This window comes from Prevotella rectalis (assembly GCF_900607215.1).
Lineage (GTDB): Bacteria > Bacteroidota > Bacteroidia > Bacteroidales > Bacteroidaceae > Prevotella > Prevotella brunnea.
Window position 1 is genome coordinate 498660 of sequence record NZ_LR027820.1, and the last position, 57671, is coordinate 556330.

Consider the following 57671-nt stretch of genomic DNA (forward strand, 5'->3'; position numbering starts at 1 on the left):
CTACGGCAAAGCCACCGTTCGACGTCCTCACGGCAGCTACCGGCAAGATGCGATACCTGCTGCTTGCTGTAGGAACGACCATAGACGCAATTGGAAATCTCGCCTATCTGCTCCGTGGTAAGACCTTTGGTGTAGAGGAGGTTGAACAATTTGGCACGTTCCTCGCTTTCGCTGCGTATCAACCCTAAGAGAATGGGATAGAAGCTCCCGCTACGACTGCGCGGAATACGGAGCGAGAACTCAAAGCCGTGACTGTACCAACGGCGGGAACGGAAGCCATTGCATTGCTCATGGGCATTTTCGCTGACGAACAACTCTCGTTCATGATACATCAGGGAGTTCATGATTAATGACTGAAGGGTAACAAAACCCTCGCTGCTGCTTGTGTAATTCGAAATAATTTCCGAAATTTGCGAATGTGTAAGTTTCATTTTTTTCTTTTTTATGGTTTACAAATACAAAGATAAGAAAAAAGGAGCTTACACACTTTTATAGGACAGTACCAGAAAGTTGATGTCTTAAAGTTTCACCTTGTGTGTTGTTATTATCTAAATTAAACAACATTGAAGTTGGCATTCCTTTTTGATTGCAAAATACTACCGACACGTTATTTTCTGTCAATGCATTTAGAAGTGGTACACTTATTGAGACCATAGGATTGTCAACCATTAAGAAGCCTATATCTTCTACAGGAATGGTTCGTCGCTCATCAGGTAAGTCTTTCATGGTAATCACCAGTTGATTATACCTCAATGAAAGACTTGCTGGATGAGAAAAGACAACGCTTCGTTTCAACATATTGACTTACTCTTTAAGCGTTACTTTACCAAGAATGTCGATAGTAAAATCTATACCATCTACTAATATGTTGATATTTTTTATTCTCTGTCTGAAAATAGGCGCATAATCATCGTTATTTTTATAAGGAGTGCTATAAATAGGTAACCCTTCTTTACGAGCTTCTTGATGATATTTAAATTTTATACGTCCATCTTTTTCAATACCAACAACCTTGTAGAGCCTTTTAACTAAATCTTTGGTGTTATCCATTTGTATTTCGTCAGGATTTTCTTCAAACATTAACACCATCTGCCCCATTAAAAGTTTTGTTTTAAGCGGTAATCCATATTTGGCGCTGTGAGTAGGCACTATAGACGAGAATATATTTCGGTCTTGACTTCGTTTATAATATTTGGCTGCCTCGATATAGCTCACTATTTCAAATTCTCTAACCACTTTGTTCTTTACCAGTCCTTCATAAATAGCCAACAAGTAATTATTTTCATTCATTACATGATACTGCTGTTTATATTCTTTCTTGGACAAATCCCGATGTTGCCTAATGTTGATGGGTTGCTTCACAGAATTAGCAAAACATCTTACCTTTTTTATAAGTATGCCTTTATCCTTATTCATATAGATTGGTTCTGCTATAGCTTGCTTGAAATTTTTGTCCGCTATTGTTTCTTTAATGGTTCGTTTCACGGTTTCATCGACAATATTTTCAAGCTCTTCTGGGTTTGTAAACGAACTGAGTGGTCGCCGAACAACATATCTTATTTCTCCATCTCGCTCTATTGCGCCGTAATATGTATCAAAGTGTAAGCTACCTCTTGCCGTGTCCCCTTGAGCCAACACCTTTCCTTTAGATGTCTGCACATACTTTTTTGTATGCTTTGGCATGTTGTTCGGAGTATCGTGTACTACCAATAAGTTTTTATATATGCTGAGAACATCCTCTGTAAATGTAGCCCATGGTTTTGAGAATTTAGGTTTGGAACTTCTGCCCTGCTTAAATGTTTCTTCCATGCGGTAATATTCAGCCATGAGATCGTACTCTCTCTTTCCGATGCATGCAATGGTAATAGCATCCATACAATGATGCGAATGATTATCTCTACATTTCTTTTCATATTCACTTTGCAGCCCCCACATTTTACGAAACTCTGCTGTTGCCACGCCTTTTACCACATAAACATTCGACTTACTGCGACTGTCTGCTTGATGGAATAATGACTTTAGATACAACCCCGCATAACGAGAAATAAGTCCGATGCCAGTTCCCTGTCTCCTACTGAATCCTTCGGGCACTTCGGTCATGGTAAATCGTTCATACTTTCCTCGCCAATAGTCTATCTCCATTTGTAGCTTATGGCGTTTTTGTATCCTTAAATCTTTCACCGCTTTATCCATTCCGGCAAATGTGCGTTGCTTGTCACGTTCTTTTATCTTCTGTTCATATTTGTTTTTCCACGGTTCAATTCTTGCCAATATCTCCTCGTGATTCGACAATTCTGTAGGTAGTTTGGCTTTTTTTATCTCTCTGTTAAACCGATTGTCACACAATGTAAGGTTCATCTGTGTGCTGTCTCCACCAACACTCTGTGGAATAGTATGCTCTATATCAAATTTCGGATTACTCCCTATAAAGTCGGTGATGCCTATTTGTTCACCTGTATATAAGCAATGGTGGTTTTGTTCCTCCCAAAGCTGAAACTTTAACACATCTGTTTGAGTTGGTTCAATGTCTTTTCCTGTTTCTTCTTTGTATAACTTCCTTATTTCATCGCCATATTTTTTGTGTTGTTTGTCTTGCTCTTTTTGCCAATCTGCAATTGCTCTTCGCTTATTGGCATCATTCAATTCTCGGGCGTACTCAACATGTACTTCCGTATTTTCGTCAATGACACTTTCTCTCAACAACTGATTTACCACCCGTCTTAAGATATGTAGAGAGCGCATAGCCATAGGATTTCGGATGGCATTGGTTCGTGGCGAGCCCAACTGCAATATGCCAAATTTGTTGCGTAGCGCATTAGGATAGGTTTCTATCATAGAAGGATGGTATAGTTTATCAGTTGCTCCTGCTGGTAACTCAAAATTATTTTCAAGAAAATCTTTAATCAATATTTCAATAGTTCCTTGTACATCGCGATGTTTAGGTTGATAATTGAAAACCAGTTCACCAACATTCTCCATGATGTACTTTCTGTTCTGCTCATTGTTCCATATTTCTTTACCTACTATGGCAGGAATGTTCGCAAAGAATGAAGCATGAGTATAATACATTCCCTTGCGCAAGAACGGTAAGAATTTGCGTATAGCTTTTAGGCTTAGCGCTGCAAAACTGTGACTTAACTTTATCTTTGCAAACTTCTCTGCACTCTCTTCATCCAACTGCAACTTGTGATGAGCAAACTCTTTTAGCTTTTCAATCGATGAAAAAGAATACAACACATTCCAAACATCGTCCACCATTTCTTGCAAACTCTTACTCCCATTCTTCTTTTGAATAAGTGTATATGTCTCGGCTATACCCGTTTTCCAATCATCGCCAAATATGCTTTTCAACTGTGCTGTAGTAGGACATCCTGGCACGCCCTGTGTCATTCTATAATTAAACTTGTAAGCTCGTTCTTCTTTGTCGTGTATCCAGGAATAGTTTTTCTTGCCTGCCAATTCCTTGGCTATGTCTTCAAAGTCGAAATTAGGTTTTGATTTACGGAAAAACAAAGGTTCAATTTTCTCTCGCTCCTCGTAAGTTAATGGACGTAGTTCTAAATCGTGAGGTCCTTTTACCTGAATGTTGTTGATAAAACAAAGCATTCTAAATTCTTCATAATCAGGATGCGAATCGGCACAACGCGGTTTACCTCTTTCAAAGGTACACCTACCTACACCGTGCCTTTGCGATTTAAGCGGAAGTTGAAAGAAGATGGCTCGTTGCAAATCTTCTATTAACTCGCTGCTTAGTTCTTGCTTTTCACAAATAGCATCAAACTCATGTTGGTAATGTTTTTTACGGTCTGTGTACCTTTGTCTGATGCGTACCTTGTTACCTTGTTCATCATAGAGTTTATAAAAATAATCTCCAAGATATTCGCATCCCGCTTCTTCCATTTCTGTCGATAACTGCGAAATTCCCGATTTCACCACTCCGTCTTCTTTATTATCTGCACTGGTGTCCAGTCGATTACTCAAAAAACCACGGCGTTGCGTTAAATGATATAAAGCACGACCTAAGGTATATCTATCAGCCTCAATCGTTAAATCTAATTTTTCGTGCAGACATCTATGTCTATCATAATAAGGATTTTTCCCCTCTTCATCGCTTGTGCGCTGCCACAACATCAACTCATCGCTTTTAGGATATTGCTTCTGTAAATGCCACTGCCGTAAATCATCATCACTCAAATAAGGACAGAGATGATATTTAACCAGCACCTTCAACACTTGTATTTTGCGTAAACGACGTCGAAAATATTGTTTCCGTATAGCCTTATGCCCCGAACGCTCGGCAGCTCTGGAGGATTCTTTCCAATTATCTATTTTTACACCTTCTCGAAAGATAACATCACCATATTTTACAAGCTCGTAACTCTGGGCATGCTCATCCCAATCAACTACTGCCCACCCCAAACTGTTGGTGCCAGTATCCAATCCTAATATACGTTTGTTCATGATAAATAAATTTATTTCTGTAAAATTAGAAAAAATATTTGTCAGTAACAAATATTTTGTTTACATTTGCCACATAAGATATTCTACATCTTATCACAATAAGGCTATATGCCGAAGGATACAAATCCTGCAGCCCCTCTTCGGAGGGGCTTATTTTATTGAGCGTGTATGATAACGGGTCAGTCGTAAAACTGGGTTTTACGACTGACCCGTTATCAATGGAATAGTTTAACTTCTATTTCCAGTTTATGGCAGTTATCTTTCCATTTTTTATGGTAGCAGAAATTAAATAACTCTTGGTGGAAGTTCCTCCTTCTCGTTTGATTACTAATTTTGCAGGAATCTCTATTCTTTGTATTATTGTTTCATCCTCATTATTTGTTTCTGTACTGATGTCGCTTGGTTGATCCAAATGCCAATTAAGAGTTTTTACATCAGCCTGATATAATTTATTTCTCATAAATTCAGTAACATCTGTAATTGTAGCACCGCTTGTTCCCAAAAAGTTAAATGGAGAAGCAATGGCATTCGATATCTTTGTTGTGCTTTTGGCATTAATTCCTCTCAAAAATTCTCTTATGCAGCTGACAGCCTTACTTTTTTCTTCAGGAGTTGCTGTGTTTTTCATGAACGCTTTTATTCTCTCATCCGCTTCATGGTTATGTTTTCCATTTGGCATCCTTTCTTTGTACTCCGAATACGAGTCTGCTGTATTAATTCTCAATGCGTCTGACCATGCGAAGTCATCCATTTTTCTTTCTATCTCGGTCTTATAGGGAGAGCTTTGGTTTTGTTGTAAATACTCGTAACATTCACTCCAAGATTTTAAACTTCTGACACCCATATGTTCATGTACGGTCTTTTGCATATTATCCAATCGTGTTTGAATACTTTTTCTATGATCTCCGGGAGCCTCCGGAAATTCATCCAAATATTGCTGCAATACCGCTTCGTTATTGCTTTTTATCGCTATTTCATACTCTTTCTTTTCATTATTATTTAACCCATGATTGTATAGTTGCAACAAAATTACACTTATAGCTATTGCGATAAGGATAGAAACCAAAAGTGCGATATGATAATTCTTTTTTTTGTGTTTGGAAGCTGAATGCTCGTTTGTGGCATTTGAAGTTTCATGCTCCACGTTGTCTTCATCAGGTATGATCTGTGCGATGACAACCTCATTGTTTTCAACCGTTGGTTCGGAAAAGTCTGGTGTCTGCTCTTGAGTTTTTTGCGAAATAGGACTGACGAGTGGTATATCATCTTTGCGATTTCCATCGGTAGGAATAACAGTCGGAGTTTCATTGCCTTCTTGATTTTCAATCTTGTTTAAAGTGGATGCATTCGCATGGTGGCAGTTCGGGCATGTTTTCTCATCACTTAAATATATTTCTCTACAATTAGGACAGGTGATGATGTGTCCTGCTATTTCAATTCCACAGCTTGGGCAAAGAGGAGCTTTGTCGCTCACTTGATGACCGCATTCCGGACATTTTATAATCATTCTCTTACTATGATTTATTTATTATTGGTGTCTTATTTAATTTCGAGATCGTCGATGGAAACGTATTTCTCGCATACTATGTCTTCCCATCAATCGACTTTTATCAACATATCCATTGACTCCGTTTATACTGCCTTTGCCGGTATATTGCCAAGCAAAGATGTCTCGTCCATCTTGCAGTTCAGGTTCTCTCTGTGTATATTGGGCGATGAAGAGTTTGTAATCATCGATAGCACCTATCAAGTGTTGATTATAGAAATTTGTGTAAGTATAGACAAGTGGTCGCACACCATACTCTTCAGTCATTAAGATGAGGAATTTTTGCAGGCTGTCTCTTAATGCTTTAGAACTTAATCCACTTGTGGTCTCAACATCGACCATGGGGATAAGATCTTGATCTTGTGGTCGGCACTGAGCTCTAAAATTCCTTAGCTGTTCTACCTGTGGAACTTTGGGGCGATAAAAATGATAGGAGCCTACATTCATTCCATATCTTTGAGCTGCAACGATGTTTTCAAGATATCTTTTATCTATTTTTGCTCCTCCCTCCGTAGCTTTTAAGTAAACATAGTTAAGTTTATGATTGCTATTTTCCGATACCCTTTCCCACCAAACTTCACCTTGATAGTGGCTCATATCCAATCCGTGAATATGATTACAGGTATCTTCACATTGGACATAGTATTGAGCGAAGATGCTCGTAAAAGAAAATATACTAAACAGAAATAGAAAAAAACGCTTACTAATCATAAATGCAAAGATACGATTTATAATTGATATAATAAAAGTCGTATGGGGATTATTAAAAGTTTGGTCATGATTTTAGAATTATTTTACTAAAAATACATTCGTGTTGAAAAGGAATCTGGGTGCACTATTCTTCTATCTCAGACAAACTTTTAATGAAGTTGTGGAGAAAATTACTGGTTGTCTCCAACGGAGCATATTGCAGATAGCGAAAACTTCTTCTGAGATTTTTTCTAAGCATAGCCCCATTATTTCTTACAAAACCTACTGAATCTTGTTTAAAGTGCCATTCTTCTGTGGTGTCTTTTGCTAAATTCGATACAGCTTTGATGGTTAAAGTGTTAGCTTTGGGTTCTTCTTTCTTCACAAAGGGTAATTCGTTTTTTTCAAATCCGAAAAAGGTTATCAAGATGCTACCTTGAAGTTGAGCCATTCGGACTAAATTTAGATAGATTAGCCAATTTTCAAGTTTGATAAAATCGACTTTATCGCCCTTTGTCCGCAAATATTGACCGAGTTTTATGATACCACTCAGGCTGATACCGTTGTTGAGCATTGAGTTGGTGTTATAGATAATGATTTTAAGAATGTCAAGTGCTTCTATGGAAGTATCGATACTATGTATTTCTTTTTCTATGACCTTCTTTAGCCTTCGATTGTATAATCTATTACTTAAATAAATTTTATGGCTGTCTTGTTTGGTACCTTTCTCTTGAGAAGTCTTGAGTTTCTGTTGTATTTTCTGAATTAAATCTTGAGGAAGATTCAACTTTTCGTTATCAGAATTGGCATTAACGCCTCTCACAAAGATACTTACAACGTTTTGTGCTTCAACCATTAAAAATAGTCGACGCCATTTAAATGGAGACATTACCTCTATCCCCGTTTTATCGTTAAAGGCACCTGAACGAATAATGCTGAAGAAATTCCGTAGAATGATATCCATTTACTTTGTCATTATAATCAATGAGCACATTTTCTATATGCGCATGCGATGGTAAAAATCGATATTTTCTTTAGAGAGGAGTTCTATTGGCATATAATTGACAAGTGGAACCTCCTTTTTAAGCACGATCGCTCTGAATAAAGTATCAACACTTGAAAATCCTTGTTGGAAAGCATGCTGTGCGATAAGAAACGAAATACTGCCTTGTCGCAGGCATTCTGCATTTTTATGAACCACATCATATCCTAGAATTTGGATATTTCGTCTGTTGGTATTCAATAGAAACTCTCCCACAATATGAGCTTTTGAATTGACTGCAATGCAATGATGAACTTCCGGGTGTGTAGTAAAAAACTCTTCCAATACGTCCTCATACACTTTCCGCTTCTCCTCAAGTGGTAAATTTACTTCTAAAATCTTTACCAGTGGATAATGCTCCTTCATGTAGTGTCTAAAACCAACTTCTCGATTTTCCTGCTGTTTACTTGCCATCAGCCCATCTTTGGTTTGTTTCATGATCATGATGGCTTTTTCATCTCTGGCAATTAGCATCAGCATTTTTGCAGCAAAACAGCCACTTTGAAAAGAATCTTGTCCAAAGAACGATAATGGTTTCAACTCGGGTAGATAAGAATCCAAGAGTACGAATGGGATATTTCTTTCATGGAGTGTATCGGTAAATTTCCGAGTGTCATCCGGTAAAGAGGGAACCAAAATTACACCGGAAGGTTTTTTTTTCAAACATTCTTGGTAAGCATTGGCAAACGATTGAGAGTTTAGCCTGTCAAAATAAATAAATTCCATGTCTAATTGGAAATCTCTTCGATACTCAATGGCCTTGATAGCTCCCAGTTCTATTTCTTCCCAATAGGCTTCACTGGTATGTTTAGGAAGAAGACAAAAGAATTTGTGTTTTTTATTATAGGCTAAGGCACTGGCATAAACATTCGGTTGATAATTCATCTCCTTAAGAACAGCCTCAACCCTTTCTCTCGCTTCCTTTGAAACATTGGGACGTTTATGCAACACTCTATCAACAGTGCCTACGCTAACACCTGCTTTTATTGCTATATCCTTAATTCTGATTTTTGATGTCATACAAAACCTATTGATTTATTTGCAAAAATAGCAATAATAATTCAATTTCGGAAAGCGTTTACCAAGCTTTTATCCCAAATACTTTTAAAATATAATTCTTTTTGAGTAGTTTTGAGAAAACTTTTGTATTTTTGTGAGAAATATCAAAGTGAATAAATATCATATATTCAATCGCTTGAACTTGCTATCTGTCGTTTTGTTTTCGGCAATGGTTGGTTTTTGTTTTTCAGCATGCTCACGTGTTGAAAGGGGAAAAGTAGATTGTTTAAATGAACGTTCTTATTATTTTCACTATAAAAATTTAGACTCTACCCTATATTATGCCGAAAAGGCATATCATCTATCGGAACATTACTCGGCAGGTAGAGCGGAGGCTTTAAACAATATTGCCTTTGTAAATATTGTAAAAATGGAGTATGAAAAAGCTTCAGAAATTTTAAGAACTCTGACAAGCTTGACCGATAATCAAGTAGAATTGTTAATTGCTGACATTCAGATGATGCGCCTATGTCAAAGGCAATCCAGAAATAAGGAATTTTACGATTATCACGAAAGTGCGCAGAGACGAGGGCGACGAATAAAAGAAGAGAAAAATTATCTTTCCAAACATCAAAAAGCCCGTTTAGTTTATGCTCATTCAGAGTTTCATATCGTTACATCCATTTATTATTATTATGTGGGATTGGAAATACCATCGGTCAAGGCTTTGAAAGCTGTTAATCCTGATGGAGAAATCATGACAGATACTGCGCAATATCTAAATCTACTTTATAATTTGGGAGCTGGCGGAATTATAAAAGGTAAGAGCCAAGAGGATATCAACCAACAGGAGTTTGATATCTTGATGCGGTGTTATTCAATGGCACACAAATTTGGGTATATACCTTGGGAAGCCAATTCTTTGCAAGCGTTAAGTGAAAAATTCTTGATAGAGCATGATAGGAATAAGCTATTGGCAGACAATCAAACAGCGGTGAAACTTCTCAATGAAGATAATATGCCGGACACCTTGTTGGCAGGCAACATGGCTCAACGAGCATTGCGACTCTTTGAAGAATATGGTGATGTTTACCAAACGGCAGGTAACTATCGCACACTTGCTTCCTGTTATTGGCAAATCAATGATTATCGTTCTGCTATTATTTGTTTGGAGAAAGCACTTCTTCACAATAAGTCAATAGAAAAAACTCCGGATTTAATAGCGTCAATCCGCGAACAATTGAGTGTTGTCTATGCCGCTATAAATGATAAACAGGGAAGCGATTTCAACAGAAATATCTATCTTGACTTACAAGAAAAAACCCGCCAAGACCGATATTATGAGTCGCGAGCAGAACAATTGGAAAAAACCTCACGACAGCTAAATATGATGATAGGGGCTGTTACTTTAGTGATAGTTTTTATCATCCTTTTACTTTGGCGTTTTCATTATTTGAGACGAAAAGGAAGAAATGCCAATTCACTGACAGATTTACTCCAGCCTCTCAAACAATGGCAAATTGCAAATGAGCAAGAATTGTCAAAGATGGAGGAAGAATACGAGGAAACGCAAGTCGCTTTTGCTGTTGCACAAGCACATTTGATAGCGAACAAAAAGAAAAATTTGGAAATACGTGCAAAAGTTACACTCGTAAATATCATCACTCCATTTATCGATCGAATATTATGGGAGGTTCGACTATTACAGAAAAGGAAGGAAACAAACGAATTGAGAAACGAGAGATACACTTATATTTCGGAACTTACAGATAAAATCAACGAATATAATGACGTATTAACAGAATGGATACAATTGCGCAAGGGAGAATTATCGCTGCATATAGAAAGTTTTCGATTACAGGAGATATTTGAGATAATTGCGAAAAGCAGAACGAGCTTTGCATTAAAAGATATTGAATTTGAAGTTCAATCAACAAAGAATATTGTAAAAGCCGATAGAATACTTACACTCTTCATGCTAAATACATTAGCCGATAACGCTCGCAAATTCACTGACAAGGGGGGCAGGGTAACCGTCTCTTCTCGGGAATATCAGAATTATGTGGAAGTTTCTGTAGCAGATACCGGAAAGGGGGTTGCGGCTGACGAGTTGGCTCATATTTTCGATAATAAGGTCATAGCAGACAATCAAGAATCTAAGTCGCACGGATTTGGTTTAATGAATTGTCAAGGAATAATTAATAAGTATCGTAAAAGCAGTAAGATTTTTTCAGTATGTGAAATCTATGCGAAAAGTAAAGTGGGAGAGGGTAGCACTTTTTCTTTTCGTCTGCCTAAGGGCATTCTTCGCACTTTTGTCTTCTTTCTCACAGGAATGTTACCCACTATCATCATGGGCTCCACTCATTCTACTTTAACTTCCTTAAATGAAAATATAAACAATTCTCTAAGAAATCTTGAGATGGCAAATACTTATGCCGACTCGGCATATTATAGCAATATTAAAGGTAATTATCACAAGACTTTAGCATTTGCTGATACTTGTAGATATTATTTAAACAAATATTATCTACAATTCCATCCCACAGGCAAAATGCTGATGAAACGCATGGGCAACGATGCAGAAACACCTGCGGAAATTAAATGGTTTCATGACAATCTACCAACTAATTTTAGTATAATATTGGATATCCGCAACGAGAGTGCAGTTGCGGCATTGGCACTACACAAGTGGGCGTTATATCGATACAATAATAAAGTTTATACCCATCTATTTAAAGAAACTTCATCTGATAAAAAATTAGGTAAATATTGTCGTATGATGCAACGTTCCGAAAGTAATAAGAATGTTGCTGTTATTTTGTTGATAGTGCTTTTGATTTCTATCTTCCCACTATATTATTTTATGTACTATCGCCATCAACTTTTTTATCTTTTTTGTGAAGATAAACTCAAGGAAATAAACAAAATTTTGGTCAGTAATATTTCTATAACCGATAAACTGACAACTATAGATAGAAATATTAATGAAAAGTTTCCAAAAGAATTAATGTCGATTATCAATAAGATAAGAGAGGCACTCCTAACTTCTGCAACGCAAACAGATAAAAACAAACACAATATAGAAATGGCAGAGGACGAGCTGCGAAGGCTTGAATACGAAGATGAACAACTGCATATCAGTAATAACATCTTAGATAATTGTCTGTCCACACTCAAGCACGAGACAATGTATTATCCCTCTCGCATTCGACAACTTGTAGATGATAAAGACACCCAATTGCAGACCATTGGCGAACTGGCAGCTTATTACAAGAATTTATATTCACTTTTAAGTCTCCAAGCCATGAGGCAAATTACTTCTCAGAATTATGTGAAACAAAAAGTTAAGGTGAGTGATATCATTCCTTCTAAAGTAGAATTCGTGGAAAATCCGAAATCCTCAACTTTTGTTATTGGAGACATGGATTTATTGAAGTATCTTTTTGAAATCATTGCAAGGCAGTTTAGGAATAACAAAATAAATGTAAATATAGAGGAAAGCGGATCGGTATATGTCGTCCTTCAAGTGATTGTAATGGAGATAAAATTATCTGAAGCCGACTGTATTGAATTATTTACACCTGCCGCCAATAATATCCCATTCCTTATTTGCCGGCAAATTGTTAGGGAAATAGGGGAGATAACCAATAGAAGAAGGTGTGGCATAACGGCACAAAAAATATCCGGAAATCTGATATTGAATATCACATTATCAAAAGCAAAAGTTTAAGAATATGGAAAAATTTAAAGTAATTATAGTCGAAGATGTCCCTTTGGAATTAAAGGGAACAGAGGGCATATTTCGTAATGAAATACCGGAAGCTGTCATTATCGGCACCGCTGAAAACGAAATTGCTTATTGGAAATTAATGAAAGCCGATTTGCCCGATTTGGTGCTTTTAGACTTGGGCTTGGGAGGCTCCACTACTGTTGGAGTGGAAATATGCAGGCAAACCAAAACTCTGTATCCGAGCGTTAAAGTGCTAATTTTTACGGGTGAGATACTCAATGAAAAACTTTGGGTGGACGTGCTTGATGCCGGAGCAGATGGAATCTGTCTTAAAAGTGGCGAATTGCTGACTCGTGGCGATGTATTTAGCGTGATTAGCGGAAAACGATTGGTGTTTAATCAGCCCATTCTTCAAAAAATCGTGGCACGCTTCATGCAGAGTGTGAATAGTCAATTGATGCACCAAGAAGCTCTGATTAATTTCGAAATTGATGAATATGATGAGCGATTTTTACGCCATTTGGCACTTGGCTATACCAAAGAGCAAATCACAAATCTCAGAGGAATGCCTTTTGGAGTGAAAAGTTTGGAAAAACGTCAAAACGACTTAGTGCAAAAATTATTTCCGGAAGGAAGAAATGGTAGCGTGAATGCCACTAAATTAGTCGTTCGGGCTTTGGAGTTACGTATTATTGACTTGGATAACTTATATCCGGATGAAGAATAAACTTGGCTTACTCGCAATAATTCTTGCCATATCACAAGCAATAGTTATACTTCTATCTTGGATTATAACAGCTGCGTTTCCCGATTTAAGTATGCGCTCATTGCTAAGTGGGGAAGGCATAAGATGGTTTTTTGCCCATTTCATAGAAAACCTCTCATCCAAATACCTTGTTTGGCTGTTACTTGGAACAATTGCCTTTGGAACCTTAAAGTCGAGTGGACTATTTACTGTGATTCACCTCTTGTTCCATAAAGAATTCAAGGTGGGTACACTACATTATCGAGAGCGCATTGCAATAAGAACAATTTGTATTGAACTCTTGTTGTTTATTGTCATCATCCTGTTACTTACTATCCTACCAAAAGCTGTATTAATTAGCGTCACGGGGGATATTTTCCCAAGTAGTTTTTCGCAAGGCTTTATTGCGATAATTGCTTTTATAGTTGTTGTTTGTGGATTAACTTATGGAACATTAGTGGGTAAATTCAAAACGCTTAATCAAGGATACAAGGCTTTGGCAAGTGGATTTTCCACATGTGCTTGGATATTCCCCTTGTACATCTTAATTTGTGAGTTGATCCACTCCCTTGCGTTTGTTTTCCTTCTTTAATCCAAATCGGTTGTCAGACCATTCTTTTACATGTTTCGTGGGTTGCTAATGACCGGTTTGGATTGAACAATGGTTCAAATCACAGAGCTGCAAACGGTAAAATTCCTTATCAAGACAATTACCAATAGTTGGTAAAAGGATTACCAATGGTTGGTAAAGGGATTACCAATGGTTGGTAAAGGGATTACCAATAGTTGGTAAAAGGACTTGGCATATAGATACACTTGTCAGTATTCGTTTATAATTTGAAATCTGACTGCAAATAGTTGGAAGTATAAAGTCAAACTATAATTTTACTTTTTTCTTTTTCCCTGCACTTTCATTGCTCATTCTGTCAAGAGCAGTAATAACATAAGTATATTTTGTGCTACCTTTCTCATAATCGAGTTTGATTCGATTATCACAAGTTATTGCTAAAATATGCGAAGCATCCTCCGTGTCTATGGTTTCATCTGGGGCAAACCTGTATATAACGTATTTGTAAGCTTCATCATTCCATTGTTTTGCCTTTGGTGCTTTCCATGTCAGGTAATACCCATCTTTTGACCATTTTGTTTTCACCGACCGTGGTTTTTTAGGTGCCTTATCATCGATGAACGGCATGAGTGGTTGTAAAGCAGGATATTTCCAATAGTTGGTGCGTAATAAAGTTGCATAGTTTCCGGGATTTTTAACAACTGATGTGGAATACCATAAAACAGTACCTTGCACGTTTTCCGACTGTTGATGCAAGCGATGTTTCGCGGGTAATTGGTGCAATCTTGGGTTTTGAGGATCTGCATGCCTAACTGTTCTAAGCACATCTTCACCTATATACAATGGACGATTTCCTGCATACCGATTCCACCATTGGATTAATTCTTTGTAGTCGGCTGCCTTATGTCCGATTTCCCAATAAAGTTGTGGGACACAATAATCTACCCAACCATTATTTATCCATTTTAATACATCGGCATACAGTTCGTCATAATTTTGTAGTCCATTTGTTTTGCTTCCGATATTGGGGGCATTCTTAATATTTCTGTAAATCCCAAAAGGGGATACACCAAACTTTACCCAAGGCTTAATTTTATGTATCGTCTCGGACAAATCCTTGATAAATCTATCAACATTATCTCGTCGCCAGTCTTTAATATTTCCAAATCCGCCACCATAAATACTAAATTCTCTTATGTCAGGAATACTTAATCCAGAAACCGGATAGGGATAAAAATAATCATCGATGTGCAATCCATCAATGTCATATCTCTGCAAAATATCTTCTACGATTTTACAGATGTAATTTCTATTTTCAGGTATTCCCGGATTAAGGATGGATAGCCCGTCATATGAGAAAATGCGTTCTGGATGTTGCAGAACAATGTGATTGGCAGCTAACTCCATCGTTGATTTTGTTTTCGCCCGATAGGGATTAATCCAAGCGTGTAGCTCCATGCCTCGTTTGTGGCATTCTTCTATCATCCATTGCAAGGGGTCCCAATAAGGAAATGGTGCCTTACCTTGTTTGCCGGTGAGAAATTTGCTCCAAGGCTCGTATTTGCTTGGATAAAGTGCATCACATTCGGCACGGACTTGAAAAATAATGGCATTGACACCTATTTTTTGAAGTTCATCTAATTGTGAAATAAGAGTAGCTTGCATTTTTGCCGTACCTATCCCCTCAAATTGTCCGTTCACGCATTGAATCCACGCTCCTCTAAATTGTCGTTTGGGATGTGAAGTCTGAAAAGCAAAAGTGCTTGCACACAACATGACGGTTATGGCAAGCATTGCAACTCTGAGTAAATGAATTTTTCTCATTGTCTCGTTTTTCTGATTTATAGAGTTTATTTCTTATTTGGCAACTTTGCGAAAATATTGTCTATAGAACTTTCGCTCAGCCTTTAAAGCTGTGTTTAGCTTCATGGCTGGTAGTTTTTTTAGCATTCGGTCATGGTATTCTTTTTCAATACGTTTAATTCTAAAATTCAAATCATCAATTTTTAGAATAACATTTCTTGCCGCAGCATTGCTCGTTGGAGTGCTTCTTTGATAATTGCGCAGCTGTTTATGTAATTTTTGCTGTTTAGCTTTCATCTCATCATATAAAGGGAAAAAGTTATCAGCTTCTTTTCCGGTAAGATTGGCAGACGATATGATGAACTGATGTATTTCTGCCCTAAACTTTTCCGGGTCAAACTTGCAATGCGCACTGATGTTCAGCGTGCACAAGAAAAAAATAATTAATGCGGACAATATCTTTTTCATTTCTTTAATTCTTGGTTTTGCGAGAATATTAATTATCAATCAAACTTGCGTACATATCTGTTTCATCCATCATCATATAATCGACAGCTTCATCCAAATCATCTGACGAGGGCTTAGATATTATCATTCTATCCTGTGTGGAGGTAATTTCCTCGTGGTGTGTTTCGTTACCGGTTAAGAATGCTCTAAATGAAAGAAAGATAATGAATACAAAGCAAATGACCGTAGCTGCAATAAAGAACGGTTTGAGCCTGATTAAAAAGTCAGAATGTTTGGGACGTTCACATCCAATTGAACCCACATCATTTTTAAGCTGTTCCATTATTCTGCCTGACAGAGTATCAAAATATCTTGCAGGAGCTTTGAATGGTCTGTTATTCCCATATTTGGATAGTAATTGTTTTTCTAAGTCCATCACATATTGTTTTCAAGTATATTCCTTTTTAATGGGACTATATATCATTCTGAAAGTTTAAAAAGGAAAACTTTATTTATTGGCACTTTTTTATATAATCTGTAATCTTTTGTACGGCGATGTGATAAGAAGCTTTAAGCGCACCCTCACTTGTGCCTAATAGCTCATGGATTTCCGAGTATTTCAGTTCATCATAGTAACGTAGTAAAAAGACAGTTTTTTGGACTTCCGGAAGTGTGGAGATAGCCTCTTGAAGCAATGCTTGACTCTTATCACCATCAAAATAGTTGTCCGCCACCAGTTTGTTCATTATATTGCCCATATCGTCTTTTCCAACCGAAGCAGTATGTTTTTTATGCCTTAGAAAATCTAAGGATTCATTAATGGCAATCCGGTAAAGCCAGGTAGATAACTTTGATTTGTTCTTAAAATCCCCAATACTTTTCCAAGCTTTTAAAAAGGTGTTCTGAAGAATATCATCGGCATCTTCATGAGATAATACAAAGCTACGAATTTTCCAATATAATGGATTACTATATTGTTCTACCAATAAAGAAAAAGCTTTTTCTCGTGTTTGAGGAGCAGCGATTAGCTTAAGGAGTTCGGTATCTTCGATATGAGGCACAACGTAAGATTATGTCTTATTAAATATCGCTTTATCTGATAATGATTTTGCGAGTTACGTTGCCAACCTTTACTATATAACATCCTTTGGGCAAATTGAGATTGTATCGTTTGTCTTGCCCATCTACCTTAACGCTCATTACCCGAACACCTGTAACATTATAGATATAGAGCATCTCGTCGTTTGCTCCCTCTACTCGAAGCACAGAGCCTGATATTGAAATAGTAATATTTCTAAAATCTTGACTAATGATCTCAAGAGCATTTTCCGCTTTCACAGTATTTGGAAAAACGAAATTCAGTGATATAAAAGCGAGAATTAAATAAAGTATTTTTTTTGCCATACACTATAACAACTTATTTATGCAAAGATAGGAATTTTATTTCGCAACCTTATATTTTACATAGCTATTACTTGTAAATTTAATATAAATTAAGAGAACAAAACTATCAATGCCTCTATCCGGCAGTGTCTTATATATCTATCACCATCCCCTCGTTGGTAAGTGAGCTGTTTGGAAAAATACTTTGTGCCTGACTTAATAATATTTCTTCATTAGTATATCTTGCGGAATAATGACCTAAAAGCAATTTTCCGGCTTTGGCTTTTTTTGCGACCATTGCGGCTTCTCTTGCAGTACTGTGGAAATAAAGCTTTGCACGTTCTTGGAAGTCATCGGCATAAGTACTTTCATGGTAAAGGACAGTAACTCTTTCCACTTTTTTGTACAAAGTGTCAATAAAGCGTGTATCCGAGCAGTAAGCATAACTCCTTGGCGGTTCTGCTGGGAATGTTAATTTATCGTTGGATATTTTTTTTCCATCTTCAGTTACCCATGACGCGCCCATCTTGATATTGTTAATTTGACTAACGGGTATATTGTAAAAATCTATCATTTCCCGTCGGATATGTGGCATATATTGCTTCTCTCTGAAAAGAAACCCACAACAAGGTATTCTATGTTCGAGAGGGATTGTCTCAACAGTGAGGCTTCTATCTTCATAGATAATCTCGCTTCTATCAGCATCTATGGAATGAAAAGCCACGTCATATTCTAAACTGTCGCAGAAAAGTTTTAGGGATTGAAGAAAATACTCTTTGAAAGCCGAAGGAGCATAAACATGAAGAGGAGCTGTCCGTCCTGTCATGCCAAACGTAGATATCATTCCAAGCAATCCAAAACAATGGTCGCCATGTAAATGTGAGATGAAGACCCCTTGTATCTTAGAAAAGTGTACTTTAGAACGCCTTACTTGTATTTGCGTTCCTTCTCCACAATCTATCATGAACATCTTGCCTCGTATCTCCACTATTTGACACGAAGCGTTATGTCGTAATGTGGGTAAAGCACTCCCACACCCTAAAATGTGTATTCTGAACGGTTCCAATGATTACTTCTTACGAGTGAATATGAAAATGCCATCTTTATTTTCCAACGATAGGGTATCGGCACCCAATTGAAGAATGTCGAATGTGTCTTTTGACAGAACAAGCTGACCATTATACATCTTCCATGAACTCCAAGGGTTTCGTTCAGACTCTATTTTTGAAACAATGGCTCCACCTTCTTTCAATTCAAAATCTTTATCCAAACTATTCCAACTTCCAAGCAAAGAGGTTAAATTGACAGCACTGCGCAATATCAAATCACCATATTGTTTATATCCGATGACTGCAAATCTGTCCCCAACGAGTTTTCCGCCTTTTACCACTTCCAATGTATCGTCCGGGTTTTCAAGAAATTCAATAGTATCACCTGCGTCTGTAAGCAACAGTATTGAGTTCATTCCACCGTCCAGCATAACACCATAAATTGTACTGTCTCCTGCATTAAGTGAGTCGGAGTTTGAAGTGTTTTGCACCAAAACTTGTTTGGATTTATTGTTTTTGCAACCAATAACGGTTATTGCTAAAATAGCGATTACAAATAAGAAAGGTAGTTTTCTCATAATATTTGTTGTTTTATAATTCATGTCTCTCAAGTGATTTTGCTTCATTCCATAATTTATCCATTTCAAATAACGTCATATCTTTCAGATATTTGCCCATTTTCTTTGATTGTTTTTCCACATAGGAAAAGCGTGAAATGAATTTTTGACAAGTCTGTTCAAGCGCATTGTCAGGGTTAAGTTTATAAAGTCTCGCGGCATTGATAACCGAAAAAAGGAAATCTCCCAATTCTTTTGTTGAGTTTTTCTTGTCATCTTTTGATAGTTCCTGCTTTAACTCTTGCAATTCTTCTTCTACTTTTTCCCATACATCTTCCTTTTGTTTCCAATCAAAGCCTACATTCCGAGCTTTGTCTTGGATGCGATATGCCTTTATGATGGATGGTAGTGCATCAGGAACACCTGACAAAACTGTTTTATTTCCATTGCGTTCCATTTGCTTCCGTTGCTCCCAAGTTGATTCTACCTGGTTGGCAGTAGTTGGTGCTTTATTCGGAATAGATCCATTGTGCTTTTGTATTAATTCATCTTTATAAACAACACGTCCTTCAGTGTTGATAGTCATATCTTTATCTGTCAGATACCAACCTCTCCAATCTATAAAGTCATGTCTGAACATCAATTTGTCGGATTGGGCATTGCAGACATCCGCTACATCAAACTTTTCTATTTCGCTACCAAGCAACGAATAGAATATGATATGCTCCATTAAGTCTCCAAGTTCTTTGCAGATGTTTTTATAGTCTTGGTTTATTAATGCTTCCGCCAACTCGAAAGTTTCTTCAATCGTGTTGGGACGCAGGCTTTCAAAAGTTTGTTTTCTGTCCCAGGGGCACTCTTTTCTCAATCGCTCCTGTATGTCGAGCAATCGTTCGAAAGCCTTTATTTTTTCTTCTTTTGTATGCAATTTTTGGAAATCTAAAGTTAAAAGTAATACTATTTATTTGTATTTGTTATGCAAAGATACAAGTTTCATCCGATTTTTTCGTAATTTTGCATCGATTTTAATTTTAATAAAGAAATTATAATACAAGTATAATGGAATTAGCAAGCAAGTACGATCCGCTGAACGTGGAATCTAAATGGTATGATTATTGGCTTAAAAACGATCTTTTCAGTTCTAAGCCTGATGGACGTCAACCTTATACAGTAGTAATTCCTCCTCCAAACGTTACAGGTGTATTACACATGGGACACATGCTTAATAATACCATCCAAGACATACTCGTTCGCCATGCAAGAATGGAAGGTAAAAATGCTTGCTGGGTGCCTGGAACTGACCATGCCAGCATTGCAACTGAAGCCAAAGTGGTAAATAAACTCGCCAAAGATGGCATCAACAAATCAGATCTTTCTCGTGAAGACTTTTTGAAACATGCTTGGGCGTGGACAGATGAACATGGTGGAATAATATTAAAGCAATTACGCAAGTTGGGATGTTCGTGCGATTGGAAGCGAACGGCTTTCACCATGGATAAGGAACGCAGTGAAAGTGTGATAAAAGTGTTCTGCGACCTTTATGATAAAGGGTTGATTTATCGTGGTGTCAGGATGGTGAATTGGGATCCGAGTGCGCAAACAGCCCTTTCTGATGAAGAGGTCATCTACAAAGACGAACATTCAAAACTTTATTATCTAAAATATTACATTGCGCCGGAAGATCAAAATAAGGTTCAACGTAAATCGGACGAAAATGTAATGCATAAAGATAATAAAGGATACTACGCAGTGGTGGCAACAACTCGTCCGGAAACCATTATGGGCGATTCAGCAATGTGTGTTAATCCGGAAGATGAGAAAACTACTTGGCTGAAAAATCTACATGTGATAGTTCCTTTGGTAAATCGCTGCATTCCGGTCATTAATGATTCATACGTGGATATCAATTTTGGTACCGGCTGTTTGAAAGTAACCCCGGCTCATGACATAAACGATCATGCGCTTGGGTTAAAGCATAATTTGGAAACTATCGATATATTCAATGATGATGGCACCATGTCCAATGCGGCAGGTCTTTATGTAGGTCAAGATCGCATGGATGTTCGCAAACAGATCTCTATTGATTTAGAAAAAGCCGGGCTCATGGAGTCAATTGAAGACTACAACAACAAAGTTGGCTATTCAGAGCGCACTAATGTTCCCATAGAGCCAAAGCTTTCTACCCAATGGTTCCTTAAAATGCAACACTTCGCTGATATTGCTCTCGAACCAGTCATGAAAGATGACATAGAATTCTATCCCAAGAAATATAAAAATACCTATCGCCATTGGTTGGAGAACATAAAAGATTGGTGCATTAGTCGTCAGTTATGGTGGGGACACCGTATTCCTGCTTATTATTTCAAAGATATTCAAGGCAAAAATGCTATCGTGGTTGCCGAGAATAAAGAAAAGGCATTGGCATTGGCTACAGCCATCAACCCAAATGTAACTCTTGCCGATCTTCAGCAGGAAAGCGATTGTTTGGATACATGGTTTTCGAGCTGGCTATGGCCAATCTCTGTCTTTAATGGTATTAATGAACCTGATAATGAAGAAATAAAATACTATTATCCGACAAGTGATTTAGTAACAGGTCCTGACATTATTTTCTTTTGGGTAGCAAGAATGATAATGGCAGGTTACGAATATCGAAAGAATTTCCCATTCAAACATGTTTATTTTACAGGAATAGTACGCGACAACCTTGGGCGCAAGATGAGCAAGAGCTTAGGGAATTCACCCGACCCCTTGGAACTTATCAACAAATATGGTGCGGATGGCGTTCGTATGGGTATGATGCTCTGCGCACCTGCCGGAAACGACATTTTGTTTGATGAGAGTCTCTGTGAACAAGGTAGAAACTTTAATAATAAAATATGGAATGCATTTCGTCTCGTAAAAGGATGGAGTGTTGCCGATATTGATCAGCCGAAAGCCAATAAGATAGCAACCAGTTGGTTCGATGCAAAATTAAAAGCAGTCAATATAGAGTTGGAAGAGCAATTCAAAGGCTATCGTATTTCCGAGGCTTTAATGACGGTTTACCGACTTTTCTGGGATGAATTCTCAAGTTGGTATTTGGAGATGATTAAACCACAATATGGATGCCCCATTGATAAGAAGACATACGATGCAACGCTTCGTTTCTTTGAGACTTTGCTAAAGATGCTCCATCCATTCATGCCTTTTATCACGGAAGAATTATGGCAGCATATCTTCGAACGTGGCGATGGTCAAAGTATTATGCTGGAAAGGCTCACGCTTCAATCTCCTTCAGAGAAAGAACAGAAATTAGTTGAGCAGATTGAGAGCATGAAGCAAATCGTGAGTGGTATTCGAACGATTAGAAATCAGAAGAACATCGCACCGAAAGTTGAGCTGAACTTTGAAATCGTTGGAACAAACAATTTTGAGCAATATAACAGTGTAATTACCAAGATGGCTAACCTCAAGTCAATCAATGTCGTAAAGGAGAAAAGCTCTGATGCCTCCGCCTTTATGGTTGAAACGGATAGCTTTGCCGTGCCTCTTGGTGATTTAATTGATGTTGATGCAGAAATCAAGAAACTCGAAAAAGAGTTATTACACTTAGAAGGTTTCTTAAAAGGTGTTACCGCCAAACTTTCCAACGCTAATTTTGTTGCTCATGCGCCGGAGGCTATAATTGCTAAGGAACGCAAAAAGCAAAGCGATTCAGAAGAGAAGATAGCAGCTATCAAAGCAGATATTGAAGAACTTAAAGCAAAATAAACCAGCAATACCAAGTAGCGAATACATAAGGTTTTTCTTTATGTGTTCGCTTGTTTCCATTGTGAGAATATGCGAATTACATAAATAAAGTATAGAGATGGTAAAAAAAATCTTATTCTTGTTTTGTTCGTTGGTAATGTTTTCATGTACCCAAAACGATGAGCCGGAACCGCTAAAAATAGAGGCGGATAAAACCATCTTTATGTATCTGCCATGGACGGGAGGAAGCGATCTTAACAGTAAAGGCAAACCTATTTATATGGGACTTTACGACTTGTTTAACGAGAATATTAAAAGTGTAGAGAGGGCGATAGAGACGTTAGGTTCCACGCAAAAAACTCGCACACTCGTTCTTATATCCGACAAGCCTTCTTCTGCTTATCTTTTTGAGATACTTTATCAAAATGGGAAATGTACAAGAGACACACTTCATCACTATGTTAATTTGCAAACCAATCGTGATGGGTTGTCTAATGTGATTTCCAAAATCAAACAAATTTCACCCACACGCACTTATTCGATGATTATGGGTGCACATGGGTCAGGATGGATACCCAAGAACAAAACACGAAGAAGAACACGTAGCATTGGTGGACTTACAGCTTCCGAGCAGTTTGATATATCAGAGATTGCCGATGCCATTGCTATGAATGGGATAAAGCTCCAATTCTTGTGCTTCGATGATTGCTATATGTCGAACGTGGAAGTGGCATACGACTTGAAAGACGTAACGCGATACATCATAGCATCTACGAGTGAGGTTATGGATACTGGCATTCCTTACGAGACCGTGTACAGATATATGGCGTCCGGCGAACCTAATTATGAGGCCATCGTGAAAGGTTTTTTGAGTTATTATTCGGCACCAAATCCTTATCCGTATGGGAGTCTCTCGGTTATTGATTGTAATTATGTTGAGGATATGGCACGTGTCATTCGACAATTTAATCATTCCGGAACAGATGCTCCATCTGGCGCAGAAGTAGCACCTCAAGATCCATACGAAATGGAGAATCATAATTATTATGATCTTGGCGACTATCTCAGAAAATACAACCTGAAGTTGTTCTCACAAGGAAAGGATAGCATCAGATATAATGATGCGTTGATAAACCTTGTTCCGTACAAAATTAAAACGGAAAAACTCTATACCATGTATTTTGGAGGCAGTTCTTATACTGTGCGAGCATATTCCGGAATAACCATCAGCGACCCGGCAACAAGTCCGAGCACTTTCAAGAACAAATTGCAAACCCGTTGGTGGAAAGCCACACATTAATAATTAATGAAATAGGAGGAGGAAGGTAGCGCAATACCGAATATTGGTAAGCAGTACTATTGTTATTCGTAATCATCAATGACACTATTCATGAAGTCCATCATGGGTTTACCTAATTTGCAAATTTCAACAAATTCCTCTATCCATCCTTCTCCTTCAAAAAAGTTATCAGAAACTTTTTTCCAGCAACAATAATCTTTCATTCTCAAATATTGGGCAAATTCATAGTCTCTCGGAAAACCTTTAGGCATCGTCTTCAATGCCGCAAGACCAAATCCCCTTTCCGTAACCTTGTCATTTTCCCAATGACCACTGTTGGGGAGTCCAAAGGTCTTTACAAATTCTTCTGATTCCACTATACTACGCCAATTCTCAATATTTACCATCAGTTCGTTTCTACATGACGTAAGAATATTCGTGGGAAGCCAATAAGAGCCAACGGCTATCAGACAGTTACTTGGTTGGACATGAATGTAATAACCACCCCTTAGAGCTTTCCGACCTTTCGCGCAAATGTAGGCACCAAAATGGCGTTTGTACGGACTTTTATCCGGTGAGAATCTTATGTCGCGATAAAAACGATAAGTGCAGTCTTTAACATCCAAATGCGAGACTTCATCATCGAAACCTGCCAAAGCCCTAATGGCTTCGGCTATACCTAATTCAAAACTTTGTCTCGCAAGCTCGTAATCGTTTTTATGTTCCTGAAACCATTCGCGATTATTATTGATTGCAACGTCATTCAAGAAATTTAATATCAGAGTTGTATTCATGAGTAGATGCTTATGATAATTTACTGCCTTCAAAAATTTTGGGACAGAGGAATTCAAATTGACACTTGGCACATTGTGGAGACATGCTTTTACAAATATATCTGCCGTGTAATAGCAGCCAGTGATGCGCCGAAGATACTTCATTCAAAGGAATATTCTTCATGAGGTAATCTTCCACTTTTCTCGGATTGTTAGCTTTGCGAGGTACAAGTCCCATTCTGTGACTGACACGATATACATGTGTATCAACAGCTAAAGTGGGCTTACCAAACCATACAGCTTGAATTACATTCGCGGTCTTCCGACCAACGCCCGGTAGGGTTGTCAGCTCATCAGGATTGGAAGGCACCTCTCCATTAAAATCCGAAACTAATTTCCGAGACATTTCCACCAAATGTTTTGCTTTAGAATTGGGATAAGATACACTTTTTACATATTCAAACACGTCTTCCACTTCTGCTCGAGACATTGTTGTTGCGTCGGGATAACGTTCAAACAGTGCGGGAGTTACTTCGTTTATGCGTTTATCCGTACATTGTGCCGATAGCAGCGTGGCGCATAGAAGTTGAAACGCGGATCCAAACATAAGCTCTGTCGAAATCGGACCTACGTTTTTACGAAAATACTCCAATATGTAATCGTATCGTTCTTTTCTTGTCATGTTCGATTTACCAAACTTTAAATATTTCAATTGAAATAACTAACATAATATGTGCAAAGATAGTAAAAACTTGGAGAAAATTTGGTGTTTTGCCAAAGATAACGTAATTTTGCAAAGCATACAAATAATTAAAGTATTATGACAACAGCATTGATAGGATTGGCGGCTTTGTTTATAATTGCCTTGATAGGCTGGGCGATTGCTGAAGCTAAGAGTAAAATAATCCTCTTCTCACATTCGGATGAAGAAGCAGAAGGTGTAGCAGAAATGAAAGAGGCTTTTGAGACAAATGGCAATAAAGAACTAACACTGAAAGACTTGGTGAAGAAAAATTGCACCAAAGGTTATCAATCAATTTAAGCCTTAGTTTCGATCGAATAAAGAGCATTTCCCTGTTACGATATGATAGGCATGGAAATGCTTTTTTTTATCTCCTTCTCTTTGAAGACACCGTTTGCAAGTTTTAAGTAAAAGTTGATGTGAGAGGTCATTACATATTTACTACAGATTGTACCATCTCATCTCCGATATTTTTTATCATCAATATAATCGAGAATAGATTGATAATGGGGGCATTGTTTCCAACTCAAATCGTTATATTGGAGCTTCACTCGTAATTGCAAATACGTGCCACCATACCTGCAAAATGAAAAATTCAATGCTTTGTCAGCCATCAAATTAGCAATAGGTCAGCTTTTGCTTTTCAAAAGCTTAGCTTTTGGAGGGTAAAAGATAAGCTTTTGAGAGGCAAAAGATAAGCTTTTAAAACGGAACTCTAAATCGCTTATTATCAAAGCTTTATTACAACAATAATTAAGTGTACCACGCAAGTCGGTTTGTCATGATAAATAAAGCATGCCTTGGGCGTTGGTGGTTTGAGAATTCTGTTTGTTTACTGATTTTGAATTGCATGATTAAAATCATTGACTGCCCCTTAAATGAGATAGCGTTCTCAGGCAAACATTAAACGATTGAAAATGTGTCAAAGGCATATTCAGAAAACACAGATTGCAGCCATATCGAATGATTAAGTGCGCTATCTAAACCTATTACATTTTATTTTTTTGGTTGTTTCGACTATTATTTATATCTTTGCATACTCGTAGAATAATAGATTTAGAAGAATAATAATATGGCTAAAAAATTCGCCGAATACAATGGCCTGGATTTGGTTAAAACCAACAAAGATGTGTTGGAGCAATGGAAAGAAAACGATATTTTCCATAAGAGTATTGATGAACGTGAAGGAGCTCCAAAGTTCATTTTTTTTGAAGGACCTCCATCAGCGAATGGTCATCCGGGCATCCATCATGTTCTGGCGCGTACCATAAAAGATACGTTTAACCGCTATAAAACCATGCGAGGATTCCAAGTTCACCGTAAGGCCGGATGGGACACACATGGATTACCCGTTGAGCTGGGAGTTGAGAAAGAATTGGGTATTACAAAAAAAGATATCGACAACAAATCCTCTGAAAAATATATTTCAACTGAGGATTACAACAAGAAATGCCGGGAAAACGTCATGAAGTTTACGGAAGAATGGCGTAAACTTACGGAGGAAATGGGATATTTTATCGATTTGGATCACCCATATATTACTTATGACAATAAATATATAGAAACCCTATGGTGGCTGCTTAAGCAGCTGTACAATAAGGGGCTGCTGTATAAAGGCTATACCATTCAGCCCTATTCTCCGGCGGCAGGTACCGGCTTGTCGAGCCATGAACTCAATCAGCCCGGTTGTTACCGTGATGTAAAAGATACTACTGTTACCGCGCAATTTAAAATCGTTGCTTCCGATTGGGAGGCATTCGTTAAGAAACATGGCATTAAATGGAATAATTGGGGAGAGCCTTCGTTCTTGGCATGGACAACCACTCCTTGGACATTACCATCTAATACGGCATTGTGTGTGGGTCCAAAAATTGATTATGTCATTTTAGAAACTTATAACCCATACACGGCAGAGAGAGTTTCAGTTTTCATTGCCGAATCAAGGGTTTCTGCTTATTTCAAACCAGAAGGAGAAATTAAAGAAGGTGAAGAGTTGCCGGATTACGCTTCAGGTGACAAAATCTTACCATATCGCATTATAGCAAAGGTTAAAGGAAGTGAACTTGAAGGTGTTAGGTATCAGCAACTTATGCCATGGATTAAACCCGTAGAGAAAACTGGAGACTTTGCTGCAAAATTTGTTAATGACTACGCCCAAGCCCATCCGGAGAAAGTTTTTGATAGTGAAGACGGACGCGACAGCTTTGTCGAAATGTCGAGCGAGGCTTTCCGCATTATTCTTGGCGACTACGTTACAACAGAAGATGGTACGGGTATCGTGCACACCGCCCCTACATTTGGTGCCGATGATGCCAAAGTTTGTAAGGATGCTAATATCCCGGCTCTATACCTGATATCCAAAAAGGGTGAGACGCGCCCAATGGTGGATTTACAAGGTAAATATTATTCCATAACTGACTTAGATCACAATTTTATCCGATGCTGTGTAAATGAACAGGCTTATGGAACTCATGCGGGTGATTACGTGAAGAATGCTTACGATCCCAAGTTCAATCAAAATGGTGTATGGGATAAAGTCGCAAGTGAGAAATCTGAAGACTTAAATATCATTATGTCTTTGGAAATGAAAAAAGAGGGTACGGCATTTGCCATTAAGAAGCACGTACATAATTATCCGCATTGTTGGCGCACGGATAAACCCATTCTTTATTATCCACTTGATAGTTGGTTTATAAAGGATACGGCAAAAAAAGACCAAATGGTGGCTCTTAACAAGACCATCAATTGGCAACCGGAATCAACCGGTTCGGGAAGGTTTGGAAATTGGCTCGAGAATTTGAATGATTGGAATTTAAGTCGTTCGCGTTTTTGGGGAACTCCGCTTCCGATTTGGCGAGATGACAAACGTAATGAAAAATGTATTGGCTCAATAGAGGAACTGTACAATGAGATAGAAAAATCAGTCGCAGCGGGAATTATGAAGTCGAATCCCCTGAAAGAGGAAGGTTTCATAATTGGTGATTACAGTCGCGAAAATTATGATAAGATAGATTTACATCGTCCATATGTAGATAATATTATTTTGGTAAACGACAACGGAGAGCCAATGTACCGTGAAAACGATTTAATTGATGTGTGGTTTGACAGTGGCTCCATGCCGTATGCACAGTTACATTATCCGTTTGAAGGTGAATTGGATGAAACATCCATGAAGGAAGCCGGACTAACTGAAACAGAATGTCGTAGCCAATTGATAAATTCCGAATATAAGGGAATACCGGTACCTCCGGCATTTTATCCTGCCGATTTCATCAACGAGGGAGTTGATCAGACGCGAGGATGGTTCTTTACCTTACATGCGATAGCTACGATGGTGTTTAATTCCGTCGCATTTAAGAATGTTATTTCCACAGGGTTGGTTCTTGACGCTAAGGGGAATAAGATGAGTAAGCATGTGGGTAATGTAACCAATCCCTTTGAAATGTTAGAGAAATATGGTGCCGACCCTGTTCGTTTCTATATGCTGACGAATAGTGCTCCATGGGATAACTTGAAGTTTGACCCAAAAGGGGTTGATGAGTGCCGCCGAAAATTCTTTGGCACATTGTACAATTCCTATGGCTTCTTCGCTCTTTATGCGAATGTGGATAAATATGTAGCTCCCGATTTAGGAGACAATGAGTGCGTGCTGAATAGCGATGCGCCGGAGATTGATAGATGGATTATCTCCAAATTGAACTCCTTGATATTACATGTAACTGAAGAATTGGAACGCTTCGATCCAACACGTGCCGGTCGGCTCATTGATAATTTCGTTAATGATGATTTGAGTAATTGGTATGTTCGTCTAAATCGCAAACGTTTCTGGGGCAAAGAAATGAGTGCTGACAAGAAGAGTGCTTATGATTGTCTTTACATCTGTTTGATGACCATTTCCAAGTTGATGGCACCTTTAGCTCCTTTCTATTCAGATAAACTGTATCTCGATTTGGGAGGAACAAAGGAAAGTATACATTTGGAAGATTGGCCTAAAGTGAACGCTTCTTTCATCGACGCAGAATTGGAGACCAAAATGGATATGGCACAGCGTATCACTTCAATGGTTTTGGCTTTACGGCGTAAAGTGAATATTAAAGTACGTCAGCCATTGGCTCAAATAATGATACCGGCAATTGACGACACTCAGAAACGACATATTCAAGCTGTTTCAGAATTAGTTAAATCTGAAGTGAACGTGAAGGCACTTAACTTTATCGAAAGTCAAGGAATATTAGTTAAAAAAGTGAAGTGCAACTTTCGCGTAATGGGCAAAAAGTTTGGAAAGCGGATGAAAGCAGTAGCTTCTCAAATGGATAGCCTTACTCAAGATGATATCGCTGCTTTTGAAAAGACTGGATTCTATGAATTTGACTTATCAGACGAACACGTGATTGTGGATATAGCCGATGTTGAGATTATATCTGAGGATATTCCCGGTTGGCTGGTCAGCAATGAAGGAAACCTCACTGTGGCATTGGAAGTTGAGCTGACAGATGAACTTCGTAATGAGGGGATGGCGCGTGAGCTTATCAACAGAATTCAAAACCTACGGAAAGAAACCGGATTTGAGATTACCGACCGCATCATTGTTACTATCGAGTCTCATGAAAAAACCAATGCTGCATTGGACAGCTTCAGCGATTTAATTAAAAATCAGGTTCTTGCCAATGACATTGTTATTGCTGACAATAACGGAACAGAAGTTGATCTTGATGGATTCAAACTTAGAATAACTGTAAACAAGGCTTAGTGAGGAGTATAAAAAACAATGATTGGATATAAAATGCTCATCGTACGTAATATTTACAGCTCTCAAACAAATCTATTAATTCAATAAACATATAACCTTATGGACATAAAGAAACGCTATAGTGATGAGGAACTTGATGAGTTCAGAGTCATAGTAAATGAAAAACTGAAAATCGCGAAGTCGGATTATGAGGAAACAATGAAAGTACTCATGAACAAGAATACAAATGACATTGATGATACGTCACCGACTTACAAGGCATTGGAAGAAGGTAGCTCCAATCAGACGAAAGAAGAACTTGTGCAAATGGCACAACGACAACAGAAATTTATTCAAGGATTGCAGGCTGCCCTTGTTCGTATTGACAATAAAACATACGGAATTGACCGTATAACAGGAGAATTGATTCCAAAGGAAAGATTGCGCGTGGTGCCTCATGCTACTTTGAGCGTAGCTTCTAAACAGGCAAATAAAGATCACTAATTTGTCAATTATCCGGAAACTTATCTTCTCATGGAAAACAGTTTCTTTTAAGGAAATGATAAACAGAGGAAAGAAAACAATTATTGCTTGTTCACTCATTCTATTTTTGTTAGCAATAGATCAAGTAATAAAAATCGCTGTAAAGCTCAACATGAATCTTGGGGAATCAATTGAAATATTCGATTGGTTCCACATTGAATTCATAGAAAATAGTGGCATGGCTTTCGGTATGGAACTGGGAAGCAAACTCTTTCTGAGTTTGTTCAGAATTGTTGCCGTATGTGGATTAACATGGTATATTTGGAAGAAGATAAAAGATGGAGCAAGGCTCGGCTATGTCATAGTTCTTTGTATGATTTACGCGGGTGCCTTCGGAAATATTATTGACTCATTAATATATGGTGAGATATTTACGGAATCGCATCCTTATTATTTAAATCTCCCTCCTGCACATTTAGTGGAGTGGGGTAATGGATATGCTTCAATACTGCATGGAAAGGTAGTTGATATGTTTTCGTTTCCTCTTTTTCACGGCACGTTCCCGACTTGGATTCCATATGTTGGCGGACAGGAATTTTTGTTTTTTTCTGCCATCTTTAATTTTGCTGATGCATGTATTAGTGTAGCGGTTTTCATCCTCCTACTTTTCTATAGGAAAGATTTTAACGGATATATACCTAACTGCCAACAAGAAAATGAAGGGGTGAAGTCATACGAAGGATGATTATATTTGTTTGAATATGATAAGAAACGAAAAAGTATTGTATGTTTATTTAATGATATCATTTTTTTTATTGATATCATGTAAACCTACTGTTCCTTCCAATTATATTCAACCGGGCGATATGGAAAAAATCCTTTATGATTATCATTTGGCAATGTCTTTGGCAACACAAAAAGGAAACTCTTCGCAAATTCAAAAAACCTACAAGTTGATGGCTCTGAAAAAGCATGGCGTATCAGAGAGCCAGTTCGAATTATCCATGCGGTATTACATGAGACATACGGAAAAACTTCACAAAATCTATGAAAACTTATCATTGAGATTTGAAGAAGAAGCCAGAATACAAGGGATTTCTGAAAATGATTTGAATCAATATGGTTCATCGATGTTGCAAGGGGACACAGCCGATATATGGAACAAAGCTAAATCTATGATCTTAACACCATACGCTCCACGTAATTATGAGTATTTCACCATTAAAGCGGATACTTCTTTCCACAAGGGTGATAAGCTAATGCTCAACTTTGATTCAAAATTTATCATTCAAGATGGCACTCGCAATGCTATTGTTGTATTAAATGTTGTTTTCAAGAACGATAGCATCTCTTCACAAACGTTGCACATCAACTCTGATTCCCACCAATCATTGGTATTGGAAGATAATGACGGATTAGGCATAAAGTCGGTTTATGGCTATTTCTTAATGGCAAAACCTCAAGAATTGAGTTCTACATTTAAGTTGTTGATACTTACAAATATACGTCTAATCAAGATGCACGTCCGTGGTTCGGAAGGCAATCAGCCTGACTCCATGAAGGCAACTGGAGATATTCGAATGGTTGGTGATAATCCCGTCAATCCTCACTTACCTCTGAAACCTTATGACGAGGAGTTGAAAGAGCAACGAACTCCTCAAGAAGCCATGAGAGAGCGGAATATTCCAGAACGAGTGCCAAGATGAAACGTTTTGCAGCACATAGAGTTGTTTATGCCGGTACAGTTCACAAGCCGGGGGTTGTTGAAATTAACAATGGTAGAGTTACAGCTCATTATAAGCTAACTGAAGAAATTGCTATGACGATGTGGTTGAGAGGAACCATTGAGATTTTAGAAGACGACAATACCCTTAAGGCGTATTACGATAATGCCCTTTTGGGTTAATCAGAAATGAATAGTAAACAATCATACACATGAAATATATATTGGGCTTTCTGTTGGCAGCATTATCTTTCAGCTCTCCGGTTCACATTCCCGTTCAACTTGCGGGAAATTTTGGAGAACCGCGCCCCAATCATTTTCATGGGGGAATTGATATAAAAACTGACAGAGGTGTTAATTTTGGTGTTTATTCCGTTGCAGATGGATATGTAGCAAGAGTAATCGTGGAGAAATACGGCTTTGGCTATGCATTAGTTATTGCACATCCCAATGGACATTCCAGCATTTACGTTCACTTAAATCGTTTTGCCCCTCAGATAGAGGCAGCCGTAAAACAATGGCAATATAAGAATCATCAATTTTCCGGCGACATCTCTTTTACTCCGGGACAGATCGCAGTTCACAAAGGGCAATTTATTGGTTTAAGTGGTTCCACCGGTGCGTCCCAAGCGCCACATCTTCATTTGGAATATCATGAAACCAAGACCGGGGTAATGCTTGATCCGCTCATTCCATTAAGTCATATATTAACGGATAACACTCCCCCGACAGCTTATTCTTTCAAGAGTTTTCCTTTACCCGGCGAAGGCGTATTTCAACATACACAAGAATCTCGCGTCTTTGGATTTTCCAAACAAAAATTTGAAGCTTGGGGTAAAGTCGGATTTGCTATTTTTGCTCACGATAACATGGACTCAGTCTATAACAATCTTGGTGTACGCTATATCCAGTTGTATTGTGACGGAAAATTGGTTTTCTCCAGCAATGTGAACGAAATTCCGGCGAATAACAATCCGATGATAAATGTATGGGGTGATTTTGAGCATTATCAGCGCAGCCACATCTGGTTCTTAAAGTCATTTATAGAACCTTCAAATCGTTTGCCAATATTGTGGGCTGATAAGGATAAAGGAATCATCAATTTTAATCAATCGCGCGATTATCACTTAAAATATGTTCTGAAGGATTATTATGGTAATAAGAGTGAAAAGGAGTTTATAGTGCGTGGAAGACCGGAAAAAATTGTCCAGATGGTGAAAAACAATTCTCCTTATTTAATACAGCCAACACGCCATAACATTTTACGATTTGAGAGTGTAAAATTAGAAGTGGGTAAATACTTACTTTCAAAGAATTATCTGCTACATCCTCAAATTTTGCCTATTTCAGATGCAGTATCTTTCGGTTATCGCTTCCAACCTAATTCAACATTCCTGTTAGGAGAAGGGACGATTCACATAAAGATAAATAAAAATATACCAGACCCCTCAAAATTATTTATCGCTTCCTGTGGGTCCATGAATGAAATCTCTGCCAATCTTCGCTTTCTCTCTTCTACGTATAAAAACGGCTGGGTAAGTGGGAAAATACGAGATTTAGGCAAAATATATTATGCTGCGTATGACGATATTCCCCCTACCATCCAACTCAAGAATACCAATCCGAGAGATATAATTATAAAACTTGCAGATAATGCCAGTGGAATTAGAAGCTATGAATGTTATATCGACAATCAATTCGCTCTTTTTACATTCGGCAAAGACAGCAGAGTTATTCGATGTAATTTGTTCGATACTCCGATACTACCAGCTAAGAAAGAAAGAGAATTAAAAGTGATAGCCAAGGATAATGTGGGAAACACAAAGCAATTCAAGGCAATAATCAAATATTAGAGAATTATTAATTTTAAACTATAGATTATGAAGAAACTATTATTGACAGTACTTCTCGCAACATCCTTTATGGTGGCAGAAGCGTGTACAAACTTTATTGCGACCAAAGGCGCGACAAAAGATGGTTCTGTATTTGTTACTTACAGTGCCGATGATTATGGCTCGTTTATGAAACTGTGCCATTATCCGGCAGGAATACACGCGAAAGGAACAAAAAGAGAAATTATTGATTATGATTCCGGAGTGAGTCATGGATTTATTGATGAAGCCCCAGAGACTTATAATGTTATCGGAAATATTAATGAATACGCAGTAAGCATAGGTGAAACAACTTATGGTGGACGCGAGGAGATGATAGACAAGAGCGGTATCATTGACTATGGCTCATTGATGTATCTCGGGCTGCAAAGAAGCAAGACAGCTCGCGAAGCCATTAAGATAATGACGGATTTAGCCAACAAGTATGGCTATAATTCAAGTGGAGAAAGTTTTACCATCGCCGACCCTAATGAAGCATGGATTCTTGAGATGATGGGATGTGGAGGAGACCCAAAACAAAAGATCGTTTGGGTCGCAGTTCGCATTCCTGATGGAACTATTTCCGGACATGCAAATCAAGCACGTATCGGACAATTCTCAACTTATAATACTGAAGTAATGAGCTCTAAGAACTGCATAAAATTTGCACGTTCTAAAGGATGGTTTACAGGCAAAGACAAGGATTTTAACTGGAAAATGACTTATGCGGCTCCTGATTTTGGTGGAAGACGTTTTTGTGAAGCACGTGTATGGAGTTATTTCAATCATTTTAAAGATATGTCTCGTTGGTTGCCGTGGGCGCTTGGGAAAGATCCCAATGCCGAAGATATGCCATTATGGATAGTCCCGAATAAAAAGATTGAACTTAGCGATATGGAAAATTGCATGCGCGATCATTATGAGGGCACTCCATTAAGTTTGAATAATGACCTCGGACAAGGAAATTGGGATATGCCGTATCGTCCTACACCCTTAAATTACGAATATAACGGCAAGAAATATTTCACGGAGCGTCCTACTTCCACACAACAAAGCGCATTCTCGTATGTAGCCCAATTACGTTCATGGTTGCCTCGTGAAATAGGTGGTATTATCTGGTTTGCTAACGACGATGGCAACATGGCAGCTTATGTCCCCATTTATTGTTGCTCAACAGAACGCTCAGAATGTTTTAATACTCCCGGAGCAGATGCTGTACATTTCTCTGATAAGAATGCATATTGGGTCTGCAACTGGGTAAGCAATATGGTCTATCCGCGTTATTCCCAAATGTTCCCATCCTTGAAAGAGGTGCGCGACTCATTGGACAACTCTTATTTTGCAAATCAACAAAAGATAGAGGCTAAAGCACAAGAGCTGTACAGTAATGACAAGGCTGCTGCCATAAAATATCTTAACGACTATTCCGTAGAGAAAGGCAATGAAATGATTAGCAGATGGCGTCAGTTAGCTTATTACCTCATTGTTAAATACAACGACATGATTATTAAACCCGAAAAAGATGGTAAGTTTGAAATTACTTCTACAGGTTGGGGCGCAAAGCCTGAACGACCGGGAATGAGTCAAAATGCCAGAAAAGCTCTCATAGAACAAACCGGAGATAAGTTCTTGATGCCGGAGAACAAATAAACTCAAAGTTTGTTTCATCACTCTTTCTCCCTCAGAACATGGTTCTGAGGGATTTTTATTAATCACGCATTCTTAGCGTTCGTTATCGTATTCCGAATTGAGACTTAGTTTTTGGAAGAATCCAAAAAACTTTGAATCTACAAGAGCAAATCTCAATAAAAACCGCTATCTTTGCAATTTAAACGATAAAAAATCATGGTATGCTTGAAATAAAGGTAAAAGAATCGCTGCTCCGTAATGCCGCGGAAGAAGGCATGGATGCATTTGTGGGAGTTTTTATCGATTCTATTAATTCAGCAGTGAACGGTGTTTTAACACCTGAAAACATGGAGAAGCTATCTTCTGATCAGATTACATTGCTGGGATGGAGTTATCTTCACGACGAAGTAATGGAAGGAGGATATATACAACTTATTTATAACGGCTATGGTGCTTTCATCTTTGAGAATCCATTTGCAAGAGTCCTTCGAGAATGGGGGTTGAAGAAGTTGTATTCTCACATTCAACATGCTCGAAAAGCATACGAAAAGTATCACGAGAGAATCGAGGTGGAAATGACTGACGATGAGTTTATGGCTCTTTATGAGCAAATGCCGCAGTTCGATGAATCTGATGATGAATTTGTCTTAAATGAAGAAGAATGGACGCAAATGATAGCGGAATATATCGATGAGCATATCAGCAATTTTGTAATAGTTGAGAAGAATGAATAAGGACGAATTGGCATTGAGAAAAAAGTCGCCTATACAAATACGCAACAAGAAAGCTTCTTTTGAATATCATTTCATCGATACACTCACTGCGGGCATTGTGCTTACCGGAACGGAAATAAAATCCGTTCGGGCGGGGAAAGCCTCCTTGGTAGATTCTTATTGCTTAATTAATAAAGGTGAGATGTGGCTGTCAGGAATGAATATATCCCCCTATTTTTATGGTTCGTATTCCAACCACGAAGCAAAACGCACACGAAAACTCTTGTTGAGGAAGAGGGAGATAAAACGATTAGAAACCGAGATTAAGAATCCTGGTTATACGATTGTCCCAATCTTGGTCTTCATCGATGATCATGGAAGAGCAAAAGTGGATATAGCTCTTTGCCGAGGTAAAAAGGAATACGACAAGCGACAAACTCTTAAAGAGAAAGAAGATAGACGAGAAATGGAGCGAGCAATGAAGCACTATTAGAGGGGGCAGATTCAAAAACTAAGCTTTTACATGCCATTTGCTAAGCTTTTGCAATGCAATAGCTTAGCTTTTAAATTGTAAACGCTTAGCGATTGTGAAGTAAACATTTTCAACTATTATGAAGTGTCTAAAAATCAATTATTTACATGACACTTACATTCGTTTTTGGTTAATGATTTGAAATACCTAAACAATAGTGAACAAACGCAATAGTTAGTGTCGTATCTTGCTTTTTTCAATCTTTTCTCATCGAACTACCAGTACCCTTCCCCCGGAAATTGAATAGTTCTTGATGGCAATAAAAGCCGGAAAAGAGCGATTGGAAGTCTGTAACACTTCAATTAATTAGGGTTAATTCTTTTGCAAAGTTTGCAATTTATATTATTTTTGCAGAAAGTTTATACTAATCAGATGATAATAAAGAAAAAAAGATGGCATTGTCTCAAGGGACAAGAACCTACCGAAATGGATTTACGAATCATGGCTTACGAAAAAAAAGGTAAGCTCGTTCCCACACGTGAGTTGATAAAATCACCGGAGCAGATTGAAGGTATCAAAAGAGCCGGAGAGGTAAACACAGGTTGTCTCGATGCTGTTGCCGATGCCATTCACATAGGTATGTCTACACAGGAAATAGATGATATCTGTATGCAATATTGCAAAGACCACAATGCAACCCCTGCCTGTTTGAATTATGAAGGCTTTCCCAAAAGCGTATGTACAAGTATCAATGAAGTTGTATGTCATGGCATTCCAAAGGATGATGAGTTTTTACAAGAAGGTGATATCGTAAACGTCGATATGACCTGTATCATGGATGGCTTTTATGCCGATGCAAGCCGTATGTTTATTATAGGTAAGACAACTCCGGAAAAAGAAAAATTAGTCCGTGTCGCTAAAGAATGTCTTGAGATTGGTGCAGAAGCAGCAAAGCCTTACTCCTTTGTTGGCGATATAGGTCATGCCATTCAAATGCATGCTGAGAAGAATGGCTATGGGGTTGTTCGCGACCTGTGTGGACATGGTGTTGGTTTAGATTTTCACGAAGAACCCGAAGTACTTCATTTTGGACATGCCGGAACCGGAATGTTGCTTGTGCCCGGAATGGTCTTTACCATTGAGCCAATGATTAATATGGGAACATGGAAAGTCTTTCTCGACGCTGATGACCCTTATGGATGGGAAATAATAACAGGGGACGAACTTCCTTCCGCTCAGTGGGAACATACATTTGTAATGACAGAACATGGAGTCGAAATCTTGACACATTAAGTTGATGGGATGATAAAACAAGACATTTACATATTGGGTATTGAAAGTAGTTGCGACGATACGAGTGCAGCAGTTCTAAAAAATGGTATTATCCTTAGCAATGTAACTGCCTCTCAGGACGTTCATAAAGCATACGGAGGCGTAGTTCCGGAATTGGCATCACGTGCGCATCAGCAGAATGTGGTTCCTGTTGTTGACCAAGCCATCAAACGTGCCGGGATAACCAAAGAACAGCTTTCGGCAATCGCTTTTACGCGTGGACCCGGGCTTATGGGTAGTTTGCTGGTAGGAGTAAGCTTTGCAAAAGGCTTTGCACGTTCATTGGGCATCCCACTTATTGAGGTAAACCATTTGCAAGGACACGTTTTAGCACACTTCATCAAAGAGGATGAGGAAGACACGCATATGCCGCCATTCCCATTTATTTGTTTATTAGTATCCGGTGGAAATTCACAAATTGTAAAAGTGAATGCCTATGATGACATGGAAGTGCTTGGACAAACCATAGATGACGCAGCGGGCGAAGCCATTGATAAATGTTCTAAAGTGATGGGACTCGGCTATCCCGGGGGACCAATCATTGATAAACTTGCACGACAGGGCAATCCGAAAACTTTCAAGTTTTCAGAACCAAATGTTGGAGGTTATGATTATTCATTTTCCGGACTTAAAACCTCTTTTCTATATAATTTAAGAGAGTGGGTGAAGACCGATCCTGATTTTGTGGAGCATCATAAGAAAGATTTGTCCGCCAGTCTTGAATTTACGATAGTAGATATTTTAATGAAGAAACTTCGTAAAGCTGTCAAAGATACGGGTATAAAGCATGTCGCCGTAGCCGGTGGAGTTTCTGCCAACAACGGTCTAAGAAATTCGTTCTACGAACATGCAAAAAAATATGGGTGGACCATTTATATTCCTAAGTTCAGCTATACCACTGATAACGCAGCAATGATTGCATGTGTAGGCACATTTAAATATGGAGAAAAGAAGTTTACCACGATAAATGTACCCGCATTTAGCAAGGTGACATTTGAATAAATAAGCAAATTACAGCAAAATAAAACAATAATGGAATTTGAAAGTAAGATTATCTCTCGCCAAATTGGCGATTTGTTATACGACTCAGGTTTAACACTTGGAACAGCTGAGAGTTGTACGGGGGGAAGAATAAGCGAAGCCATCGTGTCAATTCCCGGTGCATCCAATTATTTCAAAGGTGGGATTATTTCATATTCAGATGAAATTAAAACCAATATTTTAGGCGTGTCGCCCAATACGCTACAAGCGAAGACTGCCGTTTGCGAAGAGGTAGCTCAAGAAATGGTCAAAGGGGCTATTAAATGCCTTGATGTCGATTTCGCTATTTCAGCAACGGGAATAGCCGGTCCCGGTGGAGGAACACAAGAAATACCCGTGGGTACAATATGGCTGGGATATGGAAATGCTGAGGACGTCAGAACATTTCGACTAACCGAGAATTTCGGACGTGACATCAATTTGGCAATAGCAACGAATAAAGCGATGAGATTGATGCTTGACTTTCTGAATGAGAAACTTTCCAAAGAATTGTAATCTTAAAAAAAGCTTAATTCTATAGATTATCTAAGACTTTCCTTTGCATACTTGATTTTTTTTTGTAATTTTGCAACCTGTTTGGAATAGGTATCAATTAACGAATCACAAAACCAAAGATAGAAATGTCTAAGATTTGTCAAATCACCGGTAAGAAGGCACAATTGGGCAATAATGTGTCTCACTCAAAGCATCGCACAAAGCGCAGCTTTGACGTAAACCTCTTCAGCAAGAAATTCTACTATGTAGAAGAAGGTTGCTGGATTTCATTGAAGATTAGTGCAGCTGGTCTTCGTTTAATCAATAAAGTCGGTTTGGATAAAGCATTGAAGCAAGCTGTATCCAAAGGTTATGTTGACTGGAAGGATATTAAAGTAATAGGAGACTAAGAATCATGGCAAAAGCTAAAGGAAACAGAGTGCAAGTCATTCTTGAGTGCACGGAAATGAAAAATAGCGGTCTTCCCGGTACAAGTCGTTATATCACTACAAAAAATCGCAAGAATACTGCAGAGCGTCTTGAGCTGATGAAGTATAATCCGATTTTGAGGAAAATGACTCTCCATAAGGAAATCAAGTAAGATCGTATTGTTACGTTAATAGTCAAAACAAATAAACTATGGCAAAGAAAGCGGTCGCTACCCTCCACGAAGGCTCAACGGATGGTCGCGCATATACAAAAGTTATCAAAATGGTAAAAAGCCCAAAGACTGGTGCTTATATTTTTGACGAGCAAATGGTTCCTAACGAACAAGTTAAAGATTTCTTTAAGAACTAATAACTGAGAAATTTTATAATAAACTATAAGGATTGTAAACATTGCAATCCTTATTTTTTATTAAGGAAGCCCCCTTGAATTATAACTACAATATCTTTCTGCTCGACACCGGATGGTTGTTTCATTCTCAACAATTTATTTGTTTTTTTGACTCACTTGGAATTAAGTAAGTTTTCCATCGAATCAATACATACTCTTTTATTCGTTTTTTTGCGTGAATTGTGCTAACTTTGCATCAAATTAGCTAATTATGGGATTTTTCGGACTGTTCAATAAGAAAAAAAAAGAAGTTTTAGATAAAGGACTTGAAACGACAAAACAAAGCGTGTTTTCAAAATTGACGCGCGCAGTTGCCGGTAAGTCAAAAGTTGATGATGAGGTTTTAGATAATCTGGAAGAGATACTTATTACTTCTGATGTAGGAGTTGATACGACCTTGAAGATCATTGAGCGCATTGAATCACGAATAGCTCGAGATAAATATGTTTCCACAACAGAACTCAATGGCGTTTTACGTGAAGAAATAGCTAAACTTCTTACTGAAAATAATACAGAGAATACCGAGGACTGGGATTTTCCATCTGACCATAAACCTTATGTTATCCTTGTGGTAGGGGTGAATGGCGTAGGTAAGACCACAACCATTGGAAAATTAGCGTACCAATTTAAGAATGCGGGTAAGAAGGTCTATTTAGGGGCTGCCGACACCTTTAGAGCGGCGGCTGTAGAGCAAATTTCCATTTGGGGAGAACGTGTTGGCGTTCCAGTGATTAAACAGCAAATGGGATCCGATCCGGCAAGTGTTGCTTTTGATACGCTACAAAGCGCAAAAGCAAATAATGCAGATGTTGTGCTTATTGATACAGCAGGGCGATTGCATAACAAAGTTGGATTGATGAATGAGCTAAAGAAAATTAAGGATGTCATGAAAAAAGTTCTCCCATCAGCACCCGATGAAGTTATGTTGGTTTTGGATGGGAGTACGGGACAGAATGCTTTTGAACAAGCCAAACAATTTGCATCCGTAACCCAAATAACTTCTCTTGCCATCACAAAACTCGATGGAACGGCAAAGGGCGGTGTTGTTATCGGAATCAGCGATCAATTGAAAGTACCAGTTAAATATATCGGTCTTGGAGAAGGCATGGAAGACCTTCAACTCTTTAACAAAGAGCAGTTTGTGGATAGTCTGTTTAAACAAGATTAATACTACTAACTATTTTTCTCTCTTTGAATAAAATATCACATGAAGCAAAACCAAATAGATATTATCACATTAGGATGCTCAAAGAATTTAGTTGATTCTGAACTAATCATGAAACAATTTGAGGCCAATGGCTATCATTGTGTTCATGACCCCAACCATCCTCAAGGTGAAATAGCTGTAATCAATACTTGCGGATTTATAGCTTCTGCCAAAGAAGAGAGTATCAACACTATATTAGAGTTTGTAAGTAGGAAAAATAACGGTTGCCTTAACAAACTCTATGTGATGGGGTGTCTTTCTCAGCGATATAAAAACGAGCTTGAAAAGGAAATACCGGAAGTTGATAAATTTTATGGAAAGTTTAATTACAAAGAGCTTCTGACGGATTTAGGGAAAGCGGAAATTAAATCATGTAACAACCGACGCCACCTTACCACACCGCATCATTACGCATTTATTAAAATTGCTGAAGGGTGCGATCGTCATTGCGCTTATTGCGCTATTCCGCTCATCACCGGACGACATCGTTCTCGACAGATGAGCGAGATTTTAGCAGAAGTAAAAGAACTTGCAGCTGAAGGAACAAAGGAGTTTCAAATTATTGAGCAAGAACTGACCTATTATGGGGTGGATATTGACGGAAAACAACATATATCCGAACTGATTTCTCGCATGGCAGATTTACCCGGTGTCGAATGGATAAGGCTGCATTATGCCTATCCAAACCAATTCCCAACCAATCTTTTGGATGTGATACGTGAAAAGCCTCAAGTGTGCAAATACCTGGATGTCGCCCTACAGCATATCTCTGACAATGTTCTTTCTCGTATGCAACGTAACGTTACAAAACAAGAAACGATTGATTTTATTAAGAAAGTAAGAAGGAAAGTGCCCGGAATACATTTACGTACAACGCTAATGGTTGGCTTTCCGGGTGAGACAGAAGATGACTTCCGGGAACTGATGGAATTTGTAAGATGGGCACGTTTTGAGCGAATGGGAGCTTTCGCCTATTCACACGAAGAAGGAACTTACAGTGCAAAACATTATCAAGACGATGTACCTGAATCCGTTAAACAGCAACGTTTAAGCGACCTCATGGCACTTCAACAGCAAATCTCATCAGAGATTGAAGCTGAAAAAGTTGGCAAGGAAATGAAAGTGATTATTGATAGGAAAGAAGGGGAATATTATGTGGGAAGAAGCGAATTCTGTTCTCCTGAGGTTGATCCGGAAGTTTTGATCAAAGCAGATAATGATTTGAGAGTTGGAAAATTCTACAACATTCGAATAACCGATTCGGATGAATTTGACTTGTATGGAGAAATCACTTTTACGTAACATTCGTAAGATTATTATGCCCTCTGTTTATGAATAATAAAGAATTTATAGCAACATTATCAAATCAAACTGATTATTCTCAAGAAGAAACTCAGCAATTAGTGAAAACTGTTCTTGCTGGAATGGTGAACACCTTCGACACCGGTGACTCTTTACTCATCTCCGGCTTTGGTACCTTTGAGGTAAAAAAGAGGGTAGAACGAGTGATGGTTAATCCGGCAACAGGGCAAAAAATGCTTATCCCCCCAAAGTTAGTACTGGGCTTCAGACCGGCTGCTTCCATTAAGGAAAGATTAAGATATGGAGGGAATGAATAATGGGCAAAACATCACTTCAAATTGTTACTGAATTTGTAGCTAAAAAGCATAACCTTACCATAAAAGAAGCTGATAAATTTCTTTCTGCTTTTTTTGAGACGATTCAGCAAGGTCTAAAAGAAGATAAGATTGTAAAAATAAAGGGATTGGGAACTTTTAAAATACAATCTGTAAAAGCACGTGAGAGCATTAATGTCAATACAGGCGAGAGAGTCGTTATAGAAAGACATGAGAAGGTGAGCTTCACCCCTGATGCTTACATGAAGGCAATGGTAAATAAACCTTTTTCCGACTTTGAGACAGTAGTACTCAATGATGGGGTTCAGTTTGAGGAAGCGTCTTCTTTGGATGAAGAAGACAAAGAGTTCATACAGTATTCTGATGATTCAAACGGAAGCTTGTCAAAAATCGATGCACTCCATCAACAGAAAGCAACGAAACACAATGGCAATGAGACTATGCCACTCTCTGATGGCGAGATAGAGGTGTCATCCGACACGAAAGTAGATATTCCCATTCATCCATTTGAAGATAAAGAAAATGACAACTCAGATTTAATTCATATAACAGATAGCAATACAAAAGAAAACTCAGCGATTGGACAGCAAGAAGAAGTTCCTGATATAGCTAACACCACGTATGACAATGATACCAAAGAGGTGATCAATAACAAAAGTGATTCCCCTAAAAACAATTTACACCTAAAGGAATGTGATATTATTAAGGATGAGGTACAGGATGAAGCTCCAACGGTTTCATCAAATAACATGGGGGTATCAAACGTGAATTACAACGTTAATAGTGAGGAAACAGGGAGTGATGATGGTATCTTTGACACGTCTCATGATATATCACCAAAAAATAGGCACAAGGCGTGGATAACCATCTTGACAGCCATCTTCCTTGCGAGCGTGATTTTTGGAATTTACACTTTAGGAAAACATGCAGATGCCTCGAAAAAGCAACTGACTTCAACTTCCAAACATAAAGTTGTAGTAAAACCTAATATACCTAAAAGTGATATAGTTAAAGAGGATAATTCCATTGATACTCTAAAGGATAAAACAACTAAGAAATCGGATTACAAATTGTTAAGTTCAAACCCGAAAATCAGATATGGTGCGTATGACATCGTAGGAGTTGAAAAAGAAGTAGTACTTAAGAAAGGGGAAAATATGAGTTCGTATAGTAAAAAGACGTTAGGACCGGACATGGTAGGCTATTTCCAAGTACTCAATAATGCAGAGACTATGAAAGAAGGCGATACAATGAAAGTTCCAAAAGTTGAACTCCGCCCTGAATACAGAAAAAAGAGGTAAAAAGGGTGGGGTTGCAACGTTATGATGATATTTTTAAGCATAGCACGTTGCATTGTATATACATCAGGTGGGTTATCTCCAGAAAAAGAGTTGCCTATTTTGAAAATAACTAAAAAGTTTCTTAAAAGATACCTTTAAGAAACTTTTTTAATATTATTTAGTCTGTAAATTGTATCCATATTACTTTATTTGTATTACTTTTGCGTAACAATAAAATAATGAAGATATAAATTGATTTAGTTATGACAGAAGCTTTAGATATTCGTGAATTAAATACGCGGATTGAACAAAAAAGCGCATTCATCACCAATTTAATTACAGGTATGAGGCAAGTAATTATTGGTCAGCAACACTTAATTGATTCCTTACTTATCAGTTTGCTTAGTAATGGACATATCCTGTTAGAGGGCGTCCCCGGGTTGGCAAAAACTTTAGCTATCAAAACTCTTTCACAATTGATAGAATCGAAATATAGCCGCATTCAATTTACTCCGGATCTTTTGCCTGCTGATGTTATTGGAACTCAGATATACTCACAAAAAGATGAACGATTTCACGTCAAAAAAGGTCCTATTTTTGCAAATTTTGTTTTAGCTGACGAAATAAATCGCGCACCTGCTAAAGTTCAGAGTGCATTACTTGAAGCGATGCAAGAACATCAAGTAACGATAGGCGATCAAACCTTCACCTTTCCAACTCCTTTTATGGTGATGGCAACTCAAAATCCGATAGAACAAGAGGGAACGTATATGCTTCCTGAGGCGCAAGTAGATCGCTTCATGTTGAAAGTTGTCATTGACTACCCTACGTTGGAAGAAGAAAAGCTTGTTATTCGGAAAAACCTTGCAGAAACTGATTTCCGTGTTGATGCAGTTACAACCGCTGAGGAAATTCTGAATGCCAGAGCTATTGTAAAGGAAGTTTATATAGATGAAAAAATTGAGCAGTATATTGCTGATATAGTTTTCGCCACACGCTTTCCGGAAAGATATGCTTTGGGCGAATTAAAGCAAATGATTACTTTCGGAGGCAGTCCCCGCGCAAGTATAAATTTGGCAAAAGCAAGTAGGGCTTATGCCTTTATAAAACGTCGTGGATACGTTGTTCCTGAAGATATTCGAGCAGTTGCTTATGATGTTCTTCGCCATAGAATCGGTTTATCGTATGAAGCCGAGGCAAGCAATATCACAAGTGAAGAAATTGTCCGCCAAGTCATTAATAAAGTTGAAGTTCCCTAATTTGTTAGTTGTTTACTTCTGATGAAAAGCATTATTGTTTGACAAATTGAATGGACACCACGGATTTATTAAAAAAAGTACGAAAAATAGAAATTAAGACACGCAGCCTTAGTCAGAATATCTTTGCAGGTCAGTATCATTCTGCTTTCAAAGGTAGAGGTATGGTCTTTTCCGAAGTGCGCGAATATCAGTACGGAGATGATGTCAGGGATATTGACTGGAATGTAACGGCACGTTTCCACCATCCGTTTGTCAAGGTTTATGAAGAAGAACGTGAGCTTACCGTTATGTTGCTAATTGATGTAAGTGGTTCGCTGGATTTTGGAACAATTAAACAAACAAAAAAGGACTTGGTTGCCGAGATTTCTGCAACTTTAGCTTTTTCTGCAATACAGAATAATGATAAAATCGGTGTTATCTTTTTCTCAGATCGAATAGAGAAATTTATACCTCCACAGAAAGGTAGGAAGCATATTCTTTACATCATTAGAGAAATGCTCGACTTTCAACCTTCCGGGCAACGTACGAACTTAAAGATTCCATTGGAATTTTTGATAAAAGCCTTAAAAAGGCATTGTACTGCTTTCTTGCTTAGTGACTTTTATGTACGGTCGAGTTTTAAAGACGAACTAACAATAGCCAACCGTAAACATGATGTTATCGCACTGCAAATTTACGATCACCGCTCTAAAGAATTACCGAATGTGGGATTGATGAAAATAAAAGATGCAGAAACCGGACATGAAATGTTCATAGACACCGGAAGTAAAGTAGTTCGCCAAGAACATAAAGCATATTGGATTCGACACCAAGAAAATCTTCGCGACACTTTTTCCAAGTGTGAGGTAGATAATATTTCCATAGCAACGGGTGAAGATTTTGTTAAGAAACTTATGATATTGTTTGCAAAAAGAGGATAATGAAAAGATATATATTCATACAGATTTTGCTACTTCAAGCTCTCTTCTCTTGTGCTCAAGTGAAAATAGATGCTGTTTTGGATAGCACATCTATTATGATAGGATCTCAAACTCATTGGGCAATTACCGTAAAAGCGCCCAAAGGAGTGAATATATCTTTTCAAAAAGAAAAATTTGCGTCAGCTCTACCTGATAATATAGAGATTCTTGGTCATCAGATAGATACCATATCAAATACGAAAAATGTGATAGTTCGGCTTAATTACACCATTACATCATGGAAGGAAGGCAACTACAAACTTCCTGCCGTGCCGGTATATGTAAACAAAAAAAAGCAGAATTCTAATCCCGTAAAGTTAAAGGTAACAACTATAGAGATAGATACAACTACCATTGCGACAATACGTCCGTCGGATGACATTCAAAATAATCCTTTCGCCATCTCGGAATGGATGCCTTTATTTTGGCTGACGACATTGATGATATTGAATCTGTTCTTGGTTTATTTCCTTCGACTTCGATTAAACAATGCGAAACCTTTAATTTCCATGAAACGGAGAAGACAGACAATTTTACCACATGTCAAAGCACTTGCGAATATCAATACGTTGAAAATAGGAAGTTTCAAAAATGAAGACGAACAAAAATTATATTATACGCGCCTAATCAATGTCTTGCGTGAATACTTATACGAAAGGTTTGGTCTCAATGCGATGGAAATGACGTCCAAGGAAATCATAAACCATCTAAAAGCCCATGGCTACAACACGAAAGAGAACTACTTGCAGACAGCTTTTGAAATAGCCGACTTGGTGAAATTTGCTAAATTTTCTACCGCTACATCAGAATATGCATATTATCTTACCAATATTGCTAAATTTATTGAAGGAACCAAATCTGAACATGGAGTAATAGCAAATGAGAATGAAAAGACTAAAGTCAAAGTGGGGAATGATCGAAAACAACGAGTCATTCTTAAACTGCTTATATTGACCTTCCTTATAATTACCGCCGGACTTTTTTGTTTCGTGTCATGGAATATTTATAGTCTTTTAAGCAATTAAAACATTGTGAAGATGGAATTTGCAAATAAAGAATATTTGTTACTGCTGCTTCTGCTTGTTCCTTATGTATTGTGGTATTTTCTACGCAATAGAGGGAAAGAACCTACACTTAGAATGGCAGACACATATGCCTACGAGTACGGAAGGAAGAGTTTTAAAATGAAGATAATTCACCTTCCGATCTTTCTTCGTTCTCTTACATTTGCACTTGTAGTGATGGTATTGGCACGTCCACAGACTCATCAGCCATTGAGTAAAGATTATTCCAATGGAATCAATATTATGCTTGCGATGGATGTTTCAACAAGTATGCTCTCGCAAGATGTAGCTCCCAATAGAATGGAAGTGGCGAAAGATGTTGCTAATGAGTTTATTAGTAGCCGTCCTACTGATAATATAGGACTTACGATATTTGCCGGTGAAGCATTTACGCAATGTCCAATGACAACAGACCACGTGTCTTTGACAAATTTGCTTATGAACATTCGGCCGGATATCTCTGCCAATGGTTTGATTAAAGATGGAACGGCTATCGGAATGGGCTTGGCAAATGCCATAAGTCGCCTTAAAAATATTAAGGCTAAAAGCAAAGTAATTATTCTTTTGACGGACGGAAGCAATAACATGGGCGATATTTCTCCTAAAACGGCTGCAGAGATTGCAAAAAAGTTTGGCATAAGAATTTATACTATAGGCCTGGGAGGCGATCAACCAATGGATGCATCCTCAAAGACTGTCGGAGAAATTGACTACAACACACTGCAAGAAATCGCTGTTTTGACAAACGGAGAATTTTATCGAGCACAGAGTAGGCAAGAGCTTTCACAGATTTACAAGGATATTGATAAATTGGAAAAGACAAAGATAGAGAATAAAAATTATGGGAAACGCTATGAGGCATATATGCCATTCGCATTTTTTGCCCTGATAATTTTTCTCATGGAAATACTACTTAGGATAACCGTGCTCAAACGGATTCCATAGTAGAATGTAACAAAAAAAATAAAAGCATAATGTTTAGATTTGATAATCCGCTTTGCTTGTGGTTATTATTGCTAATACCTATATTGGCAACCATCTATTATGCCTCTATACGTAAACGAAGAAAGCGAATGTCGAAATTTGGTGATTTAACCTTATTAAGGCAACTCTCTCCTGATGTTTCCAAGTATCGTCCCACAGTAAAGTTCGTGTTACTTGAAATCTCGCTTTCCCTAATATGTGTTTTATTGGCTCGTCCACAAATTGGGGTTAAGAGCATAAGCAATAAACACAAAGGTATAGAAGCCATTATTGCAATGGACATTAGTAATTCCATGCTTTGTCAGGATGTTGCGCCATCAAGATTAGAAAGGTCTAAGATGATGGTTGAAAATCTTGTAGATAATCTGACAGAAGATAGAATTGGGCTCATTGTTTTTGCCGGTGATGCGTATGTTCAATTGCCCATTACCGCGGATTACGTATCGGCAAAAATGTTTCTTGACAATATAGACCCATCGTTAATTGGTACACAAGGAACTGACATAGGTGAAGCTTTGAATTTAGCTATACATAGTTTTTCGCAAGATGAGAAAACGGGTAAAGCAATCATCCTTATTACAGATGGTGAGGATCATGAAGGAAATGCCGAAAACTTAGCCCGAAAAGCAAGCAAAATTGGTATTAGGGTGTTTATACTTGGTGTAGGTTCTGCGAATGGTGCTCCAATTCCTTTAGAGAATGGAGATTATCTAAAAGACAAAACAGGAACTCCGGTTATAACACATCTCAATGAACCGATGTGTAAACAGTTGGCATCAATTGGAAACGGACTGTATCTTCATATTGATAATACTTTCTCTGTGGAGAAACGGCTAAACAAAGAATTAGGGGTCATGCATAAAGGAGAGTTCCAGAATATGACATACAGCGATTATAACGATCAGTTTCAGGCTGTTGCAATTCTTATAATTCTACTTTTAATAATTGATGTCATTATATTGGAGGTGAAAAATCCAATAATTAGTAGGTGGAATATATTTCATAAAAAAATATGAATAGAACTTTATCTATATTAAGTCTATTGGTGTTGATGGCATTAAGTGTAACAGCACAAAATGATAGGCAATTGATTCGTGAGGGGAATAAATTCTTTCGGCAGCACAATTATGTCCAAGCAGAAACCAATTATAGAAAAGCAATAAGTAAGAATGCGAGTAATGGAATTGCCAATTATAATTTAGGTTGTGCTTTACAGGCGCAGCAAAAGGATTCTTTAGCTATCCAACAATATAAATATGCAGCTGAACTCGAACAGAACAAACAGCGAAAGGCAAGTTCTTTTTATAATTTAGGGACAATTTATCAGAATAAGAAAGATTATGTTAATGCTATTGCAGCTTATAAGAACGCATTACGAGCGAACCCAAAACATGATAACGCCCGATATAACCTTATACTTTGCATGAGGCAACAAAAGAACCAATCGCAAAATAATAATCAAGCGAAGAATAATAAATCAAACAAGAACAACCGAAACAACCAAAATAAAAATACATCCCATCAAAATGAAAAGGCTAAACAAAATAAAGAAGATAATCGGTTGAGTAAGGATGTAGCTGAGAAATTGCTTGATGCCGCGATGCAAGAGGAAAAAGAAACTCAACAAAGATTGAAAAAATCAATGCGGCAGCCAAGTACAAAAAATATTGATAAGAATTGGTAGTGCATTATGAAACGTTATATTTATTTATTGCTTGCAATTATACTCCCAACAATTACAGTTGCACAAAGGATTAGAGTCGCAGCTCCACGCCAAGTTGTGGTAGGCGAGGAGTTCCAAGTTGAATATACAGTATATACAGATAATATTGATGGTTTTAAATTGGCAAAAATTCCTGACGGAATAGAAATACTTGCCGGTCCATACATTGGTAAACAGTCAAGCTATCAAGTAATCAATGGGCATACAAGCAGTTCATCATCTATAACATACGACTATGTTTTCGTAGCTACCAAAAAAGGCAATTTTACTCTTCCACCGGCAAAAATAACCATTAACGGACAAAACTTGGCCTCGACACCGGTTAAACTATCTGCATTTGGAAATGCCAACATTAATAGATCTGCTAATGGGAAGGGACAATATGCGGATGAAATCGAAGTTACTCGTCCTGAAAGCAAGACGGTAGGTTCTAAGGATCTTTTTATTAAAGTTTCTGCAAACAAAACAAAAGTATATGAGCAGGAACCCATCGTCTTGACTTATAAGGTATATACTTCTGTTAATCTTATTAGTTTAGCCGGTAAAATGCCCGACCTTACAGGATTTCACATTCAAGAGGTTAAACTGCCTCAACAAAAGTCATTCCATACGGAAATCGTAAAGGGGCGGAAGTATCAGTGCACCACATGGAGTCAATATGTATTATTTCCCCTTGTTCCCGGAAAGACTAAAATTCCTTCTATTACCTTTCACGGAACAATAAGACCGGGGTTCGATGATTTTGATCCTTTTGCTTTCATGTCTGACGGAGGAGATATAAATAAGGATATAATTGCCCCGGGACTAACACTAAAGATTATCCCATTACCTCAAAAGCCTGTTGGTTTCTCCGGTGGAGTGGGGAAATTAAATATAACCGCCCAATTAAATAATGATGAAGTTAAAGAAGGAGACCCAATTAACTTACGCGTAATTATTAGTGGGCAGGGAAACTTAAAATTACTCAAACAACCCATTGTTGGTTTTCCTAAAGATTTTGATGTTTACGATGCCAAAGTATCGGATAAAACAACGTTGGGAGTAAATGGAACTGAGGGAAGTATAGTCTATGATTTTATGGCGGTTCCTCACAAAAAAGGTGTCTATGAAATACCGGCAATAGAATATATATATTTCGATACGTCCTCAAACAGCTATAAAACAATTCAGACTCGAGCTTTTAAGATTAAAGTTGCAAAGGGAAACGGAATATTTGACGATTTGTCAGCAATAACAAAAAATAATTGGAGTGATATTCGAGCTATTAAAACCGGTAGGACAAAGAATATCTTTAGTTATTCTTTCTTTGGCTCTGTTTTTTTCTGGCTAACACTCTTTTTCATCGTTATATCATTTGTGGTTATGCTTCAATGGTTAAAGAAACGCTCTCACATGCAAGCCGACATAGTTTTCTTAAAAGGTAAAAATGCGCGAAAGGTTGCAATCGTGCGTATGCACAATGCCAGACAACTGATGGAACGAGGAAAATCAACAGAGTTTTATGATGAGGTTCTCCATGCCCTTTGGGGATATGTCAGCAACAAACTTGATATTCCTGTTGAACGATTATCTCGGAATAATATCAGAGAAACTTTTTCTCAAAAGAATGTTGGTGAGCAAACTATCAATAAATTCATTGAAGCTCTTGATGAATGTGAGTTTCAACGTTATGCACCGGGAGATGAACGGGGGAATATGAAATCAACATACGAATCTGCACTTTCAGCAATTACGGATATAGAGGAGACTATGAAAAAGAAGACCAAAGATGTACATTCGAACATACTTTTATGGATGTTTTTTATACAATTTTTCATCTGTATTCTGTGGAGTTCAAACGCTTTCTCCCAAAAGAAGACGGATGCGGATAAAGCGTATCAATCAGGAAATTACGAACAGGCAATACATATTTATCAATCTCTTTTATCAAAGGAAGCAACTGCTGATTTATTCTACAATTTGGGCAATGCTTATTATAAACATAACGATATTACCAAGTCTATAATAGCTTATGAGAGGGCATTACGGCTCTCTCCCAGCGATGAAGACATACTTTTCAATCTTAACTTGGCACAATCCAAGACGATTGACCGCATTCCGCCAAAACCAGAAATGTTTTTTGTAAGCTGGACAAAGGCTTTGATTAATCTATTAAGTATAGATGGGTGGGCGTATTTAGGCTTAATTTCTTTATTCTTCGCATTGGCATTAACCCTTGTGTATCTTTTTGAAAGCAAACTCAAATGGAAAAAAATTGGTTTCTTTTTGGCAGTGTCTTGCTTTTTACTTTTTATATTCTCAAATGTGTTTGCACTCTACCAACGTTCTGAATTACTCAATAATGATTCTGCGATTGTAATATCGCCCATGGCTGAGGTAAAACTTACTCCAAGTAACAAATCAGCTTCATTGATGATTATTCATGAAGGGACGAGAGTAAATATTACAGATAGAAATATCAGAGATTGGCGAGGTATAACTTTGGCAAACGGAGATAGTGGATGGATTAAGTCTGACATGATAGAAGAAATTTAAAGTAGGTGGACTTTTATGATGGAGCAATTGATAAATTTTGATAAATCTTTCTTGCAACTATTCAATGGAAGCGATAACGTTTTCATTGATGATTTTGTATTGTTGCTGACATCAGGATTTACATGGATTCCATTGTATTTAGCCCTTTTATATCTCATTATTAAGAATAATGACGCATGGAATAAGATATTTCTTATTATCCTATCGGTCGGTCTGTGTATGCTGATATCAAATGGTTTTAATGGCGGGGTAATAAAACCGTTTATCGGACGAGTTCGCCCTTCGTTGGATCCGGATCTTATCACCGACTTACAGTTGGTTAGAAACTATACCGGATCAGGGTTTAGCTTTTTTTCCGCACACGCTTGTAACACCTTCGCAATAGCTGTTTTCTTCAGTCTGTTGGTGAGAAGTAAACTGCTTTCATTCTTTCTCATAGGATGGGCAATGCTAAATAGCTGGACTCGTTTGTATTTGGGCGTTCATTACCCTCTTGATGTCGTTGTGGGAATGTTGATGGGAAGTCTCATTTCTGTTTTTATCTATGGAGGCTATATGCGAATATCCAAGAAGTTTACCCCTACAATGCCATTTATATCTTCACAATATACGCCATCGGGTTATAATTTTTCGGACGTTGATATCATTATCACAGTCTTTATCTTTACACTCTTATACTGCATCATTCGTGCGGTAATTCAATTAGGTTTTTTATAGTATGCAAATGAAAACAGAAACAAAACATATTAAAATCTCGGAATTCGACTATCTTCTGCCCGACCAAAGAATAGCTAAATTCCCCTTACCACAAAGGGATCATAGCAAACTTCTGCTCTATAAGCATGGAGAGGTTTCGGAAGATTTGTTTTACAATCTTAAAAGCCATCTTCCGAAGGGAGCATTGATGGTTTTCAACAACACGAAAGTAATTCAGGCTCGTATGCATTTTCGCAAGGACACGGGAGCATTAATAGAGATTTTCTTGATGGAACCTGCTCAACCAACCGATTACGAGCTAATGTTTCAAACAAATGCCACTTGCTCATGGTTGTGCATGATTGGTAATTTGAAAAAATGGAAATCCGGAACCCTTTCCCGCACATTTGAAATCAATGGTAAATCTCTTCATCTGACTGCAACCATTGATAAGTCGAAGATTACTGAAGCTAAGGGTGGGACTAACTATTGGGTGGATTTTAGTTGGGATAATGATAAAGTAACATTTGCCGAAATTCTTGAGGCGGTTGGCGAATTGCCCATTCCACCATATCTTAATAGAGAAACTCAAGAAAGCGATAAAACTACTTATCAAACCGTATATTCAAAGATTAAAGGTTCGGTTGCGGCACCGACAGCCGGACTACATTTTACAAATTCTGTCCTACAAGCCCTTGACGATTGCGGAATTGTTCGTGATGAATTGACGCTTCATGTCGGAGCAGGTACTTTCAAGCCGGTAAAAAGCAGAGAGATACAAGGACATGACATGCATACAGAATATGTTGTAGTTCATCGTCATACTTTGGAACATCTGCTTGAGCATGATTGCTCGGCCATAGCCGTTGGCACCACGAGTGTTCGAACGCTTGAGAGTCTGTATTACATGGGAGCGAAACTTGAAGCAAACCCCACAGCAACGGAAGCTGATTTGCATGTAAAGCAGTGGGAGCCTTATGAGTATGAGCATGATGAGAAAGGAAACGTGCTTATTAATGGAAAACCGCTCTCTGTGTCAAAAGCAATCCGGAATCTATTGGATTATTTGGATAATGACAAGCTGAAAGCCCTACATTCAAGTACGCAAATAATTATTGCTCCGGGCTATAAGTACAAAATCGTTAAAATGCTAATAACCAATTTCCATCAGCCACAATCAACGCTTTTACTACTTGTGAGTGCATTTCTGAATGGTGATTGGCGAAAAGTTTATGATTATGCTCTTTCGCATGATTTTCGTTTCCTTAGTTATGGTGATAGCAGTTTGTTGATACCTTAAAAGCATGTAAACAATGAAAATAGGAGATAAGGTTAGATTTTTAAGTGAAGTGGGAGGCGGAAGAATTTCCGGCTTTCAAAATAAAAATATCGTATTGGTGGAAGATGCTGATGGTTTTGAAATTCCGACACCGATTAACGATATAGTTGTTATTCCCGATGACGAAATGTTGGAATCAAAAATTAAGAACATCGAAAAAGCCAATCACGAAAAGGATGCCAATGAGTTTAAATCCATTAAAGCACGCTTGACGGATAATTCAGACCTTGATAATGAGTCTCAGGAAATGGAGGATAGTTGTGATTTCGTATCACCCACAAAAGTCTCCTATCCAACGAATGAACGCGAAGGTGGTGATGAGCTTCTACTATTTTTGGCTTTTCTTCCCAAGTCGTTCAACAACCTTTCAAATACTGATTTCTCCACCTATTTGGTGAACGATTCCAATTACCATGCTTATTATGCTTATGCCGTAAAAGATGGAGACCTATGGATGTGTAAAACGACCGGACATATCGACCCTAACACTAAATTGCTTCTTGAAGATTTTTTTTATTCCGACCTGAATGACTTAGAAGATATAAGCATACAAATTTTTGCTTACAAACCGGACAAACGCTTTGAGTTGCAACCGACCATTGACACAAAAATACATTTGGATGGGACCAAGTTCTACAAGAGAAATTCCTTTGTTGAGAATGATTTTTTCGACTCGCCTGCTATCTTGTTTTCTTTACCCGGCAAGGATAAAGTTTTACCCGGATTGAGTGGAAAGAAGCATAAAACATTCATTAAATTACAAAGTAGTCATACTGAAGAAATAGAAACAAAACCATCATCAACAAGCAATAAAATCATAAAAACAGCTGATAAGAGACAAATAAGGACACATAGTACGAAACAATTGCTGAAAAATGATAAAATTGTTGTAGATTTGCATGCCAATGAATTGTTGGAAACAACAACCGGTATGTCGGCGCATGACATCTTGGAGTATCAACTTCAGGTTTTCCGGAATATTCTGGAACAATATAAGAATAAAAACGGTCAGAAGATTGTCTTTATTCATGGAAAAGGAGAAGGCGTTCTCAGACACGCCTTAATTCATGAGTTAAACTATAAATATAAAAAATATCAATACCAAGACGCATCATTTCGAGAATATGGATATGGTGCAACACAAGTTACTATAACAACCTAAATACTATATGCGATGAAACATGGATTTATCAAAGTGGCAGCAGCCATCCCGGCAGTTCGAGTCGCTGACACAAAATTTAATCTTGAAGCTATCGAAGAACAGATAGCAATTGCTGAAGGTAAAGGTGTAGAAATCATAGCATTTCCGGAACTCTCGCTGACAAGTTATTCCTGTCAGGATTTGTTCCGTCAACAACTTCTACTTGAAAATGCAGAGCACGCCGTGTTAATGTTATTGGCCTTCACACGACAATTAGACATTATATCCGTTGTGGGTGCTCCGGTAAGTGTGGGACCTTTAACCTTAAATTGCGCCATCGTCATCCAACAAGGGAAGATTTTGGGCATAGTCCCTAAAACTTATTTGCCAAACTATGACGAGTTCTATGAGAAACGCTGGTTTGCCTCCGCAAAAGACTTACATCCCACGCAAATTCATTATGCAGGACAAACAATCCGGGTTTCCAATGAAATGCAAATCTTCGAGACGGTCAGTGGTGTGAAATTTGGATGTGAAATATGTGAGGATGTTTGGGCTCCCATAGCTCCCAGCAGCTATCTTGCATTGGCAGGAGCTGAAATACTATTCAACTTGTCGGCCACTGACGAGTTGTTCGGAAAGCATCAATACCTTAACGAAATGCTGATGCAGCACAGCGCACGCCTCATGGCGGCTTACGTATATAGCAGTTGTGGATTTGGCGAGAGTACCCAGGATATAGTTAATGCCGGGAATGCCATAATCTACGAGAGTGGCAATTTGGTGGCACATTCCGAACGTTTCAGTTTGGAGCCGCAACTGCGTGTGGCTGAAATAGACATCGATCGTTTGCGAAGTGAGCGTCGCAACAATACCACCTTCTGCGGTGCTCAACGCACACTCGGCACAGAGCCGTTGGGACTTAATGTTTCGTTCAATATTAAGGATACCATTAAATGTGGCGCACCCAATAATCCGGAGAAAGACTTTGTAC

Annotated in this window: 53 protein-coding genes (1 of these 53 only partly in view); 36 read left to right on the plus strand and 17 right to left on the minus strand. The window is 38.0% G+C overall.

The features are described from left to right. The 7 genes from E0E16_RS14180 to E0E16_RS02995 all read right to left on the minus strand — a co-directional run. Positions 1–431, minus strand: a 431-nt coding sequence (locus E0E16_RS14180; RefSeq protein ID WP_255418099.1) for a transposase, incomplete at its 3' end; no start/stop codon positions are given. 58 nt (positions 432–489) lie between these two features. Then, entirely contained in the window at positions 490–798 is a 309-nt protein-coding gene (locus E0E16_RS02970; RefSeq protein ID WP_255418100.1) for a CRISPR-associated endonuclease Cas1, read from the minus strand. A 6-nt stretch (positions 799–804) separates the two neighbouring features. Next, on the minus strand, positions 805–4461 hold the full coding sequence (gene cas9, locus E0E16_RS02975; RefSeq protein WP_130828749.1) for a type II CRISPR RNA-guided endonuclease Cas9: 3657 nt from the start codon (positions 4459–4461) through the stop codon (positions 805–807). A 235-nt stretch (positions 4462–4696) separates the two neighbouring features. Beyond that, positions 4697–5968, minus strand: a complete 1272-nt coding sequence (locus E0E16_RS02980) for a zinc ribbon domain-containing protein (protein WP_130828750.1) — start codon at positions 5966–5968, stop codon at positions 4697–4699. 36 nt (positions 5969–6004) lie between these two features. Beyond that, positions 6005–6718: a glycoside hydrolase family 25 protein gene (locus E0E16_RS02985; RefSeq protein ID WP_130828751.1), complete on the minus strand. Its 714-nt coding sequence runs from the start codon at positions 6716–6718 to the stop codon at positions 6005–6007. Between the two features lie 124 nt (positions 6719–6842). Continuing rightward, the gene (locus tag E0E16_RS02990; RefSeq protein ID WP_130828752.1) at positions 6843–7661 is read right to left on the minus strand and encodes a hypothetical protein; all 819 of its coding nucleotides are present in this window, start codon (positions 7659–7661) and stop codon (positions 6843–6845) included. A 33-nt stretch (positions 7662–7694) separates the two neighbouring features. Continuing rightward, on the minus strand, positions 7695–8759 hold the full coding sequence (locus E0E16_RS02995; protein ID WP_130828753.1) for a LacI family DNA-binding transcriptional regulator: 1065 nt from the start codon (positions 8757–8759) through the stop codon (positions 7695–7697). Between the two features lie 208 nt (positions 8760–8967). Here E0E16_RS02995 and E0E16_RS03000 point away from each other — a divergent pair, with 208 nt between their 5' ends. Genes E0E16_RS03000 through E0E16_RS03010 form a run of 3 tightly spaced genes read left to right on the plus strand, consistent with a single transcriptional unit; the run spans position 8968 to position 13808 of the window. Continuing rightward, positions 8968–12471: a sensor histidine kinase gene (locus E0E16_RS03000; protein WP_130829726.1), complete on the plus strand. Its 3504-nt coding sequence runs from the start codon at positions 8968–8970 to the stop codon at positions 12469–12471. A 4-nt stretch (positions 12472–12475) separates the two neighbouring features. Beyond that, on the plus strand, positions 12476–13198 hold the full coding sequence (locus tag E0E16_RS03005) for a DUF5932 domain-containing protein (RefSeq protein ID WP_130828754.1): 723 nt from the start codon (positions 12476–12478) through the stop codon (positions 13196–13198). Next, on the plus strand, positions 13188–13808 hold the full coding sequence (locus tag E0E16_RS03010) for an AbgT family transporter (RefSeq protein ID WP_130828755.1): 621 nt from the start codon (positions 13188–13190) through the stop codon (positions 13806–13808). Before E0E16_RS03005 ends, E0E16_RS03010 begins: the two co-directional genes overlap by 11 nt. A gap of 285 nt (positions 13809–14093) precedes the next feature. On the opposite strand, the gene E0E16_RS03015 is transcribed toward E0E16_RS03010, so the two are convergent. The 8 genes from E0E16_RS03015 to mazG all read right to left on the minus strand — a co-directional run bounded on the left by E0E16_RS03015 (position 14094) and on the right by mazG (position 19951). After that, positions 14094–15608 (minus strand): glycoside hydrolase family 10-like protein, encoded by a 1515-nt coding sequence (locus tag E0E16_RS03015; protein WP_130828756.1) that lies wholly within the window; start codon positions 15606–15608, stop codon positions 14094–14096. Between the two features lie 33 nt (positions 15609–15641). Next, positions 15642–16055, minus strand: coding sequence for a hypothetical protein (locus tag E0E16_RS03020; protein ID WP_130828757.1), 414 nt, complete (start codon positions 16053–16055; stop codon positions 15642–15644). Between the two features lie 28 nt (positions 16056–16083). Continuing rightward, positions 16084–16473 carry a hypothetical protein gene (locus E0E16_RS03025; RefSeq protein ID WP_130828758.1) on the minus strand — a complete coding sequence of 130 codons (390 nt, stop codon included), beginning with the start codon at positions 16471–16473 and terminating at the stop codon, positions 16084–16086. Between the two features lie 73 nt (positions 16474–16546). Beyond that, complete coding sequence (locus E0E16_RS03030; protein WP_130828759.1) at positions 16547–17095, minus strand: RNA polymerase sigma factor; 549 nt, start codon at positions 17093–17095, stop codon at positions 16547–16549. A gap of 31 nt (positions 17096–17126) precedes the next feature. After that, positions 17127–17438, minus strand: a complete 312-nt coding sequence (locus E0E16_RS03035) for a T9SS type A sorting domain-containing protein (protein ID WP_130828760.1) — start codon at positions 17436–17438, stop codon at positions 17127–17129. 130 nt (positions 17439–17568) lie between these two features. Further along, entirely contained in the window at positions 17569–18483 is a 915-nt protein-coding gene (locus E0E16_RS03040) for a ribonuclease Z (RefSeq protein ID WP_130828761.1), read from the minus strand. A 3-nt stretch (positions 18484–18486) separates the two neighbouring features. After that, on the minus strand, positions 18487–19044 hold the full coding sequence (locus tag E0E16_RS03045) for a lipocalin-like domain-containing protein (protein ID WP_130829727.1): 558 nt from the start codon (positions 19042–19044) through the stop codon (positions 18487–18489). A gap of 13 nt (positions 19045–19057) precedes the next feature. Beyond that, the gene (mazG, locus tag E0E16_RS03050) at positions 19058–19951 is read right to left on the minus strand and encodes a nucleoside triphosphate pyrophosphohydrolase (protein ID WP_130828762.1); all 894 of its coding nucleotides are present in this window, start codon (positions 19949–19951) and stop codon (positions 19058–19060) included. A 131-nt stretch (positions 19952–20082) separates the two neighbouring features. On the opposite strand from mazG, the gene E0E16_RS03055 reads away from it, so the two are divergent. Continuing rightward, complete coding sequence (locus tag E0E16_RS03055; protein ID WP_130828763.1) at positions 20083–22776, plus strand: valine--tRNA ligase; 2694 nt, start codon at positions 20083–20085, stop codon at positions 22774–22776. A gap of 97 nt (positions 22777–22873) precedes the next feature. Continuing rightward, complete coding sequence (locus E0E16_RS03060; RefSeq protein ID WP_130828764.1) at positions 22874–24055, plus strand: clostripain-related cysteine peptidase; 1182 nt, start codon at positions 22874–22876, stop codon at positions 24053–24055. A 62-nt stretch (positions 24056–24117) separates the two neighbouring features. Here the strand turns inward: E0E16_RS03060 and E0E16_RS03065 are convergent, their stop codons facing one another. Both E0E16_RS03065 and nth read right to left on the minus strand, forming a co-directional pair. Then, on the minus strand, positions 24118–24828 hold the full coding sequence (locus tag E0E16_RS03065) for a DUF2461 domain-containing protein (protein WP_130828765.1): 711 nt from the start codon (positions 24826–24828) through the stop codon (positions 24118–24120). 10 nt (positions 24829–24838) lie between these two features. Then, complete coding sequence (nth, locus tag E0E16_RS03070) at positions 24839–25489, minus strand: endonuclease III (protein ID WP_130828766.1); 651 nt, start codon at positions 25487–25489, stop codon at positions 24839–24841. 138 nt (positions 25490–25627) lie between these two features. On the opposite strand from nth, the gene E0E16_RS03075 reads away from it, so the two are divergent. The 31 genes from E0E16_RS03075 to E0E16_RS03230 all read left to right on the plus strand — a co-directional run. Next, complete coding sequence (locus tag E0E16_RS03075; RefSeq protein ID WP_130828767.1) at positions 25628–25849, plus strand: hypothetical protein; 222 nt, start codon at positions 25628–25630, stop codon at positions 25847–25849. 772 nt (positions 25850–26621) lie between these two features. After that, positions 26622–30299 carry an isoleucine--tRNA ligase gene (gene ileS / locus E0E16_RS03080; protein WP_130828768.1) on the plus strand — a complete coding sequence of 1226 codons (3678 nt, stop codon included), beginning with the start codon at positions 26622–26624 and terminating at the stop codon, positions 30297–30299. 99 nt (positions 30300–30398) lie between these two features. Then, positions 30399–30782, plus strand: a complete 384-nt coding sequence (locus E0E16_RS03085; protein ID WP_130828769.1) for a TraR/DksA family transcriptional regulator — start codon at positions 30399–30401, stop codon at positions 30780–30782. A gap of 55 nt (positions 30783–30837) precedes the next feature. Further along, positions 30838–31506 (plus strand): lipoprotein signal peptidase, encoded by a 669-nt coding sequence (locus E0E16_RS03090; protein ID WP_130828770.1) that lies wholly within the window; start codon positions 30838–30840, stop codon positions 31504–31506. Between the two features lie 16 nt (positions 31507–31522). After that, complete coding sequence (locus tag E0E16_RS03095) at positions 31523–32467, plus strand: DUF4296 domain-containing protein (protein WP_130828771.1); 945 nt, start codon at positions 31523–31525, stop codon at positions 32465–32467. Next, entirely contained in the window at positions 32464–32667 is a 204-nt protein-coding gene (locus E0E16_RS03100; protein ID WP_130828772.1) for a hypothetical protein, read from the plus strand. Before E0E16_RS03095 ends, E0E16_RS03100 begins: the two co-directional genes overlap by 4 nt. A gap of 29 nt (positions 32668–32696) precedes the next feature. After that, the gene (locus E0E16_RS03105; protein ID WP_130828773.1) at positions 32697–34337 is read left to right on the plus strand and encodes a M23 family metallopeptidase; all 1641 of its coding nucleotides are present in this window, start codon (positions 32697–32699) and stop codon (positions 34335–34337) included. Positions 34338–34364: 27 nt separating this feature from the next. After that, positions 34365–36005 (plus strand): dipeptidase, encoded by a 1641-nt coding sequence (locus E0E16_RS03110; RefSeq protein ID WP_130828774.1) that lies wholly within the window; start codon positions 34365–34367, stop codon positions 36003–36005. A gap of 200 nt (positions 36006–36205) precedes the next feature. After that, positions 36206–36718 (plus strand): DMP19 family protein, encoded by a 513-nt coding sequence (locus tag E0E16_RS03115; protein WP_130828775.1) that lies wholly within the window; start codon positions 36206–36208, stop codon positions 36716–36718. Then, complete coding sequence (gene smpB / locus E0E16_RS03120) at positions 36711–37190, plus strand: SsrA-binding protein SmpB (RefSeq protein WP_130828776.1); 480 nt, start codon at positions 36711–36713, stop codon at positions 37188–37190. The genes E0E16_RS03115 and smpB overlap by 8 nt, the downstream gene beginning before the upstream one ends. Before the next feature lie 411 nt (positions 37191–37601). Further along, positions 37602–38462 (plus strand): type I methionyl aminopeptidase, encoded by an 861-nt coding sequence (gene map, locus E0E16_RS03125; RefSeq protein ID WP_130828777.1) that lies wholly within the window; start codon positions 37602–37604, stop codon positions 38460–38462. Positions 38463–38471: 9 nt separating this feature from the next. Then, the gene (tsaD, locus tag E0E16_RS03130; protein ID WP_130828778.1) at positions 38472–39503 is read left to right on the plus strand and encodes a tRNA (adenosine(37)-N6)-threonylcarbamoyltransferase complex transferase subunit TsaD; all 1032 of its coding nucleotides are present in this window, start codon (positions 38472–38474) and stop codon (positions 39501–39503) included. A gap of 30 nt (positions 39504–39533) precedes the next feature. Then, positions 39534–40037: a CinA family protein gene (locus E0E16_RS03135; RefSeq protein ID WP_130828779.1), complete on the plus strand. Its 504-nt coding sequence runs from the start codon at positions 39534–39536 to the stop codon at positions 40035–40037. 125 nt (positions 40038–40162) lie between these two features. Beyond that, positions 40163–40426, plus strand: a complete 264-nt coding sequence (gene rpmB / locus E0E16_RS03140) for a 50S ribosomal protein L28 (RefSeq protein ID WP_130828780.1) — start codon at positions 40163–40165, stop codon at positions 40424–40426. Positions 40427–40428: 2 nt separating this feature from the next. Further along, positions 40429–40617: a 50S ribosomal protein L33 gene (gene rpmG / locus E0E16_RS03145; protein ID WP_130828781.1), complete on the plus strand. Its 189-nt coding sequence runs from the start codon at positions 40429–40431 to the stop codon at positions 40615–40617. 38 nt (positions 40618–40655) lie between these two features. After that, positions 40656–40814: a DUF4295 domain-containing protein gene (locus E0E16_RS03150; protein WP_130828782.1), complete on the plus strand. Its 159-nt coding sequence runs from the start codon at positions 40656–40658 to the stop codon at positions 40812–40814. Between the two features lie 250 nt (positions 40815–41064). Beyond that, positions 41065–42021: a signal recognition particle-docking protein FtsY gene (ftsY, locus tag E0E16_RS03155; protein WP_130828783.1), complete on the plus strand. Its 957-nt coding sequence runs from the start codon at positions 41065–41067 to the stop codon at positions 42019–42021. A 39-nt stretch (positions 42022–42060) separates the two neighbouring features. Beyond that, positions 42061–43362, plus strand: a complete 1302-nt coding sequence (rimO, locus tag E0E16_RS03160; protein WP_130828784.1) for a 30S ribosomal protein S12 methylthiotransferase RimO — start codon at positions 42061–42063, stop codon at positions 43360–43362. A gap of 29 nt (positions 43363–43391) precedes the next feature. Continuing rightward, positions 43392–43679 carry an HU family DNA-binding protein gene (locus tag E0E16_RS03165; RefSeq protein WP_130828785.1) on the plus strand — a complete coding sequence of 96 codons (288 nt, stop codon included), beginning with the start codon at positions 43392–43394 and terminating at the stop codon, positions 43677–43679. After that, positions 43679–44998 (plus strand): HU family DNA-binding protein, encoded by a 1320-nt coding sequence (locus E0E16_RS14185; RefSeq protein WP_240048131.1) that lies wholly within the window; start codon positions 43679–43681, stop codon positions 44996–44998. The genes E0E16_RS03165 and E0E16_RS14185 overlap by 1 nt, the downstream gene beginning before the upstream one ends. 242 nt (positions 44999–45240) lie before the next feature. Beyond that, complete coding sequence (locus E0E16_RS03180; RefSeq protein ID WP_130828786.1) at positions 45241–46236, plus strand: AAA family ATPase; 996 nt, start codon at positions 45241–45243, stop codon at positions 46234–46236. 50 nt (positions 46237–46286) lie between these two features. After that, positions 46287–47156, plus strand: a complete 870-nt coding sequence (locus E0E16_RS03185; RefSeq protein WP_130828787.1) for a DUF58 domain-containing protein — start codon at positions 46287–46289, stop codon at positions 47154–47156. Further along, entirely contained in the window at positions 47156–48220 is a 1065-nt protein-coding gene (locus tag E0E16_RS03190; RefSeq protein WP_130828788.1) for a BatD family protein, read from the plus strand. Before E0E16_RS03185 ends, E0E16_RS03190 begins: the two co-directional genes overlap by 1 nt. A 12-nt stretch (positions 48221–48232) precedes the next feature. After that, complete coding sequence (locus tag E0E16_RS03195) at positions 48233–49204, plus strand: vWA domain-containing protein (protein WP_130828789.1); 972 nt, start codon at positions 48233–48235, stop codon at positions 49202–49204. Between the two features lie 29 nt (positions 49205–49233). Beyond that, on the plus strand, positions 49234–50259 hold the full coding sequence (locus tag E0E16_RS03200) for a VWA domain-containing protein (RefSeq protein ID WP_130828790.1): 1026 nt from the start codon (positions 49234–49236) through the stop codon (positions 50257–50259). Continuing rightward, the gene (locus tag E0E16_RS03205; protein ID WP_130828791.1) at positions 50256–50927 is read left to right on the plus strand and encodes a tetratricopeptide repeat protein; all 672 of its coding nucleotides are present in this window, start codon (positions 50256–50258) and stop codon (positions 50925–50927) included. The genes E0E16_RS03200 and E0E16_RS03205 overlap by 4 nt, the downstream gene beginning before the upstream one ends. A gap of 6 nt (positions 50928–50933) precedes the next feature. Further along, entirely contained in the window at positions 50934–53501 is a 2568-nt protein-coding gene (locus E0E16_RS03210; protein WP_130828792.1) for a BatD family protein, read from the plus strand. A gap of 15 nt (positions 53502–53516) precedes the next feature. Beyond that, the gene (locus E0E16_RS03215; protein ID WP_130828793.1) at positions 53517–54218 is read left to right on the plus strand and encodes a phosphatase PAP2 family protein; all 702 of its coding nucleotides are present in this window, start codon (positions 53517–53519) and stop codon (positions 54216–54218) included. A 7-nt stretch (positions 54219–54225) separates the two neighbouring features. Continuing rightward, entirely contained in the window at positions 54226–55497 is a 1272-nt protein-coding gene (locus tag E0E16_RS03220; protein WP_130828794.1) for an S-adenosylmethionine:tRNA ribosyltransferase-isomerase, read from the plus strand. Positions 55498–55510: 13 nt separating this feature from the next. Further along, entirely contained in the window at positions 55511–56698 is a 1188-nt protein-coding gene (locus E0E16_RS03225) for a DUF2027 domain-containing protein (RefSeq protein WP_130828795.1), read from the plus strand. A 12-nt stretch (positions 56699–56710) separates the two neighbouring features. Continuing rightward, a protein-coding gene (locus E0E16_RS03230) for an NAD(+) synthase (protein WP_130828796.1) crosses the window boundary here: on the plus strand, positions 56711–57671 show its 5' end (the start). Its footprint extends 1004 nt past the window's final position; the window shows 961 of its 1965 coding nt (coding positions 1–961); the start codon lies at positions 56711–56713; its stop codon lies off the right edge, out of view.

Coding starts and splice junctions, on each gene's coding strand:
- E0E16_RS03190 (WP_130828788.1), top strand. CDS start 47,156: ATGAAAAGATATATATTCATACAGATTTTGCTACTTCAAGCTCTCTTC.
- E0E16_RS03210 (WP_130828792.1), top strand. CDS start 50,934: ATGAAACGTTATATTTATTTATTGCTTGCAATTATACTCCCAACAATT.
- E0E16_RS02990 (WP_130828752.1), bottom strand. CDS start 7,661: ATGGATATCATTCTACGGAATTTCTTCAGCATTATTCGTTCAGGTGCC.
- E0E16_RS03105 (WP_130828773.1), top strand. CDS start 32,697: ATGAAATATATATTGGGCTTTCTGTTGGCAGCATTATCTTTCAGCTCT.
- E0E16_RS03090 (WP_130828770.1), top strand. CDS start 30,838: ATGATAAACAGAGGAAAGAAAACAATTATTGCTTGTTCACTCATTCTA.
- E0E16_RS02985 (WP_130828751.1), bottom strand. CDS start 6,718: ATGATTAGTAAGCGTTTTTTTCTATTTCTGTTTAGTATATTTTCTTTT.
- E0E16_RS03200 (WP_130828790.1), top strand. CDS start 49,234: ATGTTTAGATTTGATAATCCGCTTTGCTTGTGGTTATTATTGCTAATA.
- E0E16_RS03150 (WP_130828782.1), top strand. CDS start 40,656: ATGGCAAAGAAAGCGGTCGCTACCCTCCACGAAGGCTCAACGGATGGT.
- E0E16_RS03135 (WP_130828779.1), top strand. CDS start 39,534: ATGGAATTTGAAAGTAAGATTATCTCTCGCCAAATTGGCGATTTGTTA.
- ftsY (WP_130828783.1), top strand. CDS start 41,065: ATGGGATTTTTCGGACTGTTCAATAAGAAAAAAAAAGAAGTTTTAGAT.
- E0E16_RS03215 (WP_130828793.1), top strand. CDS start 53,517: ATGATGGAGCAATTGATAAATTTTGATAAATCTTTCTTGCAACTATTC.
- E0E16_RS03085 (WP_130828769.1), top strand. CDS start 30,399: ATGGACATAAAGAAACGCTATAGTGATGAGGAACTTGATGAGTTCAGA.
- E0E16_RS03045 (WP_130829727.1), bottom strand. CDS start 19,044: ATGAGAAAACTACCTTTCTTATTTGTAATCGCTATTTTAGCAATAACC.
- tsaD (WP_130828778.1), top strand. CDS start 38,472: ATGATAAAACAAGACATTTACATATTGGGTATTGAAAGTAGTTGCGAC.
- map (WP_130828777.1), top strand. CDS start 37,602: ATGATAATAAAGAAAAAAAGATGGCATTGTCTCAAGGGACAAGAACCT.
- E0E16_RS03185 (WP_130828787.1), top strand. CDS start 46,287: ATGGACACCACGGATTTATTAAAAAAAGTACGAAAAATAGAAATTAAG.
- E0E16_RS03165 (WP_130828785.1), top strand. CDS start 43,392: ATGAATAATAAAGAATTTATAGCAACATTATCAAATCAAACTGATTAT.
- E0E16_RS03115 (WP_130828775.1), top strand. CDS start 36,206: ATGCTTGAAATAAAGGTAAAAGAATCGCTGCTCCGTAATGCCGCGGAA.
- E0E16_RS02995 (WP_130828753.1), bottom strand. CDS start 8,759: ATGACATCAAAAATCAGAATTAAGGATATAGCAATAAAAGCAGGTGTT.
- E0E16_RS02980 (WP_130828750.1), bottom strand. CDS start 5,968: ATGATTATAAAATGTCCGGAATGCGGTCATCAAGTGAGCGACAAAGCT.
- E0E16_RS02970 (WP_255418100.1), bottom strand. CDS start 798: ATGTTGAAACGAAGCGTTGTCTTTTCTCATCCAGCAAGTCTTTCATTG.
- E0E16_RS03110 (WP_130828774.1), top strand. CDS start 34,365: ATGAAGAAACTATTATTGACAGTACTTCTCGCAACATCCTTTATGGTG.
- E0E16_RS03055 (WP_130828763.1), top strand. CDS start 20,083: ATGGAATTAGCAAGCAAGTACGATCCGCTGAACGTGGAATCTAAATGG.
- ileS (WP_130828768.1), top strand. CDS start 26,622: ATGGCTAAAAAATTCGCCGAATACAATGGCCTGGATTTGGTTAAAACC.
- E0E16_RS03225 (WP_130828795.1), top strand. CDS start 55,511: ATGAAAATAGGAGATAAGGTTAGATTTTTAAGTGAAGTGGGAGGCGGA.
- E0E16_RS03000 (WP_130829726.1), top strand. CDS start 8,968: ATGGTTGGTTTTTGTTTTTCAGCATGCTCACGTGTTGAAAGGGGAAAA.
- E0E16_RS03020 (WP_130828757.1), bottom strand. CDS start 16,055: ATGAAAAAGATATTGTCCGCATTAATTATTTTTTTCTTGTGCACGCTG.
- E0E16_RS03095 (WP_130828771.1), top strand. CDS start 31,523: ATGATAAGAAACGAAAAAGTATTGTATGTTTATTTAATGATATCATTT.
- E0E16_RS03005 (WP_130828754.1), top strand. CDS start 12,476: ATGGAAAAATTTAAAGTAATTATAGTCGAAGATGTCCCTTTGGAATTA.
- E0E16_RS03220 (WP_130828794.1), top strand. CDS start 54,226: ATGAAAACAGAAACAAAACATATTAAAATCTCGGAATTCGACTATCTT.
- E0E16_RS03015 (WP_130828756.1), bottom strand. CDS start 15,608: ATGAGAAAAATTCATTTACTCAGAGTTGCAATGCTTGCCATAACCGTC.
- E0E16_RS03180 (WP_130828786.1), top strand. CDS start 45,241: ATGACAGAAGCTTTAGATATTCGTGAATTAAATACGCGGATTGAACAA.
- cas9 (WP_130828749.1), bottom strand. CDS start 4,461: ATGAACAAACGTATATTAGGATTGGATACTGGCACCAACAGTTTGGGG.
- E0E16_RS14185 (WP_240048131.1), top strand. CDS start 43,679: ATGGGCAAAACATCACTTCAAATTGTTACTGAATTTGTAGCTAAAAAG.
- E0E16_RS03065 (WP_130828765.1), bottom strand. CDS start 24,828: ATGAATACAACTCTGATATTAAATTTCTTGAATGACGTTGCAATCAAT.
- E0E16_RS03010 (WP_130828755.1), top strand. CDS start 13,188: ATGAAGAATAAACTTGGCTTACTCGCAATAATTCTTGCCATATCACAA.
- E0E16_RS03035 (WP_130828760.1), bottom strand. CDS start 17,438: ATGGCAAAAAAAATACTTTATTTAATTCTCGCTTTTATATCACTGAAT.
- E0E16_RS03100 (WP_130828772.1), top strand. CDS start 32,464: ATGAAACGTTTTGCAGCACATAGAGTTGTTTATGCCGGTACAGTTCAC.
- E0E16_RS03205 (WP_130828791.1), top strand. CDS start 50,256: ATGAATAGAACTTTATCTATATTAAGTCTATTGGTGTTGATGGCATTA.
- smpB (WP_130828776.1), top strand. CDS start 36,711: ATGAATAAGGACGAATTGGCATTGAGAAAAAAGTCGCCTATACAAATA.
- E0E16_RS03060 (WP_130828764.1), top strand. CDS start 22,874: ATGGTAAAAAAAATCTTATTCTTGTTTTGTTCGTTGGTAATGTTTTCA.
- rimO (WP_130828784.1), top strand. CDS start 42,061: ATGAAGCAAAACCAAATAGATATTATCACATTAGGATGCTCAAAGAAT.
- E0E16_RS03195 (WP_130828789.1), top strand. CDS start 48,233: ATGGAATTTGCAAATAAAGAATATTTGTTACTGCTGCTTCTGCTTGTT.
- nth (WP_130828766.1), bottom strand. CDS start 25,489: ATGACAAGAAAAGAACGATACGATTACATATTGGAGTATTTTCGTAAA.
- E0E16_RS03075 (WP_130828767.1), top strand. CDS start 25,628: ATGACAACAGCATTGATAGGATTGGCGGCTTTGTTTATAATTGCCTTG.
- rpmB (WP_130828780.1), top strand. CDS start 40,163: ATGTCTAAGATTTGTCAAATCACCGGTAAGAAGGCACAATTGGGCAAT.